At 33.9% G+C, this 45,309-nt stretch carries 36 protein-coding genes and 1 tRNA gene; 13 read left to right on the plus strand and 24 right to left on the minus strand.

Annotation, left to right across the window (positions count from 1 at the left end; translation table 11 throughout):
• Positions 1-148: 148 nt before the first annotated feature.
• From ACIQ6Z_RS01365 to ACIQ6Z_RS01400, 8 genes are all read right to left on the minus strand, one after another.
• Positions 149-1,921, minus strand: coding sequence for an erythromycin esterase family protein (locus tag ACIQ6Z_RS01365; RefSeq protein WP_396209148.1), 1,773 nt, complete (start codon positions 1,919-1,921; stop codon positions 149-151).
• A 175-nt stretch (positions 1,922-2,096) separates the two neighbouring features.
• Positions 2,097-4,232: an erythromycin esterase family protein gene (locus ACIQ6Z_RS01370; RefSeq protein ID WP_396209149.1), complete on the minus strand. Its 2,136-nt coding sequence runs from the start codon at positions 4,230-4,232 to the stop codon at positions 2,097-2,099.
• Positions 4,233-4,546: 314 nt separating this feature from the next.
• Positions 4,547-5,848, minus strand: coding sequence for a site-specific integrase (locus ACIQ6Z_RS01375; protein WP_396209150.1), 1,302 nt, complete (start codon positions 5,846-5,848; stop codon positions 4,547-4,549).
• 248 nt (positions 5,849-6,096) lie between these two features.
• Positions 6,097-8,043 (minus strand): OmpA family protein, encoded by a 1,947-nt coding sequence (locus ACIQ6Z_RS01380; RefSeq protein ID WP_396209151.1) that lies wholly within the window; start codon positions 8,041-8,043, stop codon positions 6,097-6,099.
• Positions 8,044-8,056: 13 nt separating this feature from the next.
• A complete protein-coding gene (locus ACIQ6Z_RS01385; protein WP_396209152.1) occupies positions 8,057-9,007 on the minus strand; it encodes a type IX secretion system membrane protein PorP/SprF in 951 nt (316 codons plus the stop codon).
• 66 nt (positions 9,008-9,073) lie between these two features.
• Positions 9,074-9,991, minus strand: a complete 918-nt coding sequence (locus ACIQ6Z_RS01390; protein WP_396209153.1) for a GYDIA family GHMP kinase — start codon at positions 9,989-9,991, stop codon at positions 9,074-9,076.
• Positions 9,991-11,307: a hydroxymethylglutaryl-CoA reductase, degradative gene (locus ACIQ6Z_RS01395; protein WP_396209154.1), complete on the minus strand. Its 1,317-nt coding sequence runs from the start codon at positions 11,305-11,307 to the stop codon at positions 9,991-9,993. Before ACIQ6Z_RS01395 ends, ACIQ6Z_RS01390 begins: the two co-directional genes overlap by 1 nt.
• A 79-nt stretch (positions 11,308-11,386) precedes the next feature.
• Entirely contained in the window at positions 11,387-12,307 is a 921-nt protein-coding gene (locus ACIQ6Z_RS01400; protein WP_396209155.1) for a LysR family transcriptional regulator, read from the minus strand.
• Positions 12,308-12,570: 263 nt separating this feature from the next.
• Here ACIQ6Z_RS01400 and ACIQ6Z_RS01405 point away from each other — a divergent pair, with 263 nt between their 5' ends.
• From ACIQ6Z_RS01405 to ACIQ6Z_RS01445, 9 genes are all read left to right on the plus strand, one after another.
• Entirely contained in the window at positions 12,571-12,840 is a 270-nt protein-coding gene (locus tag ACIQ6Z_RS01405) for a hypothetical protein (RefSeq protein WP_396209156.1), read from the plus strand.
• Complete coding sequence (locus tag ACIQ6Z_RS01410) at positions 12,833-13,687, plus strand: DUF6671 family protein (RefSeq protein WP_396209157.1); 855 nt, start codon at positions 12,833-12,835, stop codon at positions 13,685-13,687. Before ACIQ6Z_RS01405 ends, ACIQ6Z_RS01410 begins: the two co-directional genes overlap by 8 nt.
• Before the next feature lie 5 nt (positions 13,688-13,692).
• Positions 13,693-14,646, plus strand: coding sequence for an L-threonylcarbamoyladenylate synthase (locus tag ACIQ6Z_RS01415; protein WP_396209158.1), 954 nt, complete (start codon positions 13,693-13,695; stop codon positions 14,644-14,646).
• Between the two features lie 9 nt (positions 14,647-14,655).
• Positions 14,656-15,618 (plus strand): sodium-dependent bicarbonate transport family permease, encoded by a 963-nt coding sequence (locus ACIQ6Z_RS01420; RefSeq protein WP_396209159.1) that lies wholly within the window; start codon positions 14,656-14,658, stop codon positions 15,616-15,618.
• Positions 15,619-15,772: 154 nt separating this feature from the next.
• On the plus strand, positions 15,773-17,944 hold the full coding sequence (locus ACIQ6Z_RS01425; protein WP_396209160.1) for a S9 family peptidase: 2,172 nt from the start codon (positions 15,773-15,775) through the stop codon (positions 17,942-17,944).
• A 26-nt stretch (positions 17,945-17,970) separates the two neighbouring features.
• Positions 17,971-19,689, plus strand: coding sequence for a peptide MFS transporter (locus ACIQ6Z_RS01430; protein ID WP_396209161.1), 1,719 nt, complete (start codon positions 17,971-17,973; stop codon positions 19,687-19,689).
• Between the two features lie 76 nt (positions 19,690-19,765).
• Positions 19,766-21,424 (plus strand): peptide MFS transporter, encoded by a 1,659-nt coding sequence (locus ACIQ6Z_RS01435; RefSeq protein WP_396209162.1) that lies wholly within the window; start codon positions 19,766-19,768, stop codon positions 21,422-21,424.
• Position 21,425: 1 nt separating this feature from the next.
• The gene (locus tag ACIQ6Z_RS01440) at positions 21,426-22,928 is read left to right on the plus strand and encodes a peptide MFS transporter (RefSeq protein ID WP_396209163.1); all 1,503 of its coding nucleotides are present in this window, start codon (positions 21,426-21,428) and stop codon (positions 22,926-22,928) included.
• Positions 22,929-22,981: 53 nt separating this feature from the next.
• Positions 22,982-23,449, plus strand: a complete 468-nt coding sequence (locus ACIQ6Z_RS01445; RefSeq protein ID WP_396209164.1) for a thioredoxin family protein — start codon at positions 22,982-22,984, stop codon at positions 23,447-23,449.
• Between the two features lies 1 nt (position 23,450).
• On the opposite strand, the gene ACIQ6Z_RS01450 is transcribed toward ACIQ6Z_RS01445, so the two are convergent.
• The 3 genes from ACIQ6Z_RS01450 to surE all read right to left on the minus strand — a co-directional run bounded on the left by ACIQ6Z_RS01450 (position 23,451) and on the right by surE (position 27,388).
• Entirely contained in the window at positions 23,451-25,421 is a 1,971-nt protein-coding gene (locus ACIQ6Z_RS01450; RefSeq protein ID WP_396209165.1) for a ComEC/Rec2 family competence protein, read from the minus strand.
• A 70-nt stretch (positions 25,422-25,491) separates the two neighbouring features.
• Positions 25,492-26,610 (minus strand): lipid-A-disaccharide synthase, encoded by a 1,119-nt coding sequence (gene lpxB, locus ACIQ6Z_RS01455; RefSeq protein WP_396209166.1) that lies wholly within the window; start codon positions 26,608-26,610, stop codon positions 25,492-25,494.
• Between the two features lie 10 nt (positions 26,611-26,620).
• Positions 26,621-27,388 carry a 5'/3'-nucleotidase SurE gene (gene surE / locus ACIQ6Z_RS01460; protein WP_396209167.1) on the minus strand — a complete coding sequence of 256 codons (768 nt, stop codon included), beginning with the start codon at positions 27,386-27,388 and terminating at the stop codon, positions 26,621-26,623.
• 139 nt (positions 27,389-27,527) lie between these two features.
• Between surE and ACIQ6Z_RS01465 the strand changes: the two genes are divergently transcribed.
• Positions 27,528-29,681 carry a carboxy terminal-processing peptidase gene (locus ACIQ6Z_RS01465; protein WP_396209168.1) on the plus strand — a complete coding sequence of 718 codons (2,154 nt, stop codon included), beginning with the start codon at positions 27,528-27,530 and terminating at the stop codon, positions 29,679-29,681.
• 61 nt (positions 29,682-29,742) lie between these two features.
• On the opposite strand, the gene rodA is transcribed toward ACIQ6Z_RS01465, so the two are convergent.
• The 9 genes from rodA to rplU form a co-directional block, all read right to left on the minus strand.
• Positions 29,743-30,999, minus strand: coding sequence for a rod shape-determining protein RodA (gene rodA / locus ACIQ6Z_RS01470; RefSeq protein WP_396209169.1), 1,257 nt, complete (start codon positions 30,997-30,999; stop codon positions 29,743-29,745).
• A 1-nt stretch (position 31,000) separates the two neighbouring features.
• A complete protein-coding gene (gene mrdA, locus ACIQ6Z_RS01475) occupies positions 31,001-32,932 on the minus strand; it encodes a penicillin-binding protein 2 (RefSeq protein ID WP_396209170.1) in 1,932 nt (643 codons plus the stop codon).
• Positions 32,929-33,432: a rod shape-determining protein MreD gene (locus ACIQ6Z_RS01480; protein WP_396209171.1), complete on the minus strand. Its 504-nt coding sequence runs from the start codon at positions 33,430-33,432 to the stop codon at positions 32,929-32,931. Before ACIQ6Z_RS01480 ends, mrdA begins: the two co-directional genes overlap by 4 nt.
• Positions 33,433-34,263: a rod shape-determining protein MreC gene (gene mreC, locus ACIQ6Z_RS01485; protein WP_396209172.1), complete on the minus strand. Its 831-nt coding sequence runs from the start codon at positions 34,261-34,263 to the stop codon at positions 33,433-33,435.
• 11 nt (positions 34,264-34,274) lie between these two features.
• Positions 34,275-35,303 (minus strand): rod shape-determining protein, encoded by a 1,029-nt coding sequence (locus ACIQ6Z_RS01490; protein ID WP_396138749.1) that lies wholly within the window; start codon positions 35,301-35,303, stop codon positions 34,275-34,277.
• Positions 35,304-35,446: 143 nt separating this feature from the next.
• Positions 35,447-36,973 carry a bifunctional phosphoribosylaminoimidazolecarboxamide formyltransferase/IMP cyclohydrolase gene (purH, locus tag ACIQ6Z_RS01495; protein WP_396209173.1) on the minus strand — a complete coding sequence of 509 codons (1,527 nt, stop codon included), beginning with the start codon at positions 36,971-36,973 and terminating at the stop codon, positions 35,447-35,449.
• 161 nt (positions 36,974-37,134) lie between these two features.
• A tRNA-Leu gene (locus ACIQ6Z_RS01500) sits at positions 37,135-37,216 on the minus strand.
• A gap of 123 nt (positions 37,217-37,339) precedes the next feature.
• Complete coding sequence (rpmA, locus tag ACIQ6Z_RS01505; protein ID WP_396209174.1) at positions 37,340-37,600, minus strand: 50S ribosomal protein L27; 261 nt, start codon at positions 37,598-37,600, stop codon at positions 37,340-37,342.
• Positions 37,601-37,618: 18 nt separating this feature from the next.
• Positions 37,619-38,041, minus strand: a complete 423-nt coding sequence (gene rplU, locus ACIQ6Z_RS01510) for a 50S ribosomal protein L21 (protein WP_396209175.1) — start codon at positions 38,039-38,041, stop codon at positions 37,619-37,621.
• A gap of 188 nt (positions 38,042-38,229) precedes the next feature.
• On the opposite strand from rplU, the gene ACIQ6Z_RS01515 reads away from it, so the two are divergent.
• Together ACIQ6Z_RS01515 and ACIQ6Z_RS01520 are read left to right on the plus strand one after the other, a co-directional pair.
• Positions 38,230-39,555, plus strand: a complete 1,326-nt coding sequence (locus ACIQ6Z_RS01515) for a M16 family metallopeptidase (protein WP_396209176.1) — start codon at positions 38,230-38,232, stop codon at positions 39,553-39,555.
• Positions 39,556-39,567: 12 nt separating this feature from the next.
• Positions 39,568-41,619: a M16 family metallopeptidase gene (locus tag ACIQ6Z_RS01520; RefSeq protein WP_396209177.1), complete on the plus strand. Its 2,052-nt coding sequence runs from the start codon at positions 39,568-39,570 to the stop codon at positions 41,617-41,619.
• 47 nt (positions 41,620-41,666) lie between these two features.
• On the opposite strand, the gene ACIQ6Z_RS01525 is transcribed toward ACIQ6Z_RS01520, so the two are convergent.
• On the minus strand, positions 41,667-42,536 hold the full coding sequence (locus tag ACIQ6Z_RS01525; RefSeq protein WP_396209178.1) for a DMT family transporter: 870 nt from the start codon (positions 42,534-42,536) through the stop codon (positions 41,667-41,669).
• Between the two features lie 107 nt (positions 42,537-42,643).
• On the opposite strand from ACIQ6Z_RS01525, the gene ACIQ6Z_RS01530 reads away from it, so the two are divergent.
• Entirely contained in the window at positions 42,644-43,012 is a 369-nt protein-coding gene (locus ACIQ6Z_RS01530; protein WP_396209179.1) for a heavy-metal-associated domain-containing protein, read from the plus strand.
• A 42-nt stretch (positions 43,013-43,054) separates the two neighbouring features.
• On the opposite strand, the gene gldD is transcribed toward ACIQ6Z_RS01530, so the two are convergent.
• Genes gldD through mutY form a run of 3 tightly spaced genes read right to left on the minus strand, consistent with a single transcriptional unit; the run spans position 43,055 to position 45,157 of the window.
• A complete protein-coding gene (gene gldD / locus ACIQ6Z_RS01535) occupies positions 43,055-43,615 on the minus strand; it encodes a gliding motility lipoprotein GldD (protein WP_396209180.1) in 561 nt (186 codons plus the stop codon).
• A gap of 53 nt (positions 43,616-43,668) precedes the next feature.
• Positions 43,669-44,070, minus strand: a complete 402-nt coding sequence (locus ACIQ6Z_RS01540; RefSeq protein ID WP_396198012.1) for a single-stranded DNA-binding protein — start codon at positions 44,068-44,070, stop codon at positions 43,669-43,671.
• Positions 44,071-44,107: 37 nt separating this feature from the next.
• Complete coding sequence (gene mutY / locus ACIQ6Z_RS01545; RefSeq protein ID WP_396209181.1) at positions 44,108-45,157, minus strand: A/G-specific adenine glycosylase; 1,050 nt, start codon at positions 45,155-45,157, stop codon at positions 44,108-44,110.
• Positions 45,158-45,309: the final 152 nt, after the last annotated feature.

Below are 45,309 nucleotides of genomic sequence, written 5' to 3' on the forward strand. Positions count from 1 at the left end.
ACCAAAATCACCGAAAAATATCGATATAAAAAAAGTTGAGCATTCGGTTTTGCTCAACTTTTTGCTCAAACATTTAATAAGAAACCCTTGTAAATACTGATACTTACAAGGGTTTTGTTGTGGTCCCACCTGTTAGCCACTGCACTTTTTACTCGAAAATTGGTTTGGTTGAATTAGTTTCCTCAATAAAAATCATCATGTCAAAATTTTTGCTTAATGGAAGATAATAAAAATCCTCTTTTGATTCTTTTGAATAACCAATTAACCTTGTAGCTCCGATTATTTCATCTGTGGTTAGTTGATTTTTTAAATCCGACATATCCATAACAAACGAGTTACCATTTTGAGATAGTTTTTTTTCCCAAAAAAAGCTATCGACAGGTTGAAATGATTCTGTTTTAAGCTTCTCAGTATAAAGGTGGTCTCCGTTTATAAATTTTCCATCCATATATGTATAACTTCCTTTCAAGGTAGTAAGTCCAATTGTGTAATAATCGCTACCGAATTCTTTTTTGAGGTCTCTACCCATTATACCTATTTCGTTATCTGTGATAATTTCTTTTGAAATATGTGCATTATGAGCCCAAACAATAATTTTACCGTCAGAATTTTTTGCTAAAAATGATATTCTATCAGCCATTATTTCATCTCGACTTTGAATTGGTTTTTGGTTTTTAATGTTTAAATAGTTGATATATGTGTTCTTTCCATTGAATAGAATTTCTCTAATTGATTTTGTTGTTTTTTTAGTTGTTTCTAAATAATTTTCTATATCTAATATGTTATTGTAAATTAAATTATTGACTTTATGTTCTTTTTTTAATTTATCAGTTGAACTTTTTTCAATATTGGATTTTAATTCTTCTAAAAGCTTATTCAATACGTCATCATTGATTGAATTAAAGTTATCTTTTAGTAGTTCATAAAAAATCCAATATGAATCATCGCAACCTTTAAACTCAATATTATAATCCGATTTATTATCCTTATACCATTGTAAAAAAGATTTCATTTCTTGGGTTTGATAAATAGAAAATAAGTGTTTATGCATTAAACTATCTAATGGTGATTTAAACAAGTCTCTGTTTAGGATTTCAATATCATCGTATGGATTTTCTAGCACCACAAGACGATATCCTTTTTCTTTTATCAATCGTTTTGTTATTATTTCCCTAAGTCTATAAAATTCTGAGGTTCCGTGCGTACTTTCTCCTATTGCAACTATTTTTTTGTCACCTATTTTTTCTATCAAAGGGTCTAAACTATTACGCAGAGTTCCTTCATTTGAAAAGTCCAATTTTCTAGAAGATTTTGATAATGCCGATTCAAGTTTGTAAGAATTGTAGTCTTCTAAAGTTAATCTTTTTGTTTCTTCTAATTTCTGAATGTCAATGCCGTCAATACTAACTTTAAAGTCATCAAACCAAGCTACACCTTTTTTTCCTAATATCCCGCCTACATAGATAGCTTTTGCATTAGATGGAAAAGGTAATTTTATGGAATATTCTCTCCAATCACTTGTACCTCTTATTTTTTGATTTTGCATTGATTTAAATGCTAAAGAACCTTTTTTTGAATGTCCGTCAATCCGCATCACAAGCCCCACATAATCTTTGACATTTTCGAATTTAATTCGACCAGAAAGTACAATAGTGTCTCCAACATAATTGGCTGGAATCATATAAGTAATGCAGCCAAATGTTCCATTTTTATCGGAAACAACTTTCCCAACTGAATTACCATCGCTAATTACTTCCCCAGTCAAATTCTCAAAATTTCCCCATTTAAACCATCCTTTAGGCATTTTTTGTTCTTCCTGTTTAAAGTCGTTAAAGTCTAAATTGTATTTGTTTTGACTTTCAACTATTAATGGTAAAAATAGAAGAATAAAAAAGTATAATTTTTGTTTTAAGAGTTTCATATTTTTGAAGATGTTTTTTTGGGTTGTTACTAACGTTCCGCGGCTTCAAGAAATGGTGTACTTTATTCACTGACAATTACAAATATAGACAGAACTTTGATTCTACAATTACCATATCTGATAAATCCCATACCTAGCAATTTCTTGTAACTGCTGTTAGCCGTTCGGTTTTATATTATTTTTTCCAAAATTGTGTATTAAATTTTACTTTATCAAACAGATGTTCTTCTTCTTTTCCTTTGATTGGAAAAGGATTATTGATGTTAAAATCATTCCAATATGAATCAACTGTTGTTTCAAATTTTCTTTTAGTTGTATCATTGTAAATGTATCCTAATAATTTACTTGTTGAATGTGAAATGTAATATAAACCATTTATTTTTGTAAAATCGGTTTCCATTGATTCATTTACATATTCTTTTGAAGTAAATTTAGACAATGAATTTTTTAAATTATAACCTTCTCTAAAAGATTCTGGAAATTCAGTTACTGACCAATTTTCAAAAATTTTCACAATTGCAAAATCTTTTAAATTTACATATAAATAACCTGAATAATCACTTAGAAAAATTCTTCTTGTAAACGTTGAATGATTTCTTGGCGATGAAAAGCTAATAACATAAACTTCTTCGTTGTTGTAAAGTTTAGTTTCTTCGATTTGAAAAATAAATTTTTTGAATTTTCCTTTCTTTAAAAAAGGCGCATATTTTATTGGTGAATTATAAATTAATCCGTGATATTCTCTTAATGATTCAGTTAAAAAATCGTTTTTTATATTCCATCTAATTTCTTTGATGTTTTTTGTACTTCTGTTTATATGATTTACATAACCTAAATCATATTGTTCTGCAATAAAATCAAAATCTAGATATGTTGAATCCGAAACTTTTGACTGAATATTAGTTTTCATTAAAGAGTTAAATGGATTATCAGGATAATTTTTTTCAAAAGACCCAATTACTTTATTGATTAATTGATAAGCAGTTCGTTTTCCATAAACTATCACTTCGTTTAAAACGGTTGCTGTTTCATCAATTTTATCAATTTCAGGTTTAGATGTTTTGTTATTTGTTTTATAAGAAATCCGATTTTCTATGTCAGAATCAATTATAGTAGAAGGTGTAACTTTTCTATAATAGAAATAACCATCGTGTAATTCATTTAATTTACTTTCAATAAAAGTTATTGGACTAAAAAATCTATTCCAAATAATAGTATTCATTTCGCTCTGATTTGAAGAAATAAAAATATGAGGTGAAGTGTATTTTGTCTTTAAAAAATCTTCAAATGAATTCTTTTTTATAGGAGTTATATTCCATTTATTTTGAATGAAAACAGAATCTGTTGATGTAATATTTGCAAAACTATAAACTTTGTTTTTTAATTCTTTTTTTAAATAAGAACCCATTGGAACAAATTCTTTTATAATAGGTTCTTTAATTGAATTAGTATTGTTTACAAAATGTGCATTTGCTCCCCAACAAATTATTTTTTCATCAGGATTTTGTTCTATGTAAGCCAATAAGTTGTCGGCCATTTGTCTATCACGATTATTATCAAAAGAAGTCGTGTAAAATGTACTTAAAACTTCTTCTTTTGTATAAGCATCGTTACCTAACTCTAAAAGACTTTTTACAATTTGATTCCAATAAAATTTTTCTTCTGAATCTTTTTGTTTACTAATTTTGTTTTTAAAATCAGATAATTCAAGTTTAAATTGATTAAAAGTAATATCTTCTTCATCGAACATTCCAGAATTAGTGATTGATTCTAAAAGTAATTCAAAATCTTCTTGTTTAAATTTTATTTTATGTTTGATTTTTTTTGCATATTCAAAAAAATCTTTGGCAAGACTTACATTTCCATTTGTGCTAGTAATTTGATAATCAAAGCCAAATAATTTTAAATCAGTTTTGTTTTCATCATAGAAATTCATAAAAGATATAAACTCATTTCTTTTTGCCCAAATTGAAAATAAAGAATTAGAAAATACATCATTAGTATTTAAACCATTATCAATATCATTTTGAGCCTTCCATAAATCATAAATTCCTGATTCAAAAGCAATTGTTTTAAAACCCATTTCTTGACTTAAAAACTTAATCATTTTAGTTTTCATTTCAAATACATTTCCATCAAAATGAGTGCTTTCGCCAAGCATTACTATCTGAACGTCTTTTAATTCTTCTTTTAAAAAACTAAAATCTTCAATTGTAGGATTTTCAGAAAGTGAAATTATTTTTGGATTTAAATCTTGAGATATTGCCGAAAAGCAAAATAGTAGAAATATAAAACTTATTATTTTTTCCATTTTTAAATTTTATTGAATTCTCGCGGTTCGAAGTAAACTGACGAATAACTAGTTTGTAGCGCATTATTCATCTCAAATATAGTAATCTTACTTACAAATAATTATTTCTTTATAAAATAATTAACTTCATAACATAAAAATGAGGTTTCAAAACCCCCATTTAAAGCAAACAAAAAAGTTGAGCATTCGGTTTTGCTCAACTTTTTGCTCAACTTTTTAATAAGAAACCCTTGTAAATACGGGTACTTACAAGGGTTTTGTTGTGGTCCCACCTGAACTAATGTATGTAACCTAAAATAGTAACTATACTATCATTAAATATTAAAAAATCCCTTACCTACAATATGTTCCGCTCTTTCTTCTCCTTTTATTCTAATATACTTATAAAATTCTTTTTCGGTTTTGTGTCCAGAAAAAACCATAATATCAAACACCGGCATTTTTTTCAAATACATATTAGTACAAAAACTTCTTCTTGCGGTATGAGTCATAATCAATTCATTTTTAGGAACCATCTCTATGACTTTTTTGCCTCCTTTGGTAAATTCACACTTAATTTTTTTTGTAAAACCTAAACTTTTTCCGAGCTCTTTTATATTTTCGTTTATATCGGGTTCATTAAGTTTTTTGGGAGGTAAATTAAAATGTCTTAATCTCATAATTTCAGATATTTCTTTTGTGATAGGACAAAGTACATCTGTTTTAGTTTTTGATTGCCTAATTTTAAAATATTTAATTCCCTTCAAAGTGACAATATCATTTTCAGTTAATCCATTATAATCACTAACTCTTTGACCGATGTAACAACCGATTAAAAAAATATCTCTTGCTAATTCCATTATTCTATTTTGGGACAAATCCGCGTCAAACATTTTTTGCAATTCTTTTTCGGTAAGATAAATTGCTGTAGTTTCCTCCGTTGGATAACAAAAATCTTTAATAATAAAATTAGAATTACTAATTAAACCTCTATTAACCGCTTCAATTAAATAAGTTTTTAAATTTTTAAAATGTTTACTTAGGGAATTTTGTTGGTGGTCGTAATATTCTTCAAGAAATGTACTAAATAAATTAACAAACTTTTTATCAAATGAATTAAATGTAATTGGTGTCTTATTGACTTTTGAATACATTTCTAACTTTATTAAAGTTTGTCGGTAAGATTTATATGTTTCAATTGTTATTCTCTTCTTTTTATTTTCTAACAATTCATAAGCAAATTCAATAAATGTAATATCTTTTTCAGAAGTAATTTCATTAGTGTTTTTATTCAGTAATTTGTCTAAATATGACTTTAGAAGTTCATTAGTTACTTCTATTTGTTCAGATATAAATTTAGAATATTCCTTTGTCAATGAAGTATCTATGAAATTTAATAAATTATTAACTTCCCGCGCATTTACCAATAAAGATTTGTTTGATTTTATTCGTTGCTTATTAAAGTCCCAATCGTCATAACATGCTTTAAAACCAGTAGAATATTTTAATTTTTTTCCACCATAAGAAAAAATTAAATTTATGGGACTTTCTTTTTTTTTGTCCTTTTCCATATTAACATTCGTTTCTTTGAATGCAAATCTTACAACACCAGAATTGTTTTTGATTGATTTTTCCATAAATTTATTCATCTGTTACAAATATAGAAAAATAATGGGGGACTTGAAAGGGGACTTGAAAATCAATATTTATATTAATGTAATTTAATTAAAATATATTAAAACAAATTAAATGTGATTGATTTACAGGTTGTTAATACATAAATAAAATAAAACAAGTAAACTAAGATTAATAAAAAAAGGTACTGGAGGTACCACTTAAACCCTTGATAATCCTTTGATTTTCAAGGGTTTTTTGTGTTTATTAATTATAATTTTGTAATAATAAACTCACTTCGCCTGTTGGCTTGATGTGCTTCTTCAGTACACGAAACACCATCAGCACAGGGGTTTACCAATTGTGTCTCGCCATAACCCTTTCCACTTAAACGGCGTGCATCAATTCCATTGGTAACCAACCATTGAATCGTCGATTTTGCACGTCTATTAGACAGTTCAATGTTATATCGATGGGTTTGACGACTATCGGTATGCGAACGCACGTCTATTTCAAGCGTAGGATTTTGTTGCATTACTTCCAAAATTTTTGCCAATTCTACAGCCGCATCGGGTCGAATAAAATCTTTATCCAAATCAAAATGAATGATATCTATACCAAGTGCTTTTCGCAAGTCATCCCCTATTTTCAGTGCCAAAATTTTTGGCGATAAATCCACTTTTATTTCGGTCTTACCTGCTTCCAATGCCGAAGCTATTCGTATTTCATTTACGTCATAATCCTTAAGATTAGCTCGTAAACTGTAAAAAGTGTCGCAATCTACTGGGCCAAATTCAAATTTTCCTGCTGCATCCGTGATCGTTTCCTTTATGGGTGCCAAATTCGGATCCATTAGCACCAGTTGAACGGATGCAAGTGGCTTTTGTGTTACAGCATCTACAACTGTCCCAAAAAGGGATTGTTGGCAATCTCTGGGCAAAGAATACAATTCTACGCATTGAAAAATATCATCATCCCCCATAGTATCATTGGTTCTATTGGAGCTAAAATATCCTATTTTTGAAGAAACATCGAAGATCATTGCAAAATCATCAAAAGTACTGTTTACTGGAGCCCCTATATTCTGAATAACATTTGGTTTTCCATCGGCACCTAATTGGGTTACAAATACATCCAATCCGCCTAATCCTGGATGACCATCGGAGGCAAAATACAATTCGTTAGCTTTGGAAATAAACGGAAACGACTCTCGAGCTTCGGTATTGATTTGGGGGCCTAAATTTATTGGTTTTCCATAGCCGCCATCATGCAATAAAGCCACTTTATACAAATCAGACATCCCAAAAGAACCAGGCATATTTGAAGAAAAGTACAAGGTTTTTTCATCGAGACTCAAGGCCGGATGTGCGCAATTGTATTGGTTGCCATTGAACGGCAATTCCACAATATTTTCCCATTTTTCGTCCACTTTTGTGGCTTTAAATATTTTTAATAAAATAGTGTTTTTTTGATCCTTCCCTTTTTTTCCATTTACATAATTATTTCGCGTAAAATACATGGTATTCCCATCTGAAGTAAATACTGGGGTTGACTCATGGTATTTAGAATTGGTTTTTTTTGAAAAATTTTCGGGAGTTCTCAAAAGGGTGGTGTCTTGTATTTCTGTGCCGTATAAATTGGTAAACGATTGGTTGTTCCAATTGTGCTTTCGCACAAATAAACCGCCAGTATCTCGAGCCGAAGTAAACACCAACATATTTTTATAAAACGCCGCACCATAATCGGAATATTTCGAATTAATACCTGCATTTTTTATGCGATAACGGCCCGAATTTTTTTTAATTTGGGCTAAATAATCAACTTGCTTTTGAGCTAATTTGGCTCGCAAATCGGTGTTTTTTTGCGCATCAAATGCTTGCATAATAACTGCGGCTTTGTCATAATTACCAATCGATTTAAGGGTTTGTGCATATCTAAAATAGTACTCTGCAGCTACTTTTTTTTGCAACAAAAAAAGTTGTTCGTACCACTGATTGGCTTCGGCATAACGCGATTGAAAATAATAGGAATCCCCCAGTTTACAAAACAATTGAATGGATTTGTATCCTTTTTTTGCTACTTTTTCATAGGTATTGATGGCATCAACATAAAGAAATCGATCGTAATTTTTATCGGCTTTTTGGATGGTTTTGTTTTGAGCAAAACCAAGCATTCCAAACAAAAAGAAACAAACTAAACTTATTTTTTTTATTTTCATAACACCATACGTTTTAAAAGAATCGAGGTGATACAACTTGCTCTTTTTTACCTATAAATTCATAGCGTAAAAAAAGTTCGTGAGAACCCGAATTGTAGTTGGCTAATTTTGTGCTATCGGCATCATAGGTATAGCCAATGAACCAGTTATCATTTACCTGAAAGCCCGCCAAACCACTTAGTGCAGCATCCCAACGCCAAGCACCCCCGAGAACAAATTTATCATAAAGCATAAAGTTGGCGGTAAGATCAACTTGCAATGGGGCCCCTTCAACAGCTTTTACTAAAAATGCGGGTTTGAACTTTGTACTATCAGAAACATCAAAAACATATCCTCCCATAAAAAAATAATGTAACGCTTCATTAGTTACTTGAGAATTGATGTCATCAAATTCGGTTGATTGCAACATAAAAGGTACAGAAATCCCTGCATACAATTTTTTAGAATGTAAATAGATTCCTGCACCAATATTGGGTGAAAACTGATTGGATATATTGTTTTGGAACCTAGGGTCATTTGTATCGTATCGATTCAATTTGGTATAATCAATCGAAAACAAACTAGCTGTTCCTTTTAATCCAAAGGACAATTTATAGTTTTCCGAGGTTGAAATAGTGTACGAGAAATCAGCAGAAAATAGTTGCTTGTCAGACGGCCCGATGGCATCTTGCAATAACGAAAATCCTAATCCAATTCTTGAATCGTTAATTGGCGTATGAAACGAAGCTCCTGTAGTTGTTGGTGCGCCTTCAAGCCCTATCCATTGCGCACGATGTATTCCGAAAACACTAAGCATCCCCCTTGAACCTGCATAAGCTGGATTGATGGCAACCGTATTATACATATATTGTGTAAATTGAGCATCTTGTTGCGCGCACAAATCCATACAACTAATAAATAGAAAAGAAAACAGTAAAATACCATTTGTAGTAGTTGATCTCTTTACTATTTGTTGCTGTAACATGCTGGTTTTCGGGTTAGAAATGTACTTGTAAATTTATATAAATATTTTGACTGAATCAAATACGCATTACGGATATATTATTTCATGGTATTTTAATACCTTATCGTAGCCTTTTTCGTGAAAATAAGCTTCAGGATTTTCTGGAGAAATAACCATTATGAAATCGCCTCCCCATGCGCCTAAACTTTTAACAACCCCTTTAAAATCAGAAAAAAATCGTTCTTTTATTGTCGTGGTTTCCAAAATTTCACTCATCAAAATTTCATGGTATTCCATCAATTTTGCAAATTCGGACAACGTTTTACAAGCAATAATTTGCTGCGTGATTTTATTTATTTTGGAAACAATACCAACACTTTTATGACGTTGTGTCAAGTAGTTTGCGATGGCCGATCTACTACTTTGCTTCTGATTAAGGTACACAAAATATATATGTGCTTTGAAGGATGGATTAAATGGCACTACAGAAAAAGTAGGCTGTTCTTCAATTAATTGATACACAATAGGCTGATCGGTTTGGGCACACGCAATATCATATCCACTGCCTCCAAAACTAGAATTTAATAATTTGAAAGCATCAATTTGAAACCATTGGGCAATATTATTGATCAAGGTAGAAGACGTTCCTAGACCCCAATTTCTTGGAAAAGTCAAATGGGTTTCAACTTCGTAACCTCTATTCGCTAATACTTCCGGATTTTGAATATGGGCATGATGAAGTATCTCAATCAGGGTGTTTTTAACCGAACTATTTTGTTCAGATCCTTTTTTGTTTTTGATCGATTCAATAGCAATAGTATCTGTAAACCATATATTTTGATCTACATCAAAGCTGGTCCATTTTAAAAAATCTGATTTTCCTTCTTTGACCACAAGATTTTGACCAAAACGGGTAGGTACAGCTAAGGCTTCCGCACCGTCTAAAACAATATATTCACCTGTAAGTAATAATTTACCGTTACTGTAATAGGTTTGTGATGCCATTACTTTCTAATTTTTTCTAAATAATCTACCACTAGACTATGTGAAATGGTCGTTTCTTTAAAATAATCCAACACTTTTTGCTTTTCTTCTTTTGTGGCTTGGTGCTGATTCAAGATATTCATTATATGCATTTTCATATGCCCCTGCTGTATTCCCGTAGTCGTTAGCGAGCGTAGGGCGGCAAAATTTTGTGCCAAGCCAGCTGCTGCAACAATTTGCATTAATTCTTCAGCTGAGGGTTTGCCTAATAATTCCATTGAAAATTTAACCAACGGATGTAATGAAGTAAGTCCGCCTACCGTTCCCAACGCCAATGGTACTTCCAACCAAAAAGTAAAAATGTCATCTTGAATAGAAACGTGTGATAAACTGGAATAACGGCCTGATCGGCTCGCAAAAGCGTGAACACCAGCTTCAACAGCTCTGAAATCATTACCCGTGGCTAAAACTACCGCATCAATTCCGTTCATGATCCCCTTATTATGCGTTACAGCTCGATAAGGCTCTATTTCGGCAATGCGCACCGCTGTAGCAAATTTTTGTGCAAATTCGTGCGCATCAATAACTTCCGATTCCGACAATTTTGCTATGGGACAAGACACCTCAGCACGAACTAAACAATTGGGAACATAATTACTCAAAATACTCATTACAATTTGAACGGCTCGTTCATCCTCTGTAAAATCAGCATATTCGAGCGCCTGTTGTTCCAACGTTTTAGCAAATTGTTCCAAACAAGTGTTGATAAAATTGGCTCCCATACTATCTTTTGTATTAAAAGTAGCATGCAATTGGAAGTAATTTCCAATTTCATGGGTTTTATCTTTCAATACTATATTCAAAATACCACCACCTCTTTTTTCCATGTTTTTGGTAATATCGGCTGTATCTGAAAAAAATTTAGGCTTGATTTGATTAAAAAAAGTTGACAATTTTTCAGCAGTTCCTTGAAAAAGAAAATGTACTTGCCCAATTTTTTCGGTATTAATGATTGTAGTTTTGAATCCGCCGCGTTCTCCCCAAAATTTAGCTGCTTTTGAAGCGGCAGCGACTACTGAACTTTCTTCAATAGCCATAGGAATGGTATAACTTTTACCATTGATAGTAAAATTAGGCGCCACACCATAAGGCAAGTAAAAATTAGTCAGTGTATTTTCAATGAATTCATCGTGTAATTTTTGCAAACTGTCATCGGAATTCAAGTAATTCAGTAAGATGTCCTTGGCCGCTTCAGAATTAGTAAAATAAGTAGTGGTAATCCAATTGATTTTTTCTTCTTTCGATAGTTTTGAAAAGCCTTTTACGTAATGTTGCATAGCATATTATTGAATAACAAATATAGTAATTCTTATAATTGAGATAAAACAAAGCAGTTATTAAAATACAGTAGTAAAATTATACTGTTTCATACCAACTAAAATGTTTATTAATAATCTGATCCTTTTCTGCTTTTAAATACGCTAAATACGCCAAAGCAGCTGGACTATGATTTTTCCCCTTTAACCAAATTAGACTCCAATTGGTCATAATAGGCAACCCTTTAATTGGAATAATTTGAAGATCTTTATTTTGAATTTCTTTTTGAATGCCAATTAAAGGCATGATGGAACATCCTAAACCAGCCATTATAGCCTGTTTCACCGCTTCATTTGAAGTTAGTTCCATTTTCTTCTGTACTTCAATTGAATTTTGTGTAATGAACCGTTCCATTGCTTGTCGCGTTCCTGATCCATTTTCTCTGAAAACAAGGGGGGTTTCATTAAAAATGAATTCTGTTTTAGTACTTTTTGATACAAACTCATTATTGGCAACAAAAAATAATTTATTTTGCATCAAATCAATTTTTTCAAATTTTAAACTCTCAGGCAAAATTGAAACCAAAGCAAAATCGATTTCATTATTTTGAAGACTTTTAAGAACCTTGTTTTTATTGGTTACATCCATATCCAATTCAACACCCGGGTTGTTTTTTAAAAATGGCCCTAAAAAATAAGGCATAACATATTTTCCTGTGGAAACAATTGAAATTTTAATTTTTCCAAAAAGTTGCCCTTTATACGCTAGGGTTTTATGTGTAATGGTATTGACTTGTTCTAAAATTTGAATGGCTGCCATGGCAATTTCTTGACCAAATTCGGTAACAAAAATTTTTCTTCCAACAACTTCCGTGAGCGGAATTTCGAATTGATCTTGAAAATTTTTCAATTGAATTGAAACAGCTGGTTGGGTCAAATGCAATTCTTCTGAAGCTTTTGTAACGCTCTGTAATTGCACAACCTTTACAAAAATCCGCAATTGATTGAGTGTATAATTCATAATATATTTTTATAATATTTATTGCAAATATAAATAAAAATATATAGATAATTATCTAGAGATTTGCAAAATAATTTTCAAAATGAAGAAAATAGCAATTCAAATACTAATTTTTTGTTGCATCTTAATTGAAGCAATACTGCTAATTAAAATCATTAATACCTCGCATTTATTTATTGAAAAATTACTAATCTGTTCGGCAATACTAGTAATGCTATTGTTAATAAAATTAATTAATCATTTATCTAACATCACTTATAAAAATGAAGAAAAAAATAAAATTAATTAATGGTCAGTTCTCTGCAAATGATGCCCATGAAATTTTAATGGACTTGTATACTAAAAACATACAATTTAATAAAGTTAAAAATTTTAGTTCTCAAATTCGATTTGGGAATGACGACCAAAACGCATTAAAAAGAGTGGAGGAATTAAAAGAAAACTTAGCCAACATATCCAGTATAATTTCGCAAGCAAAAAGTCAAAATAAAAGTTTAGTTATTGATTCTTTTGTTGAAATAAAATATGAATGATAAAACAACCCTTTTTAAAGAGCGAAAATTATTAATTGTAACCAAGCATTCTAAAGAGGAAGTATTAGGGCCAATTTTTGAAAAAGAATACAAAGTCAACATTGCGATTCCATCAAAATTTGATACAGATTCTTTAGGTACATTTAGTGGTGAAATCGAAAGAAAGGAAGATGCGATTAACACCTTACGATCAAAATGTTTAATCGCTCTTGATGAAGAAGGCCTTGATTTAGCTTTAGCCACAGAAGGTTCGTTTGGAAACCATCCCACTGTGTTTTTTTCAGCTGCCAATGACGAACTCATTATGTTATATGACAAACGAAATAATTTAGAAATTGTTGAACGGGTATTGAGTTTAGAAACAAATTTTGACGGTCAGGAAATTCATTCCTTTAACCAATTGGAAGAATTTTTAAATAAAATTAAGTTTCCATCACATGCAGTAATAGTAAAAAATAGACAACAAAATTGGACAAAAATTAACAAAGGCATTCAAGATATAGAGACCTTAAAAAAGATTTATTACGATTTTACAAAAGACCAAACCTCTTGCTTTGTTGAAACTGATATGAGAGCCCATTACAATCCTACTAGAATGAAAATTATCAAGGAAGTTGGATTAAAATTAGTACAAAAAATAAATACAGTTTGTTCGAACTGTCAATTTCCCGGCTTTGGTGTGGTTAGAGCTGAAGCCGGGTTATTATGCAGTCGCTGTAAAATGCCCACTCGATCGATCTCAGCTCACATCTATCAATGTAAAAAATGTGAATTTGAATTAATAAAAAAATACCCCTTTGAAAAAACAACCGAAGATCCAATGTATTGTGATTTTTGTAATCCCTAATACTAATGATAAGTACTGATATCCATTTAGCCGCAAAATTTTTAAAAAACGAAGGCGTTGTAGGTATTCCAACAGAAACCGTTTACGGCTTAGCTGCAAATGCCTTTAGTGAAAATGCCATTCGTAAAATATTTGACATAAAAAAAAGACCTACAACTAATCCACTAATTCTCCATATCAAGAATTATGAAGAACTTCTAAAGGTTGGAACTGATATTCCAGAAATGGCACATCGATTAGCCAAAGCATTTTGGCCAGGTCCCCTAACCTTGATTGTGAATAAACAAAAACATATTTCCAATTTGGTAACGGCCCATCAAAACACGGTTGCTGTTAGAGTTCCGAATCACCCATTGACATTAGAATTATTAAATACCATTGATTTTCCGCTAGTGGCCCCTAGCGCCAATCCATTTACCCGGATAAGCCCCACAAAAGCCCTACATGTTGACGACTATTTTAAGACTAAAATTGCTATGGTTTTAGACGGCGGTTCCTGCAGCGCCGGAGTAGAATCAACCATTGTAGGGTTTAACCTAAACCAACCTATTGTATATCGATTAGGCGCCATTTCCATTGAAGAAATTGAAAAAATAGCGGGCAAAGTAACCTTATTAAATGCCGGTAAAACAAAAACGACCACCCCCGGAATGTGTAAAAAACATTATGCTCCGTCAACAAAAATAATTCTTACCTCAAACATCCTGCAAGAATTGAATCATTGGAAGGAGAAAAAAATTGGATTACTTCTATTTCAGCAAACAATTCCCAATGTGCAGCTAATACACCAAAAAATACTATCTCCGGAAGGCGATTTGAAAATTGCAACAGCAAATTTATATAATTCCTTACACGAATTAGACACCATGAATTTAGACCTTATCATCGCAGAACGTTTTCCTGATGAAGGACTTGGACGCACCATAAACGACCGATTAACAAGAGCGACAAAAAAATAACATCCTATCATGAATTTAGACTTATTATTAGAAAACCTTACCAATCCAGCATTACTTTACTTTATTTTAGGAATTAGTGCTGTTTACTTAAAAAGTGATTTAGAAATTCCGCAAAATTCTTCAAAATTTATTTCCTTGTATCTCTTATTTGCTATTGGATTTAAAGGTGGACAAGAACTTTCACATGAAAGCATAACCAATGAAATCATATGGTCTATGCTCTTTGGTATTTCTATCTCAATTATAATTCCGCTTTACACCTTTTTTATATTGAAACGGAAACTAGGTGTTTTTGATTCTGGAGCAATTGCAGCGGCTTATGGATCCATTAGTGCCGTTACTTTTGTAACCGCAGCCTCTTATCTTGAATCACATCAATTAGAATTACATGGAAATATGGTTGCCATAATGGCATTAATGGAATCCCCTGCCATCATCGTGGGACTGGTTTTAATTTCGTTATATCATAAAGAAAAAACAAATCCAATCAGCAAACGATTCATACTAAAACATTCTTTTACTAATGGCAGTGTCCTACTAATTTTGGGAAGTTTGCTTATTGGATATCTTACCTCAGCGAAAGAAGCACAAGGCATTGAACCTTTCACAAATGATTTATTCAAAGGATTTTTAGCGATCTTCTTATTGGATATGGGAATCACAAGCGGCAAGAAATTGAAATCATTTTTTGCTCACGGCTGGTTTCCGTTTGCTTTTGCAGCCGTTATTCCCCTCTTCAATGGCTGCTTATTTGCTCTAGTGAGTGGATGGGTTACTACGGATATTGCCAACCGATTCATTTTTGCCATATTAGCAGCAAGTGCCTCCTATATTGCAGTTCCAGCAGCGATGAAAAACACCGTCCCTAAAGCAAATCCAGGCTTATTTTTACCCATGGCATTGGCCATAACATTCCCTGTAAATATTACGATAGGCATGCCCTTATACTTTTATTTAGTTCAAACTTTTTAAGCTTAAGAAATGAGCCTGTAAACACCTTAAAAAAATAGAAACTAACCGAATTAAATTACTTCTAGATTTATCATGAACATTAAAAGTTTTGGTTTAAATTGTTATTAATTCATATATTTTCACTAAAATTGAACTGTTTTTAAGAATAAAATCTATGAAAAAAATAACATTTGTGCTGCTAGTTTGGATAGTAAGCTCAGTATCAGTTGTTGCGCAACAAAAAATTACGTTAGAGGAAATTTGGGGTGGTGCTTTTCGCACCAAAGGAATGGACGAATTAAACGCCATGAAGAACACCAATCAATACACCATATTGAATTTTGACAGAACCTCCAAAAGTTTCCAAATTGACTTATATGATTTTGCCTCATTAGAAAAAGTGAGTACGCTTTTAGACACCAAAAATCATCCCGAACTCAAATCAATTGACAGCTATACATTTGACGCTAAAGAGCAAAAAATACTATTAGCAACAAACACTAATCCTATTTTCAGACGCTCTTTTACAGCACAATATTTTATCTTTGATATTGCTTCTAAAAAAATCTCAAAATTTACAGACAAAGCGATACAAGAACCTACCTTCTCTCTTGACGGAACAAAAGTAGCCTATGCTTTTGAAAACAATTTATTTATCGCTGATTTGGTTACGAATAGCGAAACCCAAATCACCTCAGATGGAAAGAAAAATTCGATCATCAATGGTATAACCGATTGGGTATATGAAGAAGAATTTGCTTTTGTAAAAGCTTTTGATTGGAATGCAGACGGCACTAAAATAGCCTACATTAAATTTGACGAAACCGATGTACCAGAGTTTTCGATGGATATATTTAATCAAGGCCTTTATCCTGTACAATCGGTATTCAAATATCCAAAAGCAGGAGAGAAAAATGCGAAAGTTTCTTTGCACATTCATGATGTAAAAAACAACATTTCTCAACCAATTAATTTAGGGAATTATCAAGATTTTTATATTCCAAGAATTGAATGGACTAGTGATGCTAAGACGTTAAGCGTTCAGGTAATGAATCGCCACCAAAATAATTTAGATTTACATTTTGTTGACGCAATAACCGGAAACACTAATATAATATTAAACGAAAAAGATTTGGCTTACATTGATATTACCGATAATTTAACCTTCCTAAAAGACAACAGCTTTATTTGGACTTCTGAAAAAGACGGTTTCAATCATATTTACCATTACGACAAAACTGGTAAATTAAAAAAACAAATTACCAAAGGATCGTGGGAAGTAACTAACTACTATGGTTTTGATGAAAAATTGGGCATGATTTATTACCAATCGGTAGAAAATGGTTCAATCAACAGAGATGTATATGCCATTAAAATTGATGGCAAATCTAAGGTACGATTGTCCTCTAAAACCGGAACCAACTCAGCTACATTTAGCCCGAACTTTCAATATTTCATCAATACCCATTCAAGTGCAACGGTTGCTCCAACTTATACCCTTAACCAATCCAAAACAGGTGCGCCAATTAAAACTATTGTTTCAAATGAAGGGGTAGAACAAAAATTAGCAAAATATGACGTAACACCAAAAGAATTTTTTGTTGTGACTACCGAAAAAGGCCATCAATTGAATGCTTGGATGATCAAACCGAAAAACTTTGATGCTACTAAAAAATATCCATTGTTCATGTATCAATATTCTGGACCGGGTTCACAACAAGTAAATAACGACTGGAACGGTTCCGATGATTATTGGTTCATGATGCTAGCGCAACAAGGTTACATCGTGGCTTGTGTAGACGGAAGAGGTACTGGTTTCAAAGGGGCAGCCTTCAAAAAATGCACACAAAAAGAACTAGGAAAATATGAAGTAGAAGATCAAATTGATGCCGCAAAAGTTTTTGGAAAATACAATTATATTGATCCATCAAGAATTGGAATTTTTGGTTGGAGCTATGGTGGCTTTATGTCCTCTAACTGTTTGTTTCAAGGGGCTGATGTATTCAAAACAGCTATTGCAGTTGCTCCGGTAACTTCTTGGAGATATTATGACAGCATTTATACAGAGCGTTACATGCAAACACCGCAAGAAAATGCAAACGGTTACGACAATAACTCTCCCATCAATCACGTAAATAAATTAAAAGGTAATTTCTTGTTAATTCATGGAACGGCTGATGATAATGTACACGTTCAAAATACCATGAAAATGGTGGAAGCACTCGTGCAAGCCAACAAACAATTTGATTGGGCCATTTATCCCGACAAAAACCACGGAATTTACGGCGGAAAAACCCGTTTACAGTTGTACACAAAAATGACGAATTTCATTAAAGAAAAATTATAACCAACCAATAACTAAAACTAATTTTTATGAGCGAAGTAGTAGCAAAACAAAGTCATCCAAAAGGCCTATGGGTTTTATTTGGAACCGAAATGTGGGAGCGATTCAATTTCTACGGAATGCGAGCGATTTTAACCTTATTTATGGTGAATTCGTTATTAATCAAAGAGGCTGATGCTGCCATTATTTATGGTGGGTTTTTGGCTTTGTGTTACCTAACGCCTTTATTGGGCGGGTTCATATCCGATAAGTATATTGGAAACCGCTATAGCATCATGTTGGGTGGAACCTTAATGGCCATAGGTCAATTCTTATTGTTTATAAGTGCTTCTACATTTGACTCAAGTTTGAGCAGTGCAAAAATATTCATGTGGATTGCCTTGTTCGTCATTATTTTTGGTAACGGATTTTTCAAACCAAACATTTCATCGATGGTTGGGAGTTTGTATCCAAAACAAGAAAAAAGCAAACTTGATTCCGCTTTTACTATTTTTTATATGGGGATTAATATTGGTGCCTTTTTGGGCCAATTTATTTGTCCTTGGGTAGGAGATGTAAAAGATGCAGAAACGGGTGTTAGAGATATTTTTGCTTTCAAATGGGGCTTCTTAGCAGCTTCCATTGCAATGATCATAGGAACCATTACCTTTTTTATTTTAAAAAATAAATACGTTGTTACCCCTGAAGGTAGACCAATTGGAGACTTACCTAAAAACAGTGTAAGCGATGATTTTGAAGAAGGTGAAACACAAACAGCTAAATTTACTAGCAAAGCAATTGGAATTGCTGTAGTTTTATTTGCTGCTTTGTTCTTTATTTTTAGATACGTCTTGGTCGGGGAGTTTGGCTTCTCAGCCGTGGAAATGGGACAATTGATTAAAGGTATCATTTATCCCTTTATTTATGCTGCAGGAATTTCTTTAGCTTATTTGATCATGAGCTCCGCAGAAAACAATATAGAAAGACAGCGAATTTGGGTAATTTACATCGTTTCCTTCTTTATTATTTTCTTTTGGGCTGCATTTGAACAAGCGGGATCCTCTTTAACCTTTATAGCCGATAATCAAACCGACCGTCATATTTTTGGATGGAACATGCCGCCTTCAATGGTCCAAATTTTCAATGGCCTTTTTGTAGTTGCCTTAGCACTTCCTTTTAGTTTGCTATGGGATAAACTACGTGCTAAAGGAAAAGAACCTGTTTCACCATTAAAACAAGCTTTTGGATTGGCCTTTATAGCGTTGAGTTATTTTATCATTGCTCACAATGTTAAAGATTTAGGAAACTCTGGTTTATTAGCTATCAAATGGTTGATGCTGTTGTACTTAATTCAAACAATGGGAGAATTATGTTTGTCTCCAATCGGATTATCATTAGTGGGTAAATTAGCACCAAAACGTTTTGCTTCCTTATTGTATGGTGTATTTTTCATCTCAAATGCAGCAGGTTATGCTTTAGCGGGTTCATTAGGAGCAATTATTCCAGCAACAGGTGATAAATTTCAAAAAGCTGAAACTTTAGGTGTAAATCTTCAAGATGTATTGGATAAAAAAGTTACATTGACCGCAGAGCAAATAGCTTTATTTGAAAAAGAACAATTACCAATTGAGTACACATCATTTGCCGGATTTGAGATTCATAATTTGTATGAATTCTTTATGGTATTTGTAATTTTGTGTGGTATAGCGGCAATCATCTTAGCCCTTTTGTCTCCAAGACTTAAGAAAATGATGAACGGATTAAGCTAAACAAATTAAAATATTTTTTATATCTTTCAAACCTACAAGAAACCCTTGTAGGTTTGTTTTTTTAATACAATACATTATGTGGAAAAGTCATCCTAAAGCACTGCCTTATTTGTTTTTATCTGAAATGTGGGAACGTTTCGGATACTATTTAATGATCGGTATTTTTACCTTATATCTTAAAGATGTTGAAGCCGGATTTGCCATGAGCGAGAAAGAAGCATCCGATTTGTACGGAACCTTTATTGCTCTAGTTTTCTTAACTCCTTTTATTGGTGGGCTTATTGCCGATCGTTATTGGGGGTATAAAAAATCCATAGTTATTGGGGGTATCATGATGGGAGCCGGGTATTTTATGATGGGAATTCATGATATTACAATGTTATACATTGCGATGACCCTTGTAATTGTTGGTAATGGTTTCTTCAAACCTAATATTTCTACGCTGTTAGGTAACTTTTATTCAGAAGATAAATACAAAGAAAAAAAAGACGAAGGCTACAATATTTTCTACATGGGAATCAATGTTGGTGCATTCATTTGTAATTTCTTTGGGGCGGCATTGCAAATTTTATTGGGTTGGCAATATGCGTTTATGGCAGCCGGAATCGGAATGTTTATTGGAGTACTCGTTTTCATTCTAGGCACCAAACATTACGGTACTCAAACCGAGAAAAAGGGAGTACAACCTGGCGATATGCCTTTCTATAAAATTGTACTTTTTATTTTGTTGCCCTCTGCACTATTTGGTGTTATTGGTTGGTTGATAAAAGGGATTACTTCAGAAGCAAATCCAAGTGGCTATATTTTCGGTTCGGACAGTACGGATGCCTTTATTTTTGCGTGTATCCCCGTGATCTTCTTCTATGGCAGTTTATATTTCAAAGCAAAAGTTGAAGACAAAAGACCTATTGGTGCTTTATTAACTATTTTTGCTGTAGTTATTTTGTTTTGGGCTGTATTTAAATTAAATGGTTCCGCACTTACAACTTGGGCAGATCGTTATACCGATAGAGAAATAACTGGTTCGACTCAAACTGTTTTCAACGGATTAAAATTAGCCAAAGAAGTCGAATACAAAAAAGATACTGTCGAATTATACGATGCCAGTTTTCGCATTCAAAAAATAGACGGCGAAGTTCAAAAAACAGTCGATTACCCGGTTTATTTTAGAAATGTCGCTAAAGAAAAATTACCCGAAGAAGGTTCTAAAGTGTCGCTTTGGGCCACCAATTTAAGTCAGTCTATCAATCCCGGTTGGGTCATTATTTTAACACCATTAGTTGTAGCTTTCTTTACGTTTTTAAGGGGGAGAAAGAAAGAACCTTCAACCCCAACAAAAATTGCTTTTGGATTACTCATTTCTGCTTTATCCGTTTTAGTAATGGTTGCCGCAGTGAATATGGGAGCCAATGGAAGCGAAAAGGTAAGCGTGTGGTGGTTAGTAGCGAATTACGGGGTCATCACTATTGGTGAATTATTTTTGAGTCCCATGGGACTATCTGTAGTTTCCAAATTGAGTCCTACAAACATTACGTCGTTAATGATGGGAGGATGGTTTTTAGCCACATCTATTGGAAATAAATTAAGTGGGGTGTTGGCCAGTCTTTGGGATACCTACGATAACAAACAAGACTTCTTTTGGATTAATTTCGGATTGTTATTATTCGCTACCATGTTGATGTTTGTTTTGTTGAAACAATTGAATAAAGTAATGCAAGAAAAAGGAATACATTAAGATGCAAACACTACAAGAAATTCAGAATTTTAAAGGAAAATACCCGAAACAGTTATGGTATTTGTTCTTCAGTGAAATGTGGGAACGTTTCTGTTTTTACGGAATGCGCGGCATGTTAGTCGTTTTTATGGTGAATCATTTAGCGATGGATGAAAAAACAGCAAACTTACAATATGGCGCTACGCAGGCATGGGTGTATGCCTTCACATTTATAGGGGGATTGTTTGCCGATAAAATTTTGGGGTTACGCAAATCCTTATTTTGGGGAGGCTTGTTGATGATACTAGGGAGTATTATTTTGGCCATTGATCCAAAAAATTTGTTCTTTATCGGAATCAGTTTTACAATTGTTGGCACCGGATTTTTTAAACCTAATATTTCGTCTATGGTAGGGCAATTGTATCAAGATGGCGACCCACGTAGGGATGCCGGTTTTTCTTTTTTCTATATGGGCGTAAATCTAGGCGCATTAATTGGAGGGTATATTTGTATTGCCGTTGCCGAAGGATCCATGTGGCAATCCCTAGTGCCAGAAAACTTGAGATGGAATGTAGGATTTGGTTTTGCAGCACTAGTCATGATTGTTAGTTTGCTAACATTTACGCAAACACAAAAAACATTAAGTACCATTGGGCTTTCACCTTTACAAGAAGTAGCAAGTTCTAAACGAAAAATATTAGAAATAGCCACTTATTTAGGTTCTTTACTCGTAATTCCTATAATCATTATTATGGTTGCCAATACAAAGTATACCGATTATTTCATGATGATTATTGGTCCGGCTTCCATTTTGTATTTATTGTACGAAATGAAGAATTTTTCAAGTGTAGAAAATAAAAAACTACTTGCTGCGCTTGTGTTTATCATCTTCTCTATTTTCTTTTGGGCCTTTTTTGAACAAAGTGGTGGATCCTTGAGTCTATTTGCAGCGAATAATCTAAACAATACCATAGCGGGAGTCGAATTGAGTCCGAATGGCGTCAACAATTCGGCTAATTCATTATTTGTAATTGGGTTTGCGGCCTTAGTTGGTTTGGTTTGGTTATGGATGGCCAAGAAAAAAATAGAACCCAATACCATCATCAAATTTGGACTCGCATTTCTGTTTTTAGCGGGTGGATTTTGGGTTTTTTACTACACCCAATTTTTTGCCGATTTGAATGGTAAAACTTCCCTAGGCATCTTTACTTTAGGCTGGTTGGTCATCACTTTTGGTGAATTGTGTTTGTCTCCTATTGGAATGAGTGCTATGACTAAATTATCACCCCAAAAAACGCAAGCGGTGATGATGGGAATGTGGTTTTTAGCCAGTGCTTATGGGCAATATTTTGCTGGTATTTTAGGTGCAAATATTGCTGAGGCTTCTGAAAATGCTTCTAACTTAGAGAAACTTGTTTTATACGCTGAAGGTTACAAACAGCTAGCAATTTATGCACTTATTTTAGGTATTATACTTATAGTTATTTCGCCCTTGATAAAAAAATTAATGCAAGAAGTTAAGTAAGTAATACTTTTTGGCATTCAAATTGATTATTTTTGTCCTATAAAATTTAAAAAATGAAAAAGATTTTAGTTATCGCTTTTTTAACTTTAACAACGATGTCATTGCAAGCGCAAGAAGAATTGACTTGGCATACCGATTTAACAAAAGCTACCGATATTTCAATCAAAGAAAACAAACCTTTATTTTTATTTTTTACCGGTTCCGACTGGTGTGGATGGTGCATCCGTTTGCAAAAAGAAGTTTTCAAAACGCCCGGTTTTGTAAAATGGGCTAAAGAAAATGTAGTGTTGGTAGAATTGGATTTTCCAAGAAAAAATGAACAAACAGAAGCAGTTAAAATACAAAATGCACAACTCCAACAACAATTACAGGTAAGAGGCTATCCAACGGTTTGGTTTGTGAGTTCCGCCAAAACAACGGATGGAAAAGTAAATTTAAACGCGCTAGGAAGCACGGGCTATGTTGCAGGTGGTCCAGAAATTTGGATCGACGGCGCTAACCAAATTATCAAAAAGAAATAAATTATTTCAATCGATAAAATCCCTTTTCGGCTATGGCATGGAAAGGGATTTTTGCTTTTTCACAGGTGGCTCCCCATGCTCGAATATTCTTTTTATAACTCGATTTATCCGCTATAATTAACTTAGGCTGCGCTACATTAATCAGGCGGTCTAAATTGATTTTTGGATTTTGAGTTAATATAACTACACTGGGTTTTAATTTGGTTTTATAGATGCCCACACGATCAATAACTAAGATTCTTTTTTGATGAAACGACAATACATTTTGCAGAGGAAAAACCTGTAAAGTATCCGAAAAAGTACCTCTCAAATAATGCTGTAAAGTTCCTTGATGCACTTCTGGCACATCGGTATATGCAATGACTGTATTTTTACTTTTGATCGCAATTAGGGTGTGTTTTTCATTAAAAATAATACATTCCGAAGACTCGTTTTCATTCCACTTGACCACGAGATAACTCCATTGAAAAAGAAAAATAGAAATCACAATATAAATAATAGCTTTGCTTTTTTTAGAATACAACCCATAAATTAGTGAAAAAATTAGAAAATAAAGCATCGCCACCATTACTCCAGAAAAGGAAATATTACTAATGACACCCCATTTAAACTGCGCTATCCAATGAATGTAGGAATTCATATATTGAATTGAAAAAGCCAAGGGCTTTCCTAAATACAAAGCAACTGAAGGAACCATAAAATTAAGGCCTAAAAGTATGATTCCGTATAGTAACACAAAACTAGAAAGCGGTATAATGACTATATTGGCCAACAAAAACAAGACTGGAAATTGATTAAAATAATACAAACACAAAGGCAATACACCTATTTGAGCGGCCATTGAAACACAAATCATATCCATAAAATAACGTACTATTTTATTTTGTATGACTGGAACAATTTTATAAAAAGGCTGTAACAGTACTATAGACAATACAGCTGCGTAACTCAACTGGAAACCAATATCAAATAACGTATTGGGAGAAAATACCAATATAAGAAGTGCCGAAACTGCCATCGCATTGTAAAGCGATTTAGACCGATTAAAATAAGTGCCTACACTCATAAAACTAAACAAGGTGACTGCTCGAGTTACCGATGGGGGAAGCCCAGTTAATAGGGCAAACAACCACAAAACCAAGAGAACGAGCAGGAGCTCCAGTATTTTCCCAAATCGAAAACTTCGCAAGGGGCGCAAAATAAAAATCAAAAAGAAATACAAAACCGAAATATGCAAACCAGAAATCGCTAACACATGAATCACACCCGCATTCGTATAATCCGCAAGGGTTTCCTTATCGAGTGCTACACGCTGGCCTAAAAGCAATGCATCAATTAAGGCCTTTGTTTTGGAATCAAAGGCATGCAAATCAAAACTTTGACGCAACGAATTACGCAATCGTTCCAAATAATACCCGCTATTTCGATGCAATCGCACCACTTGTATATCGTTTTTTTGAAGGTAGACTTGATGCCAAATATTCTGTTTTTCTAAATAATTGGCATAATCAAATTGATACGGATTATAGGCTTTGGGGATGGGATATAGCGTGGTGGCCCTCAACTCGACTTCGGTGCCAATGGGCAAAGCTATATTTGCTGTTTTGGCCACATACAACAATAAGCGTCCCGATGCATTTTTTTGATTGACGGATTGAATGTTCAGAAAATACTTCGCATATCGAGCATTTGGCTTGACATCAGATTGAATAATTCCATTGATTGTATTTGTAGCTGAAAGGTTTTGATTGCTGTAATGGTTATTGTAATTGCAATCTAAATGCACGTAAAATGTTAGCATCCCTAAAGAAACGGAAAGGAAATAGGTTGCCATACCAAAACCGATAGAAGGCATCAATTTTCGCTGATTTTTTAGAAACAAAAAAGCAAATAGGATGGCGCAAACACAGAACCCGAAAGCAATTGTTGGTAATGCTAAACAGCCAATTTCTTGGGCAATAATGCCCAACATAAAAGACAGCGTAATGCCGATTAAGGGGAATTTTAGGGGATTCAATACGTAGGGGGAATTTAGTGAATATTTAGTGCATACTTTGTGAATTTACGATTAAGGTTGCGGTTTTCAAGCTGGCGCCTTCACCACCTAAATTTTGCTTCAAAAGGGCATAAGTAGCTGCCAGTTTTTTTCGATTTTCAAGATTTAAAATGTTATGGAGTTCCAATTTTAATTGGGCTGTAGTCAAATTTTCCTGAATCAATTCTTTGACCACTTCTTCATCCATTATCAAATTAACTAATGAAATATATTTTAAAGTAATGATTCGTTTTGCAATTTGATACGAAATCCAACTGCCTTTGTAACACACTACTTCAGGTACATTGAACAAAGCGGTCTCCAAAGTAGCCGTGCCAGATGTCACTAATGCTGCATGGGAATGGCTCAGCAAATCATAGGTCTTGTTGGAAATAAACCTTACGTTTTCGTTGGTTAAAAATGTTTTGTAAAATTCATATTCTTGACTTGGAGCACCCGCAATCACAAATTGATACTCTGGAAAATCATCCACTACTGAAAGCATAATAGAAAGCATTTTAGATATTTCTTGCTTTCTACTTCCAGGTAAAAGCGCAATAATTGGTTTTTCTGTTAACTGATTTTCATGTCTAAAAATTTTATCAGAAACTTCGGTTCTACTCTCAATGGCATCTATAAGAGGATGTCCCACAAAATGAACCGGAAAATGATGCTTTTTTTCGTAAAAATCTTTCTCAAAAGGAAGAATGACATACATCGCATCTATATCGCGTTTTATTGCCGCAATTCGGCTTTCTTTCCAAGCCCAAATTTGAGGCGAAATGTAATAATGTGTGGGAATACTTCGCTCTTTTGCCCATTTCGCAATGCGCATATTAAATCCGGGATAGTCAATAAAAATTAGTACATCCGGTTGAAATTGAACGATATCCTCTTTACAAACGGCGATGTTTTTCAAAATGGTTTTTAAATTCAGGAGTACTTCGACAAAACCCATAAAGGCCAATTCGCGATAATGCTTTACTATGGTACCCCCAGCCTGTTCCATCAAATCGCCGCCCCAAAATCGAATTTCAGCCGACGTATCTTTCACGTACAAAGCTTTCATTAGGTTTGAGCCATGTAAATCTCCCGAAGCTTCTCCTGCAATGATATAATATTTCATGCCTTTATTATTATAAATCCCAAGCATTCAAAGACTGAATGGCGTGATGAGCGGTTAAATCAAACTGCACGGGTACTATCGAAATGTAACCATTTGCTAACGCCCATTCATCAGTATCTGTTCCTTTATCTTGGTTGACAAATTTACCCGTTAACCAATAATATTCTTTTCCTTGTGGATTGGTTCGTTTATCAAACTCTTCTTGCCACATGGCTTTTGCTTGGCGACAAATTTTTATTCCTTTAATTGCCTCTTGTGCCAGTTTTGGAAAATTAACATTCAAAACTACTCCTTCTGGCAAGCCTTTATCCAATACTTCAAGGGTGATTTGTTTAATGTGTTTTTTTATGGGTTCAAAATCGGCGTCCCAACTATAATCTAACAATGAAAATCCGATGGCAGGAATATCTTCAATGCCGGCTTCAACCGCCGCACTCATCGTACCCGAATAAATCACATTAATAGAAGAATTCGATCCATGATTTATCCCCGAAACACATAAATCGGGTTTGCGTTTTAATACTTCATTGACGGCTATTTTTACACAATCTACAGGTGTACCACTACAACTGTACTCTTGACCAATTTCATTGTCTAAGTGTACACGCTCCAATTTAAGCGTGTTGTTAATGGTTATGGCGTGACCCATAGCGCTTTGAGGGCTATCTGGCGCCACAACAACCACATCTCCAATTTCTTTCATTACAGCAATTAAGGCCCTAATTCCTGGGGCAACAATTCCGTCGTCGTTTGTAACTAGAATAAGTGGTTTGGCCATAATTTGTTTTTTGCTAAATTAATTAATTTATGTGTAAACCCTTTTCTTGAGGTAAAAAAAATAGCACTTTAACAAAAATTTATCTAAGATTGCTTTTTAATGGTATGGTTTTTTGTGTACTTTAGTTGAAAATTTTTTAATGAAACGTATCGTGGAATTTATGAAGAGAAATTATAAGGTTATTTTAGTGATCACTGCATTATCAGCAATATTGTGGGGTTTTATTCCTACCGAAAAAAAAGCAGATCCTGAAAAAGATAAATTATTATTAGAACTTTTAACGATGGTACTTGAACGGGGACATTACAGCCCTGTTGCTATTGACGATGCATTTTCTAAAAAAGTGTATGCGAAATATTTAGAGGGAATCGATCCAACTAAACGCTTTTTCTTGCAAAGTGATATCGAAGAATTTAGCAAATTTGAATTGCAAATAGACGATATGATTAAACGCAAGGATTTAACATTCTTTAATCTGACCAATAGCCGATTATTACAAAGAATGCAAGAATCTAGAGACATTTATGAACAAGTACTTGCGAGTCCGTTTGACTTCACCTCCAATGAAAACATCAATGTTGATTATGAAAAATTGCCCTATGCAAAAAGTAAAAAAGAATTGATGGATCGTTGGCGCAAACAACTCAAGTTGCAAGCTTTATCATCTATAACCGACAAACAAAAATTAGAAGAAGACAAAAAAGCAAAAGATGCAGCTTATACTGTCAAATCCCTTGAAAAAATTGAAAAAGAAGTACGTGAAAACAATTTAAAATCGTTGGATGAATATTTTGATTTTATTCAAAAAGAATTGACACGAAACGACTGGTTTTCAATTTATTTGAATGCTATAGTGGAACGTTTTGATCCCCACACGTTTTATTTCTCTCCAGAAGATAAGGAAAAATTTGATGTTAGCATGAGCGGAACTTTTGAAGGTATTGGCGCACGTTTACAAAAGAAAAATGACGCGGTTGAGATTTCAGAATTGATTTCGGGTGGACCTGCATGGAAAGGAAAAGAATTAGAAGCAGGTGATTTAATTTTAAAAGTTGCTCAGGGAAAAGAAGAACCTATTGATGTAGCTGGAATGCGTCTAGACGATGTAGTTAAAAAAATAAAAGGTCCTAAAGGAACAGAAGTACGGTTAACCGTTAAAAAAGTAGATGGTTCAATCAAAGTCATTTCAATCATTAGAGATGAAGTGGAGACCGAAGAAACATTTGCAAAATCATCTATCGTAGAAAAAGACGGAAAACGTTTTGGTATTATTTATTTACCAAAATTCTATATAAAATTTGAAAACAAAGAAAACAGAGATGCCTATAAAGATGTCGCCCTTGAAATTGAACGTTTGAAAGCGGAAAATATCGACGGTCTAGTAATGGATTTGCGTGATAACGGTGGTGGGTCTCTAGAAACGGTTGTTAAAATGGTAGGTTTATTTATTCCTGAAGGTCCTGTGGTACAAGTAAAAGCACCGGATAGAAGCCCTGAAATTTTACCCGATCCTGATAAAAAAGTACAATATGATGGTCCGTTAGTAGTTATGATTAATAACTTTTCTGCTTCCGCTTCTGAGATTTTTGCAGCAGCCATACAAGATTACAAAAGAGGGATTGTGGTGGGTAGTAAACATTCCTACGGAAAAGGAACCGTACAAAATGTTATCGACTTGAATCAATTTATCAGAGGAAATTCTTATGGTGATTTGGGGGCTTTAAAAACGACCATTCAAAAATTTTATAGAATTAATGGCGGTTCTACGCAACGAGAAGGCGTAATGAGCGACATAGTTTTTCCTGATCGTTATTCGTATTTAGATATGGGGGAACGTGATGAAGAAAGTGCGCTGCCTTGGGATAAAATTGCGCCTGCGAAATACGAACCATTACCGATTAATTATGATCAAATTATTGCCAATAGTAAGAAAAGAATTGCTACAAATTCCTACTTTAAATTGATAGACGAAAATGCGAAATGGATTTTTGACCGCAAAGACGAAAACACATTTAGCTTGAATTTAAATCAATTTAAAAAAGAAATTGCACAGTCGGATGCAAAAATTAAAAAGTTTAAAGTTCTTTCAGATTACAACAATAAACTTAAATTTAATTCACTACCCTATGAAGTGGTACTATTTGAAAAAGACAGCTTATTAAAACAAAAGAGAGAACGTTGGCATGAAGATTTGCAAAAAGACCTTTACATTGAAGAAACGTTAAATGTGATTGCTGAAATTAAGGCAAGTCAAAACGGAAAAGGATTGCCCAAAAAATTTAGCATCAACTAGACTATACTAAAAAACCTCAACATTAGTTGAGGTTTTTTAGTATAACTTATGCTTCATATGATTACCATTCATTTACTTTGTTAGCATCTAATTTAATGAAGAGGAATAACAAAATGGTAAAAGCCCATAGACTTGAACCTCCATAAGAGAAAAAAGGCAAGGGAACGCCGATAGTTGGAAACAACTTAATTAACATGGCAATATTTACAAAAAAGTGCATGAACAAATAAGTAGCAACACAATAACCGTAGATGCGGCTAAATTTTGTTTTTTGATTTTCGGCCAAATAAATGATTCTAAGAAATAAGGCAACAAACAAGGCAATTACAAAAGTAGATCCTATAAATCCCCATTCCTCTCCAACAGTTGTAAAAATATAATCGGTATGCTGTTCTGGCACAAAACCTCCTTTGGTTTGAGTACCTTCAAGATATCCTTTGCCAAAAAATCCGCCCGAACCTATAGCAATCATAGATTGGTCTAAGTTGTACCCTTCTTTCTTCATGTCCACATCATCACCAATTAACACATTGATCCGATCCTTTTGGTGGGGTTCTAATACATTGTTGTAAACAAAACTAACCGAAAACGAAAACGCGACAATTGCCAAATAAACCAATCCGTATACAACGGGATTTCTAGTTATTTTACGGTTGAAAATATAATGCGCAATCATGATAATCAAAATAATGACGATCAAATATATGGGAGCTATTACTAAGGACAAGAAGAATACAACAATGGCAACTATTCCCGAAATAAAATACCAACTAGGAAGACCTTCTCGGTTCAGCACAAAAATTAATGAGATAAAAATCATCGCACTTCCCGCATCGGGTTGCAGCAAGATTAGAAAAATGGGCAATCCAATGATGGCTAATCCAATGAACTGGTGCTTTGTAAACTTCAAATTGATTTGCGAATAACTTAAATATTTTGCCAATAATAAAGCAGTCGCAGTTTTGACAAATTCGGAAGGTTGAAATCCAAAGCCCCCAAATTGATACCAATTGGTTTGTCCTTTAATGGTTTTACCAAAGGCAAACAAACCCAATAACAAGATAATACCTACGCCATAAAAAACAAATGCAAAACGTTCAAACAACTTTGCATCGGTAAATAATATGATGAAAATAATAGGTATCGTTAATCCTATAAAAAGCATTTGGCGTCCATAAATTTGAGAAAGATCAAAAAGTGAAGTTTCTTCAATGGGTAGTGAAGCCGAATAAATGGTCATCCAACCCATGATTACTAAAACCGCATACAGTAAAATAGTAATCCAATCGATACTTGATCCTACGCGTTGATTTTTCATTTTAGTCGTTTTCTTCTTCTTTTTTAGCTTCTCCTACTTGCGAATCTACGTTTGAAAGTGCCTCATCATCTGTCGTTGATCGGTCTGGGAAACGCTGGTAAATTATATTCTCAATTTTATTATACTCAGGAGCCAAACTTCCTTTAAGCATACGTTCTTCTAAATCGGTACGAGAAATTTTTCCGTTGATGTATTTTTCAATCATTAATGTAGCAATAGGACCGGCCCAAGTTGCGCCATATCCAGAATTCTCAATAAATACAGCAATAGCAATTTTAGGATTATCTCTTGGTGCAAACGCCACAAAAATAGAATGATCTTTCAATTGGTAGGTCTTACCTCTTACTCTAATTTTATTTTCTGCGGTTCCGGTTTTTCCACATATTTTGATCCCTTCCACTCTAAATCCAGAGGCTGTACCAAAATTATAAACGTCTTCTAATCCTTGAATAACCGGTTCAAAATAGCGTTTATCGATGGTAGTATAATGACGGGTCGTAAACTTTTTATCCAGTTTTTGATTCTTAATGTTTTTTACAATGTGTGGCGTATAATAATAGCCTCTATTGGCTACAGTTGCCATCATATTTGCCAATTGCATGGGTGATGTTAAGATTTCTCCTTGACCTATAGCATTAGATATAATATATGAGCTGCGAATAGGCGCACCTTTGTACATTTTTTTATACATTTTTGAAGTAGGAACGAGCCCTTTTGCACCTATGGGCATATCGGTTCCTAAATACTGTCCCAAACCAAAACTTTTCACATGTCTTGACCAGTTGTCAACACTGTAATAAGAATTCTTATACTTTTCTATAGTGCGTTTATAGGTATTGCCAAAATAAGAATTACACGATTTATAGATTCCATTGTTCAATTGCAAATCGTGCAATCCACAGTGACAGCCCATGAATCGTCCAAAATTTGCTCCATGATTACAATAAAAAACACTTTGCTCATCTATCACCCCTTCATGTAAACCAATAAGTCCGGTAATAATTTTAAAAGGTGAACCAGGTGGATAGGTCGCTTGGAGTCCACGATCGTATAGGGGTTTTGAAATCGAATCGTTATATAAAGCCGTATAGTTTTTAGAACGCTGTCTACCAACTAACATGGCCGGATCAAATGTAGGTGCCGAAACCAAAGCTAATATTTCGCCCGTTTTAGGTTCTATAGCGACGATCCCTCCACGTTTATTGATCATCAAATCGGTGCCATATTTTTGTATTTCATGGTCGATAGTTAACGTTAAATCTTTACCTTGTTGGGAAATGGTGTCAAATTCTCCGTCTTTATAGGGACCAATAATTTTATTGTGTTTGTCTCGCAGTAAATATTTCACCCCTTTTATTCCGCGAAGAATTTCCTCATATTCTTGCTCTACTCCCTGTTTTCCAATCAAATCACCACTGTTGTAATATTCATTTTTTTCCAAAATGGCATCGTTTACTTGGGTGATGAATCCGAATATATTGGCGCCATCTTTCACTTGATAATCGCGCAAGGATCTTTTTTGGGAATAAAATCCTTCAAATTTTCGTTCCTTTTCCTGAAAGGCAGCATATTCAGCCTTGTTCAATTGGGCCAAAAAAACCGAGGGAAGCATTGGGCTATATACTCTGGCTTTATTAACCTTACGGATAAAATCGGCTTTAGATATGTGCAATAATTTACAAAATTCGAGGGTGTCAATATTTTTGATCTCTCTAGGGACCACCATGATATCATAGGAAGGTTGGTTTGCTACCAAAAGTTTCCCATTCCGATCATAAATATAGCCTCGTTCTGGAAAATCAAAAATCTTTTTTATGGCATTATTTTCAGATTTTAATTTTAGAGAGTCATCAATTACTTGCAAATAGAAAATGCGCATAATAAAAATAACGGAAGTAATAATTATTACAGCGGGCAACGCAATTTTTCTCATCGTCTGTTCGGCTTAATTAAGTAAACTATTAATAAACAAATGGTAAAAGTAAATAAGGTACTTGCAAGAGTACGCGTTAAAATGGTAAAGATCAATCCGAGTCTAAAATATTCCAAATAGAATACAATGAAATGGTGTACAACAATTGCTAAGAGCAAAAGAGTAATTCGCTCAGGCGACATCTTATCGGCAATCTTTACGGTTTGATATTCATAACTTAATCCAAATGAAAATTTAAACAAAGTAGGGCGCAAATAAGCTAAAGTTATGGCAGCCGTTGTATGAATTCCGCCTGAATTACAAAACATGTCTAAGAACAAACCTAAGAAAAAACTTCCTAACAACAATACGCTCTTATTACTGTTCACCGGATATAAAATAATAAATAGAATATAGGGATACGGATTGATGTATCCAAACAAATTGATGTTGTTAAATATCAATACCTGTAAGGATAAAAATACAATAAATCGAATGCTATTTAATAGACTGTTGTTCACTTATTTTTTAGGCGCTGTGGTAATGGTTTCTAAATCTTGTTTTTGTTTTTTCTTTTTGTTTTCAATGATGTATACATATCCTATGGCTGTCATATCGTTGAAGAGACGAACATTAATCGTATAGTAATTTGTTTTTCGATCGATAAAAATTTTATCGATTTTTCCCACAGGAATATTTTCTGGAAAAATATCTGAATTACCGCCTGTAACTATTGAATCTCCTTTGCGAAGTGATGCCAATCGTGGCACATCAATCAACTGGGCAAATCCTACATTCTTTCCGTCCCAAACCAATGACCCAAAATGATCTGAATTCTTGATCTTCGCATTGATTTTCGACTTAATATTTAATACACTTTGAATGGTTGCGAAATCTGGCGATGTTTTTTCCACGATACCCACAATTCCTTTGTCGTTTATTACACCCATATCTGTTTTGATACCTAGGCTTTTTCCTGCATTGATCGTAATATAATTTTCTCTAGCGTTAAATGAATTTTTTACCACTTTACCCACTACCACATTAAAATTATTAAGGTCGTTTCTAAAAAGCGTTTTAGCAGCAATAAGGGTGTCTTTTTTGTTGAATAACATTTCTTTCAACAAAGCATTTTCTGAAGCTAATTCTTTATTTTTTTCTTTAAGACTTAAATATTCATTAACATCATTAATTTTTGTGTATACCGAACCCGTTATTCTATTTGCCGAATTGATGTATTCGCTTCGATGATAGGTATGTGAGGTAATTGTAAGCGTAAGTGATAGGGCCAAAAGCAGCAAAAACAGCAATCGATAGCTGTTTTTTATGATAAAATTAATTATTTGCTGCATGGACTATTTTGTTATTTAATCAGAATTCCTTTATACTTATTGATATTTTTTAATGCCATTCCGGTACCTCGAACAACAGCTCTTAATGGGTCTTCAGCAATGTAAACCGGTAAATCTGTTTTCAAAGAAATTCTTTTATCCAAACCACGTAACATAGATCCACCGCCAGCTAGATAAATTCCGGTATTATAAATATCGGCCGCTAACTCTGGAGGTGTTTGCGATAATGTTTCCATTACAGCATCTTCAATTCGTTGAATTGATTTGTCTAATGCTTTTGCAATTTCTCTGTAAGAAACATCTACTTGTTTTGGCTTTCCGGTAAGTAAGTCTCTACCTTGAACCGACATATCTTCAGGCGCATTGTCTAAATCTTCAATAGCTGCTCCAATTTGAATTTTAATTTTTTCAGCTGTAGTTTCTCCCACAAATAAATTGTGTTGGGTTCTCATGTAATAGATGATGTCGTTCGTAAAAACGTCCCCTGCAATTTTAACAGATTTGTCACATACGATTCCTCCCAAGGCAATTACAGCAATTTCTGTAGTTCCCCCTCCGATATCCACAATCATGTTTCCTTTAGGCTGCATGATATCCACTCCGATACCAATAGCTGCTGCCATAGGTTCATGAATTAAATATACTTCTTTACCATTCACGCGTTCTGCTGATTCTTTTACCGCACGCATTTCCACTTCGGTAATACCCGATGGAATACAAATGACCATGCGAAGTGCAGGTGTGAAAAACTTTTTCTTTAAAGCAGGAATACTTTTGATAAACATTTTGATCATCTGTTCAGAAGCATCAAAATCAGCGATAACTCCATCTTTTAGCGGACGAATCGTCTTAATATTTTCATGCGTCTTCCCTTGCATCATATTAGCCTCTTTTCCTACGGCAATGATTTTACCTGTTACACGATCACGAGCAACAATTGACGGACTATCGATAACAACTTTGTCGTTATGGATGATAAGAGTGTTAGCGGTACCAAGGTCGATTGCGATATCCTCGGTCATGAAATCAAAAAATCCCATAGTTTTATAAAGGGTTTAACGTTTTTTTGTTTAATTGTATACAACTAGCAAAACTATGAAAATAATCTGGAATAATTTCAAATTAAAACGCATTAAAAAAATTATTTTTAATGCGTTTTAAAATTATAGAATAAAATGTAAAATTAATGTTTAAAATGACGGATTCCGGTAAACACCATGGCCATATTGTTATCGTTGCAATACTGAATACTCAATTCATCTTTTATGGACCCTCCCGGCTGAATTACTGCCGTAATTCCAGCCTTGTTTGCAATTTCAACACAATCAGGAAATGGAAAAAATGCATCACTAGCCATCACAGCTCCGGTTAAATCAAATTCAAAAGAAGTAGCCTTTTCAATGGCTTGTTTTAAGGCATCTACACGTGAGGTTTGACCCGTTCCCGATGCGCAAAGTTGTTTGTTTTTAGCAAAAACAATGGTATTAGACTTCGTGTGTTTGCATATTTTAGACGCAAACAATAAATCGTCAATTTCGGCTGTTGAAGGCGTCAAGGTGGTAACCGTTTTTAAATGCGCTTTTGAATCCGTTACATTATCTTTATCTTGCACCAATATCCCATTCAAACAGGTACGTACATTCTTTTGAGGCAATGCAACATCATTTAAAATTAAAATAATTCGGTTCTTTTTTTCTTCTAACAAATCGATAGCTTCTTGTGCATAAGCAGGCGCGATCACGACTTCACAAAATAATTTATTTATTTCCTCTGCTGTCCCCAAATCAATAGTGTCATTTGCAATTAAGACACCTCCAAAAGCAGAGGTAGGATCTGCAGCTAACGCATCCAAATAAGCTTCTTTCATGGTGCTACGCGAAGCTAATCCACAGGCATTATTGTGTTTTAATATGGCAAATGTAGGATCATCACCTTTAAATTCATTCATTAAATTTACAGCTGCATCAACATCTAATAAATTGTTATACGACAATTCTTTTCCGTGAACTTTAGTAAACATTTGGTCAAAATCGCCAAAAAACAACCCTTTTTGATGTGGATTTTCGCCATAACGAAGAATTTGTCCATTTGCTACACTTGTTTTTAAATATGTTTCATCTGTGTTGAAATAATTAAATATCGCAGCATCATAATGCGAAGAAACGTGAAATGCTTTTGTAGCCAATAATCGTCGGTTTTCAAGTGTTGTTGCTCCGTTATTTTCAGTATAAAAATCTAAAAAAAGCGCGTATTCTTCTACTGAAGGCACAATAACCGTGTCTTTAAAGTTTTTTGCAGCCGCTCGAATTAATGAAATACCACCAATATCTATTTTCTCAATAATATCTGATTCGTCGGCTCCTGAAGCTACAGTTTTTTCAAAAGGATATAAATCTACAATTACTACATCAATTTGAGGAATGTTAAACTCTTGCATTTGTTGCACATCGCCTGAATGATCTTGACGATTTAATATTCCCCCAAAAATTTTAGGGTGTAACGTTTTTACTCTTCCACCTAATATTTCAGGAAAAGCAGTAATATCTTCGACAGCTACGACAGGAATGCCTAGATTTTTTATAAAAGTTTCTGTCCCACCTGTTGAATAAATGGTTACGTTGTCTTGATGCAAAGATTGAACAATAGGCTCTAATCCGGTTTTATCAAATACAGAAATTAAAGCCGAAGCAATTTTTTTTGTTGTGTTCATTATGTTGTGTTGTTTGAGATGCAAAAGTAGTTATACTTCTTAAAACATTCAAACATAATTTAAGGTGATTTTTGGATTTTATAAACAAAACATTCAAAATAATTTGATTTTATATTGAAATGCAAAAAGCTCTAAATCATTTCGATAAAGAGCTTTTGAAGTGCGGGTAAAAGGACTCGAACCTTCACACCTTGCGGCACCAGATCCTAAGTCTGGCGTGTCTACCAATTTCACCATACCCGCGATAATTGGAGTGCAAATATAACGCTTTCGTTCAATATTGCAAAACTAAATGCATTTATTTTAGGATTGAAAACAAAAAAACCTCTCAAAAAATGAGAGGTTTTTGTATGTAGTAAAAAAGTATTACGCTTCAAATGGAACAACCGATACAAACGATTTGTTCTCTGCTTTTTTCTGGAATTTTACAACTCCATCAACTTTAGCATGTAACGTATGATCTTTTCCCATGTAAACATTTTCACCTGGGTTGTGCTTCGAACCTCTTTGTCTAACAATGATGTTTCCAGCAATAGCAGCTTGTCCACCATAAATCTTTACGCCTAAACGTTTCGATTCTGATTCTCTACCATTCTTCGAACTACCGACACCTTTCTTGTGAGCCATGATGTTATATTTTAAATGTTATTCTTCCGTTTTTGGTTTACGAGTTGCTTTAGCTTTTGGCTTAACTTCTTCAGTTGCTTCGGTTGCTTCAACCTCTACTTCTTTTTTAGCCGCTTTTTTCTTAGCTGCAACAGCTACAATTCCCTCAATTAAAATTTGAGTAAATGATTGTCTGTGACCGTTTTTCTTTTTGTAACCTTTTCTTCTTTTCTTTTTGAAGACAATTACTTTATCACCTTTTAAGTGTTGTAACACTTTGGCTTCTACTGAAGCACCTTCTACAGCTGGGGCGCCTAAAGTTACGTTTCCGTTGTCATCTAACAAAAGAACTTTATCGAAAGAAACTTTCGAACCTTCTTCTGAAGCTAAACGGTGAACATAAACCTTTTGGTCTTTGCTTACTTTGAATTGTTGCCCTGCTATCTCTACGATTGCGTACATAACAATGAGTTTAGTTAAAAATTTTAAGGTTGCAAATATACAATAAATTATAAACCAAACAACTAAATCGTAGAATAAAATAGTATTTTTTTAATCGCCTCAAAAAAACATTAAATTAAATCGTTAATTTTTGTAACAATTTTGACAGAACAGCTACCTATTTAACTATATCAACAAATTAATAACGTATGAAAACATCTTTAATGGCTTTGGGAACTGCACTAATGCTAGGCGGAACTGCTTCTGCACAAAAAGTAACCTTTGAAGAGTTTGATCTAGACAACGGTTTACACGTTGTATTGCATCAAGACAATTCTGCACCAGTGGTTATTACATCTGTAATGTATCATGTGGGTGCTAAAGACGAACAACCTGATCGAACAGGGTTTGCTCACTTTTTTGAACACCTTTTATTTGAAGGAACTAAAAATATTGCTCGTGGTGAGTGGTTTAAATTAGTTACCGCTAACGGCGGCAACAATAACGCAAATACTACTGACGACAGAACGTATTATTATGAGGTATTCCCTTCAAACAATTTAGAATTGGCATTATGGATGGAATCGGAGCGTTTGATGCATCCGGTTATCAATCAAATTGGAGTAGACACTCAAAATGAAGTAGTAAAAGAAGAAAAAAGACTACGTGTTGACAACCAACCTTACGGCAACTTAATCAAAGCCGTGAAACAAAACATGTTTAAAGCACACCCATACAAATGGACTACCATTGGAGAAATGGAGCATTTAGATGCAGCTACTTTGGAAGAGTTCCAAGCGTTTAATAAAAAATTCTACGTGCCAAACAATGCTGTTTTAGTGGTGGCAGGTCAATTTGACAAAGCTCAAGCTAAAGAATGGATTACAAATTATTTTGGAGCCATTCCAAAAGGAGCTCCTGTAGCCCGTCAAAAAATTGAAGAAGCTCCAATTACAGAAGCATTCAAAGCCACTTGGGAAGATCCAAACATACAAATTCCAATGTTAGTAGCTTCTTATAGAACGCCTTCTATGAAATCACGTGATGCCAGAGTATTGGATATGATTTCTACTTATTTATCTGACGGTAAAAGTTCTAAGTTGTATAAAAAAATCGTAGACGATAAAAAAATGGCCTTGCAAATTGGCGCCTTCAATTACAGCCAAGAAGACTATGGAATGTATTTAATTTATGGATTGCCAATGGGTGAAAACACATCAGAATCGATCTTAAAAGAAATTGATGAAGAAATTGTAAAAATGCAAACTGAATTAATTTCAGAAACCGATTTTCAAAAACTTCAGAATAAATTTGAAAGCAACTACGTGAGCAACAATGCTTCCGTTGAAGGAATTGCAGACAACTTAGCGACGTATTATATGTTGTATGGCGACATCAATTTGATCAATACCGAAATAGATATTTACCGCTCTATTACTAGAGAAGAAATTAGAGCTATTTCAAAAAAATATTTAAACGCTAACCAGCGATTAATATTAGACTATGTTCCTGCTAAAGATAAAGCGCAAAACTAAGATTTGAAGAATATGAAAAAATTTATATACATAGCAGCCAGTTTATTTTTAACAATAACTATGCAAGCACAAGACAGACCGCAGCCAAAACCAGGACCTGCTCCATCCATCAACATCAATAAGCCACAAAGTTTTGTGCTTAAAAATGGTTTGAAAGTTTTAGTGGTAGAAAACCATAAATTACCTCGTGTTTCTTTTAATCTTACCTTAGACAATGCACCCTATGCAGAAGGATCTAAAAAAGGTGTTTCCGATCTATTAAGTAGTATGATTGGTAATGGAACGCAAACTAAAAACAAAGATGCGTTTAATGAAGAAATTGATTTTCTAGGTGCTAACATTAATTATTATGCTTCAGGGGCCTCTGCAAATGGATTGTCTCGCTATTCTAAAAGAATTCTAGAATTAATGGCAGATGGCGCCTTAAACCCATTGTTTGTTCAAGAAGAATTTGATAAGGAAAAAGCTAAAATTATTGAAGGCTTAAAATCAGATGAAAAAAGCGTAACTGCTATTGCTCGTCGTGTTGAAAATGTATTAACCTATGGCAAAGACCATTACAAAGGTGAATTTACAAGTGAAGAAACATTGAAAAACGTAACTTTAGACGACGTAATCAACAACTACAACACCTATTTTGTTCCTGCTAATGCTTATTTAGTCATCGTAGGGGACGTAAAGTTTAAATCGGTGAAAAAAGAAGTTGAAAAGTTATTTGGTAAATGGAAAGTTGCAACAGCGCCTCAAACAACTTATTCTGACCCAAAAGACGTTCAGTATAGTCAAATCAACTTTATTGATACACCAAATGCCGTGCAGTCTGAAATTGCATTGGTAAATTTGACGAAATTAAAAATGACCGACAAAGAATACTTTGCAGTGATTTTAGCTAATCAAGTATTAGGTGGTGGTGGTGAAGGTAGATTGTTTTTAAACCTTCGTGAAAAACACGGTTGGACATACGGAGCCTATTCTTCAATTGGTTCTGGCAAATACATCAATAAATTCCGTTCGGGATCTTCTGTTCGAAATGCAGTTACCGATAGCGCAGTTGTTGAGGTTTTTAACGAACTTAAGCGCATTAGAACCGAATTGGTTTCAGAAGAAGATCTTAGAAATGCGAAAGCTAAGTATGTTGGAAATTTTGTAATGCAAATTGAAAAACCTTCAACTATTGCAGGATATGCACTAAACCAAGAAACGCAAGGATTGCCTGAAGATTTTTACGAAAACTACATTAAAAACATCAATGCAGTTACTGCAGAAGATATTAGGAATGCAGCCAATAAATTCTTCTTAGCCGATCAAACACGTGTAATCATTGTAGGAAAAGCAGCCGATGTATTACAAGGATTAGAAGCATTGAGTAAAAGAGAAAAATTACCTATTTTTTACTTTGACAAATATGGAAATCCTGCTCAAAAACCGGAAGTTAAAAAACCAGTTCCTGCAGGTGTAACAGCTCAAACTGTATTAAACGATTATATTAAAGCAATCGGCGGAGAGAAAGCAGTGAAAAATGTAAAAACCATTGCGGTTATTTCATCAGGAACAATTCAAGGAATGGCATTGGAATTAAACATGAAAAATGCTGCTAAAAAAATGTCTGTTGAAATGAAAGCAAACGGCATTTCAATGATGAAAGAAGTTGTAAATGACAAAGCGGGCTACTCCGTACAACAAGGAAAAAGAAAAGATTTTACCGGTGAAGAATTAATAGAAAAGCAAGCTGAAGCAACTACCTTTAAAGAATTAGCGTTATTAACCAATAAAGAAATAACGGTAACCGGTATTGAAAATATTAACGGAGCCGATGCTTATGCACTTAAAAACGGAAAATCTACTTTATATTATGATGTAAAAACAGGATATAAAGTAGCTGAATCAGAAGAAGCAGAACAACGTGGCCAAAAAATGGTACAAACAACGTATTACCAAGATTACAAAGATGTAAATGGATTAAAATTCCCTTATAAAATCCTAATGAATGTAGGTATTGAAATCGAATTCACTACTTCTGAAGTAAAGATTAACGAAGGAGTAACTGAAGCTGATTTTAAATAATCATTTCATTCACTAAACTAAAGCGCTCAAGAAATTGGGCGCTTTTTTTATTTTTTACTCGAAAAATAAACTCCTATTAAGACAATAATAGCGCCTAATGCTTGAACCAAGGTCAGCGTTTCATGCATAAATAAAAACCCTAGAAATATAGCCACTACCGGAATGATGTAGGTAACCGAAGAGGCAAAAACCGGCGAAGACAACTGAATAAGTTTGAAGAATAAAATATTGGATAATCCAGTTCCTATTACACCCAACACTGCAATATAACCTAGCGCATTTTGTACTTTTTCTTGGTGCACGATTTCGAAAAAATCAGAACAATATAAAACGATAAGTGCCGGAACAAACATCACAACGAAATTTCCAGTACTAATTGTTAGCGGCTTTAAATCGGATAAATATTTTTTTATCAGGTTAACATTTATGCCATAAAATATAGAAGCGATAACAATTAATATGGCATAGTAATAATTTTCGGTAGTGTTTTCTCCCGAACCAGAAAGGACTAGTAATACACATCCAATAAAACCGATGATTACCCCAAATAGTTGTCTCCGTTGTACATCCAAACCAAAGAAAAACAATCCTACCAATAAGGTATTTAAGGGCGTCAAAGAGTTTAGTATGGCACTTATAGAACCATCAATTTTTGATAGTGCCACCGAAAACAAAAAAGCAGGAACAAACGTTCCGAATAAGGAAGTTAGTGCAATATATTTCCACTTATACCTTGGAATTTTTGCAATTTCTTTATAACCTACCAAAAAAAGAAAGCAGGCCGCAAAAAGCAGCCGTAAACTACCCAATTGTATTGAATTGACACCTTGTAAACCTAATTGCATAAGAATAAACGAACTACCCCACACACAACCTAAAAAGGCCAACAAATACCATTTTGTACTACTTTTCTCCATGATGTAAATTTCTTTGTCAAAATTGAGTTTTATTTTTTAATATCTCACTATGATTTTTTGTAAATTTGTAACGACTTAACAAAGAGTCCAATTATCCCATATAACCCATGAAAAATATTCAAAACATAGCTATTGCATCATTAATCCTTTTTTTCACCATTAGTTGTAAAAAGGAAACCACTGTAGTAGCAAAAGAAGTAGCAAAAACAGAAATTACTGCTGAAAATTTAGCAACTGCCAATTTTACGATCGATGGTATGACTTGCGCAGTTGGTTGCGCCAAAACTATTGAAGGTAAACTAATCGAAAAAGAAGGTGTGCAAGAGGCAGTTGTGAATTTTGAAAGCAAAATCGCAACCGTATCTTACGACAAAACGAAACTAAACATAACTTCTTTGACCGCAACGATTGAAAAGGTTGCAGGTGGTGATGCTTATAAAGTAAGCAAAGTAGAAACTCAGGTTATAAAAAAATAGCGATTTTTTTCTTATAAAAAAAGGCACTATTAAGTGCCTTTTTTATTTCCATTTCATGGTTTCCATAATTCTCCGCATATCATCCTGAACATATTGTGTTGCCGGTAAGATCGAATCATAATTGGGTTTCGCGTAAAAATAGACGCTCCCAGTCATAAAATGTTTGGTACTATCTGTAGCATAGAATAATGCATTAGTAGCCGCATTTCCACCCACTTTATAAAACATACCAAATACTTTTTTATTGGGATTAACAAACGGTTGCTCTAAAATGTCATCGGCTTTTAGGGTATGCAATTTATAGGTCAAATTTTGCGCATCTTGTAACAATTTATCAATGTCATTATGTACCTCTTTATAGGTTAAATAGACTGTAGCTTTCATTTTGGGATACTGAATTTCATAGGAACAACTGTTATTCTTGAGTTGTGCTATGGTGTTCACATCAAAAGAAAATGGACAATTGGTCGTTAACTCGGTATACTTTGGAGCAGGGTATTCTAAACGCAACTGACTGGCAGGCTTGGGCACTGTTTCCTCTTTACAAGAGAAAAAACCCAATACAATCAAAAATAGAAACGAATTTATAACTGGTAATTTCATACTACTATAACGACAAAAATTCAACTTTATGTGAAGACTTTGAATTTTTAGCATTAAAACGGAGCATCTTCTGGAGCACTTCCGGTAGGAAGAGATGATTTGCCTAAATCTGTTTCTTTTTTGGTTGTCAAAAAGGTAAATTCCGTAACTTGAATTTCTGTAGTATATTTTGTAGCTCCGTCTTCGGCTTGCCATTGACGTGATTTAATACGGCCTTCAATATAAATCTTATCGCCTTTAGAAAGGTATTTTTCACAAATTTCTGCGGCTTTGTTGCGCACCACAATATTATGCCATTCGGTAGAAGTTATTTTCTCTCCAGTAGTCTTGTTGATATAAACTTCATTAGTTGCTAAAGGAAATCTTCCGATGCAATTTCCACCTTCAAAGTAATGCATTTTAATTTCATCTCCTAAATGACCAATCAAAATGACTTTATTTAATGTTCCGTTCATGGCTTATACCGTTTTTGTGTTATTCAAAAGTAAGAATTTATAATGAATTAAAACAAGCAGATTGCATAAAATTATGAATGGCAATTGGAAATGGCAATTTTTGAATCTCCTCTCGTGATTTTGCCTCCGGTATTTTATGATCAAATTTTAACCCATAAAATCGGATGTACAAATGTTGGTGAGATAATTTATGATGAATTACATCTGAAGACAACACACAAACATCTGTTGCAACTTGCCCAAAGAAATGCGTCGTTTTCAATTGGTCAATAAATTGATTTTCATCGATTAATTCCGCGGTTTCTACCAACGTAAATTCATATAAGTTTTCCCAAATTCCTTTTCCTTCCCGTTTTTGAACAACAAAATTATCATCAAAATCTTGTACAATTAAGTAATTGAAATACCTATTCGTTACCTTTGTTTTTTTACTTTTAACGGGCAATTGCCCTACTTTTTTATGCTGTAACCCCGCACAGGATGTGGCTAAAATACAGGCATCGCAGTTCGGGTTTTTAGGCACACACTGCAAAGCTCCAAATTCCATAATGGCCTGATTGTAAAGTGCTGCTTTGTCTTTTGGTAAGATTTCTTGGGCCAACTTTTGAAACTCTTTTTTGTTTTTTCCTTCCGAAATATCAAGTCCCACATTAAAATAGCGACTCAATACACGAAACACATTGCCGTCAAGAACCGCAACGGGCTCGTTGTATGAAAATGAAGCAATTGCGGCAGCTGTATATTCTCCGACCCCTTTTAAACGTAATAATCCGGTGAAATTTGATGGAAAATTGCCTTGGTATTCCGTGGCCACAATTTTAGCGGTAGTATGAAGGTTTCGCGCTCTGGAATAATAGCCCAACCCTTGCCACAATTTTAAAACCTGCTCTTCCTCTGCTTGTGCTAAATCAAATACCGTTGGAAAAGCGGCTACAAAAGCATTAAAATAGGGCAATCCTTGCGCGACTCGCGTTTGCTGTAACATAATTTCGGACAGCCAAATAAAATAGGGGTTTTGCGTATTGCGCCATGGCAAATCACGCTTGTTTTGTGCGTACCATTTAATGACTGCGTTTGAAAATTCCATATTTTAGCAATTGGTTGACAAAAATATAGCTTTACTAATTAAAATTTAATCAATTATGGTTGATTTATTATTTTTTTAATTCTTATATTTGCAAACTCAAAAAAATACACAATATAAATACGAAAGAAAATGACGAAAGCAGATATCGTAGC

The organism is Flavobacterium sp. (assembly GCF_044376915.1).
Taxonomy (GTDB): domain Bacteria; phylum Bacteroidota; class Bacteroidia; order Flavobacteriales; family Flavobacteriaceae; genus Flavobacterium.

What these genes read in the sequence shown, in the direction of transcription:
- ACIQ6Z_RS01365 (WP_396209148.1), bottom strand. Translation starts at nt 1,921, where the DNA reads ATGAAACTCTTAAAACAAAAATTATACTTTTTTATTCTTCTATTTTTA.
- ACIQ6Z_RS01370 (WP_396209149.1), bottom strand. Translation starts at nt 4,232, where the DNA reads ATGGAAAAAATAATAAGTTTTATATTTCTACTATTTTGCTTTTCGGCA.
- ACIQ6Z_RS01375 (WP_396209150.1), bottom strand. Translation starts at nt 5,848, where the DNA reads ATGGAAAAATCAATCAAAAACAATTCTGGTGTTGTAAGATTTGCATTC.
- ACIQ6Z_RS01380 (WP_396209151.1), bottom strand. Translation starts at nt 8,043, where the DNA reads ATGAAAATAAAAAAAATAAGTTTAGTTTGTTTCTTTTTGTTTGGAATG.
- ACIQ6Z_RS01385 (WP_396209152.1), bottom strand. Translation starts at nt 9,007, where the DNA reads ATGTTACAGCAACAAATAGTAAAGAGATCAACTACTACAAATGGTATT.
- ACIQ6Z_RS01390 (WP_396209153.1), bottom strand. Translation starts at nt 9,991, where the DNA reads ATGGCATCACAAACCTATTACAGTAACGGTAAATTATTACTTACAGGT.
- ACIQ6Z_RS01395 (WP_396209154.1), bottom strand. Translation starts at nt 11,307, where the DNA reads ATGCAACATTACGTAAAAGGCTTTTCAAAACTATCGAAAGAAGAAAAA.
- ACIQ6Z_RS01400 (WP_396209155.1), bottom strand. Translation starts at nt 12,307, where the DNA reads ATGAATTATACACTCAATCAATTGCGGATTTTTGTAAAGGTTGTGCAA.
- ACIQ6Z_RS01405 (WP_396209156.1), top strand. Translation starts at nt 12,571, where the DNA reads ATGAAGAAAAAAATAAAATTAATTAATGGTCAGTTCTCTGCAAATGAT.
- ACIQ6Z_RS01410 (WP_396209157.1), top strand. Translation starts at nt 12,833, where the DNA reads ATGAATGATAAAACAACCCTTTTTAAAGAGCGAAAATTATTAATTGTA.
- ACIQ6Z_RS01415 (WP_396209158.1), top strand. Translation starts at nt 13,693, where the DNA reads ATGATAAGTACTGATATCCATTTAGCCGCAAAATTTTTAAAAAACGAA.
- ACIQ6Z_RS01420 (WP_396209159.1), top strand. Translation starts at nt 14,656, where the DNA reads ATGAATTTAGACTTATTATTAGAAAACCTTACCAATCCAGCATTACTT.
- ACIQ6Z_RS01425 (WP_396209160.1), top strand. Translation starts at nt 15,773, where the DNA reads ATGAAAAAAATAACATTTGTGCTGCTAGTTTGGATAGTAAGCTCAGTA.
- ACIQ6Z_RS01430 (WP_396209161.1), top strand. Translation starts at nt 17,971, where the DNA reads ATGAGCGAAGTAGTAGCAAAACAAAGTCATCCAAAAGGCCTATGGGTT.
- ACIQ6Z_RS01435 (WP_396209162.1), top strand. Translation starts at nt 19,766, where the DNA reads ATGTGGAAAAGTCATCCTAAAGCACTGCCTTATTTGTTTTTATCTGAA.
- ACIQ6Z_RS01440 (WP_396209163.1), top strand. Translation starts at nt 21,426, where the DNA reads ATGCAAACACTACAAGAAATTCAGAATTTTAAAGGAAAATACCCGAAA.
- ACIQ6Z_RS01445 (WP_396209164.1), top strand. Translation starts at nt 22,982, where the DNA reads ATGAAAAAGATTTTAGTTATCGCTTTTTTAACTTTAACAACGATGTCA.
- ACIQ6Z_RS01450 (WP_396209165.1), bottom strand. Translation starts at nt 25,421, where the DNA reads ATGTTGGGCATTATTGCCCAAGAAATTGGCTGTTTAGCATTACCAACA.
- lpxB (WP_396209166.1), bottom strand. Translation starts at nt 26,610, where the DNA reads ATGAAATATTATATCATTGCAGGAGAAGCTTCGGGAGATTTACATGGC.
- surE (WP_396209167.1), bottom strand. Translation starts at nt 27,388, where the DNA reads ATGGCCAAACCACTTATTCTAGTTACAAACGACGACGGAATTGTTGCC.
- ACIQ6Z_RS01465 (WP_396209168.1), top strand. Translation starts at nt 27,528, where the DNA reads ATGAAACGTATCGTGGAATTTATGAAGAGAAATTATAAGGTTATTTTA.
- rodA (WP_396209169.1), bottom strand. Translation starts at nt 30,999, where the DNA reads ATGAAAAATCAACGCGTAGGATCAAGTATCGATTGGATTACTATTTTA.
- mrdA (WP_396209170.1), bottom strand. Translation starts at nt 32,932, where the DNA reads ATGAGAAAAATTGCGTTGCCCGCTGTAATAATTATTACTTCCGTTATT.
- mreC (WP_396209172.1), bottom strand. Translation starts at nt 34,263, where the DNA reads ATGCAGCAAATAATTAATTTTATCATAAAAAACAGCTATCGATTGCTG.
- ACIQ6Z_RS01490 (WP_396138749.1), bottom strand. Translation starts at nt 35,303, where the DNA reads ATGGGATTTTTTGATTTCATGACCGAGGATATCGCAATCGACCTTGGT.
- purH (WP_396209173.1), bottom strand. Translation starts at nt 36,973, where the DNA reads ATGAACACAACAAAAAAAATTGCTTCGGCTTTAATTTCTGTATTTGAT.
- rpmA (WP_396209174.1), bottom strand. Translation starts at nt 37,600, where the DNA reads ATGGCTCACAAGAAAGGTGTCGGTAGTTCGAAGAATGGTAGAGAATCA.
- rplU (WP_396209175.1), bottom strand. Translation starts at nt 38,041, where the DNA reads ATGTACGCAATCGTAGAGATAGCAGGGCAACAATTCAAAGTAAGCAAA.
- ACIQ6Z_RS01515 (WP_396209176.1), top strand. Translation starts at nt 38,230, where the DNA reads ATGAAAACATCTTTAATGGCTTTGGGAACTGCACTAATGCTAGGCGGA.
- ACIQ6Z_RS01520 (WP_396209177.1), top strand. Translation starts at nt 39,568, where the DNA reads ATGAAAAAATTTATATACATAGCAGCCAGTTTATTTTTAACAATAACT.
- ACIQ6Z_RS01525 (WP_396209178.1), bottom strand. Translation starts at nt 42,536, where the DNA reads ATGGAGAAAAGTAGTACAAAATGGTATTTGTTGGCCTTTTTAGGTTGT.
- ACIQ6Z_RS01530 (WP_396209179.1), top strand. Translation starts at nt 42,644, where the DNA reads ATGAAAAATATTCAAAACATAGCTATTGCATCATTAATCCTTTTTTTC.
- gldD (WP_396209180.1), bottom strand. Translation starts at nt 43,615, where the DNA reads ATGAAATTACCAGTTATAAATTCGTTTCTATTTTTGATTGTATTGGGT.
- ACIQ6Z_RS01540 (WP_396198012.1), bottom strand. Translation starts at nt 44,070, where the DNA reads ATGAACGGAACATTAAATAAAGTCATTTTGATTGGTCATTTAGGAGAT.
- mutY (WP_396209181.1), bottom strand. Translation starts at nt 45,157, where the DNA reads ATGGAATTTTCAAACGCAGTCATTAAATGGTACGCACAAAACAAGCGT.